The sequence below is a fragment of the Streptomyces sp. NPDC059906 genome (assembly GCF_042730645.1).
GTDB classification, from domain to species: Bacteria; Actinomycetota; Actinomycetes; order Streptomycetales; family Streptomycetaceae; genus Streptomyces; species Streptomyces rubrogriseus.
This window is the reverse complement of sequence record NZ_JBHWKU010000002.1, coordinates 271,375-327,228: the sequence shown is the minus strand read 5'-3', so window position 1 is coordinate 327,228 and position 55,854 is coordinate 271,375. Positions and strand designations below refer to the sequence as shown.

Here is a 55,854-nt window from a genome sequence, read left to right as displayed (position 1 = left end):
GGCGCCCTCGGCCTCGGCGCCGTGCTCGCGGCCTGCGGCGACGACGACGGCAAGAGCGGTGGGGCGGGCGACGGGTCGGGCGGCGCCGCCAAGTCCGGCCCCTGGTCCTTCAAGGACGACCGCGGCACGACCGTGAAGCTGGACAAGGTGCCGGCGAACATCGTCGCCTTCACGGGTGTCGCCGCCGCCCTCTTCGACTACGGCGTCGAGGTCAAGGGCGTCTTCGGCCCGACCACCACCAAGGACGGCAAGCCCGACGTGCAGGCCGGCGACCTGGACGTGGACAAGGTCACCGTGCTCGGCAACGAGTGGGGCAAGCTCAACGTCGAGAAGTACGCCTCCCTCGCCCCCGAGGTGCTCATCACCACGACGTTCGACACCGCGGGCACCCTGTGGTCCGTCCCGGAGGAGTCCAAGGACAAGATCGCCAAGCTCGCCCCGAGCGTCGCGATCTCGGTCTTCGACCGCCAGCTCACCCAGCCGCTCCAGCGCATGTGGGAGTTGGCCGAGTCGCTCGGCGCGGACATGAAGGCCAAGAAGGCCACCGACGCCAAGGCCGCCTTCGACAAGGCCGCCGCCCGGCTGCGCGCCGCCGCCAAGGCCAGGCCGGAGATCAGGGTGCTGGCCGGTTCCGCGAGCCCCGACCTGTTCTACGTCTCCGGCACCAACCTCTCGGTGGACCTGGAGTACTTCAAGGCCCTCGGCGTGAACTTCGTCGAGCCCTCCGAGGACGCCAAGAAGGCGACCGGCGGCTGGTTCGAGTCCCTGAGCTGGGAGAACGTCGACAAGTACCCGGCCGACGTCATCATCATGGACGACCGCGCCTCGACCATCCAGCCCGCGGACATCACCGAGGGCACCTGGAAGCAGCTCCCCGCGGTCAAGGCCGGACAGGTCATCGCCCGCTCCCCCGAGCCGATCCTGTCCTACGACAAGTGCACGCCCCTGCTGGACAACCTGGCCGAGGCGATCGAGAACGCCAAGAAGGTCGGCTGACCCGCCCCCCTCCCCCGGAGCCCCTCATGACGACGGCCGTGGCCGCCCCGTTCCGTTTCTTCGCCCTCCAGGTCGTACGGACGAGCCGGTTAGGGGGTGTCGATTGGATCAGGCCGGCCCCGGGCGACGGTGCCTTGTTGCCGACCCGAGCGGGGTCTGGTGCGTGCAGCTGCAAGGCGGAGGAGGGCGACAGGGCGGAGCCCTGGCAACCGACGACAACGCCGCAGATGTGCGTGCCAGGCCCCGCGACCCCGGCAGGATCCAATCGGCACCCCCTAAGTCCGTCTCTGGCCCGGGTCACCTTCGCCGGGACCGACCTGCGCGCCTTCCGCTCCGACGGCCTCGACCAGTCGCTGTCGCTGTTCCTGCCGCACCCGGGGCAGGCGGAGCCCGCGGTCCCCGTCGAGCTGGGCGAGGGCTGGTGGCAGGGCTGGCGGGAACTGCCGGACGACGTGCGGGCGGTGATGCGCTCGTACACGCTGCGGGCGCTGCGCCGCGACGACGACGGGCACACCGCCGAGATCGACGTCGACTTCGTCCTGCACGGCCTCGAACCGGACTCGGCGCTCCAGGCAGGCCCCGCCGCCCGCTGGGCCGCCGACGCCGTCCCCGGCGACCGTGTGCTGCTGCTCGGTCCGGCGGTCGCCGACAACCGGGCGATCCGCTTCCGGCCGCCCCGGGGACACCGACCTGGTGTTGAATCCTCCCCCAGCTGAAGCAGGGGGATTCCTGGCTCAGGAAGCCCCACCGGTCATCGACCGGCAAGGTCTCACTCCCTCAACACCAGCCGGGTTGAAACCAGCCCGGGATCTTCGATCAAGCTTGGTGGTGCAAGTGCGCGCTTGGTTCTCGCAACGCAGGATGCTGTCTTGGTTCTCGACCAGCGGGGACGATTCTACAAGCTGTCGACAGCGGATGAGTACGGTCTTTCGCCCTGGGGGGCAAAACCCCGCTCTCTGCCCTCTCCGCAGGGGTCCGATTCCTCCCCCGCCCGAAGGCAACGGTGCCGCCGTCCCCGGGGCCTGACGGAGGAACAACTCCGCGAGCAGGGCTGAGGACCGCCCCCCGCCACCGCACCCCGCCCCACCCGGCCGCACGGACGGGGCGTGCGTGACAGCGGTCACCCACAGGCACGCGTTTGATCGACTCAACTTAGGTTAGGCTCACCTAAGTCGAAGCGAGGGCTCCGGCCCTCCCCCACCCCTCTCGGACCGTCCCCACCGGAGGACCCCCACATGCGCTCGCACCTGCTCAACGACGCCACCGCGGAGCAGTACCGCCACTCCGTGACCCAAGGAGTCGAGCGGGTGGCCGCCAAACTCGCCGCCACCGACCGTCCGTTCACCGGCGTCACGGTCGACGCCCTCTCCCCCCGCATCGACCGGATCGACCTCGACGAGCCGCTGCACGACACGGCCGCGGTACTCGACGAGCTGGAGGACGTCTACCTCCGCGACGCCGTCTACTTCCACCACCCCCGCTACCTCGCCCACCTCAACTGCCCGGTGGTCATACCGGCGCTGCTCGGTGAGGCGGTCCTGTCCGCCGTCAACTCCTCCCTGGACACCTGGGACCAGTCGGCCGGCGGCACGCTCATCGAGCGGAAGCTGATCGACTGGACCTGCGCCCGGATCGGCCTCGGCCCGGCGGCCGACGGCGTGTTCACCTCCGGCGGCACCCAGTCCAACCTCCAGGCGCTGCTCCTCGCCCGCGAGGAGGCGAAGGCCGAGGACTTCGCCGACCTGCGGATCTTCGCCTCCGAGGCCAGCCACTTCAGCGTCAAGAAGTCCGCGAAACTGCTCGGCCTCGGCCCCGACGCCGTCGTGTCGGTCCCGGTCGACCGCGACAAGCGGATGCAGACCGTCGCCCTCGCCCGTGAGCTGGAGCGCTGCGCGCGGGACGGCCGGGTCCCCATGGCCGTCGTCGCCACCGGCGGCACCACCGACTTCGGCTCGATCGACCCGCTGCCGGAGATCGCCGGGCTGTGCGAGCAGTACGGCGTGTGGCTGCACGTCGACGCGGCCTACGGCTGCGGGCTGCTCGCCTCCCTGAAGTACCGGGACCGCATCGACGGCATCGAGCGGGCCGACTCGGTCACCGTGGACTACCACAAGTCCTTCTTCCAGCCGGTCAGTTCCTCGGCCGTGCTGGTCCGGGACGCGGCCACCCTGCGCCACGCCACCTACCACGCGGAGTACCTCAACCCGCGCCGCATGGTGCAGGAACGTATCCCCAACCAGGTGGACAAGTCCCTCCAGACCACCCGCCGCTTCGACGCGCTCAAGCTGTGGATGACGCTGCGCGTGATGGGCGCCGACGGCATCGGCGAACTCTTCGACGAGGTGTGCGACCTGGCCGCCGAGGGCTGGAAACTGCTCGCCGCCGACCCGCGCTTCGACGTCGTGGTCCAGCCGTCGCTGTCCACGCTGGTCTTCCGCCACATCCCGGCGGACGTCACCGACCCCGCCGAGATCGACCGCGCCAACCTCTACGCCCGCAAGGCCCTGTTCGCGTCCGGCGACGCCGTGGTCGCGGGCACCAAGGTCGCCGGTCGCCACTACCTGAAGTTCACCCTGCTCAACCCCGAGACGACCCCGGCCGACATCGCCGCCGTCCTCGACCTGATCGCCGGCCACGCCGAGCAGTACCTGGGAGACTCCCTTGACCGCGCTTCCTGAAGCCAGCGCCCCGTACGACTTCGTGGGCATCGGCCTCGGCCCCTTCAACCTCGGCCTCGCCTGCCTCACCGAGCCGATCGCCGGGCTGAACGGCGTCTTCCTGGAGTCCAAGCCGGACTTCGAGTGGCACGCCGGGATGTTCCTGGACGGCGCCCACCTCCAGACCCCGTTCATGTCGGACCTGGTGACGCTCGCCGACCCGACCTCGCCATACTCCTTCCTGAACTACCTGAAGGAGAAGGGCCGCCTCTACTCGTTCTACATCCGGGAGAACTTCTACCCGCTGCGCGTCGAGTACGACGACTACTGCCGCTGGGCCGCGAACAAACTGGGCAGCGTCCGCTTCTCCACCACGGTCACCGAGGTCACGTACGACGAGCGCGAGGAGCTGTACGCCGTCGCCACCACCTCCGGCGACACCTACCGCGCCCGCCGCCTCGTCCTCGGCACCGGCACCCCGCCGCACATCCCGGACGCCTGCCGGGGCCTGGCCGGCGACTTCCTCCACAACTCCCGGTACGTGCAGCACCGGGCGGAGCTGGTGAAGAAGAAGTCGATCACACTGGTCGGCAGCGGCCAGTCCGCCGCCGAGATCTACCAGGACCTGCTGAGCGAGATCGACGTCCACGGCTACCGGCTGAACTGGGTGACCCGCTCCCCGCGCTTCTTCCCGCTCGAATACACCAAGCTCACCCTGGAGATGACCTCCCCGGAGTACGTGGACTACTACCGCGCGCTGCCCGAGGACACCCGCTACCGCCTCACGGCTGAGCAGAAGGGCCTGTTCAAGGGCATCGACGGCGACCTGATCGACGAGATCTTCGACCTGCTCTACCAGAAACGGCTCGGCGGCCCCGTCCCCACCCGCCTGCTCACCAACTCGGCACTGACCGGCGCCCGGTACACGGACGGCACGTACACGCTCGGGTTCCGCCAGGAGGAGCAGGGCACGGACTTCGAGATCGAGACCGAGGGCCTGGTCCTCGCCACCGGCTACCGCTACACCGAGCCGGAGTTCCTCAAGCCCGTCCGGGACCGCCTGCGCTACGACTCCCGCGGCAACTTCGACATCGGCCGCAACTACGCCGTCGACGTCACGGGAAGCGGTGTGTTCCTGCAGAACGCGGGGGTCCACGCGCACAGCGTCACCAGCCCCGACCTGGGCATGGGCGCCTACCGCAACAGCTGCATCGTCCGGGAGCTGCTCGGCCGCGAGTACTACCCGGTCGAGAAGACGATCGCGTTCCAGGAGTTCGCCGTATGAGCCGCACGAGCACCACCACCGCCACCGCCGTCGGGGCGCTGACCCTGCGCCCCGTCGACCCGCTGACCGACGCCGAGCTGCTGCACGGCTGGCTCACCCACCCCAAGTCCGCGTTCTGGATGATGCAGGATGCCGGGCTGGTGGACGTCGAGCGGGCCTACATGGGACTGGCCGCCGACGAGCACCAGCAGGCCCACCTCGGCCTGCACGACGGGGTCCCGGCCTTCCTGATGGAGCGCTACGACCCCGCCCACCGCGAGCTGGTCGGGCTGTACGAGCCCGAGCCGGGCGACGTCGGCATGCACTTCCTGGTCGCGCCGACCGACCGGCCCGTGCACGGCTTCACCCGCGCCGTGATCACCACCGTGATGACCGAGCTGTTCGCCGACCCGGCGACCCGTCGGGTCGTCGTCGAACCGGACGTCGCCAACACCGCCGTCCACGCCCTGAACGCAGCCGTCGGATTCGTGCCCGAGCGCGAGATCCAGAAGCCGGAGAAGAAGGCCTTGCTGAGCTTCTGCACCCGCGAGCAGTTCGCGAAGGCGGTGTCCGCATGACCCTCGCCGACGCCGTCGCCCACCTGAGCCCCGAACGCTGGGAGCGGGCCAACCGCCTCCTGATCCGCAAGGCGCTGGCCGAGTTCGCCCACGAGCGGCTGCTGACCCCCGAGCGGGAGCCGGACGAGGGGGCCGGCCGGGCGTACGCGGTCCGCAGCGACGACGGCCAGACCGTCTACCGCTTCAGCGCCACCGTCCGCGCCCTGGACCACTGGCAGGTGGACGCCGCCTCCGTCACCCGCCACCGCGACGGTGCGGAACTCCCGCTCGCCGCGCTGGACTTCTTCGTCGAGCTGAAGCAGACCCTGGGTCTGAGCGACGAGATCCTGCCCGTGTACCTGGAGGAGATCTCCTCCACCCTGTCCGGCACCTGCTACAAGCTGACCAAGCCGCAGGTCACCTCCGCCGAGCTGGCCCGCGGCGGGGACTTCCAGGCCGTCGAGACGGGCATGACCGAGGGCCACCCCTGCTTCGTCGCCAACAACGGCCGGCTGGGCTTCGGCGTCCACGAGTACCTGTCGTACGCCCCCGAGACCGCGAGCCCGGTGCGCCTGGTGTGGCTGGCGGCGCACCGTTCGCGGGCGGCGTTCACGGCGGGCGTGGGCATCGAGTACGAGTCCTTCGTACGGGACGAGCTGGGCGAGGGGACCGTCGACCGCTTCCACGGTGTCCTGCGCGGGCGCGGCCTGGACCCGGCCGACTACCTCCTGATCCCGGTGCACCCCTGGCAGTGGTGGAACAAGCTCACCGTCACCTTCGCCGCCGAGGTCGCCCGCGGGCACCTGGTGTGCCTGGGCGAGGGCGACGACGAGTACCTGGCCCAGCAGTCCATCCGCACCTTCTTCAACGCCTCGCACCCCGAGAAGCACTATGTGAAGACGGCCCTTTCCGTCCTCAACATGGGCTTCATGCGGGGTCTGTCGGCGGCGTACATGGAGGCCACCCCGGCCATCAACGACTGGCTCGCCCGGCTGATCGAGAGCGACCCGGTGCTGAAGGAGACGGGGCTGAGCATCATCCGGGAGCGGGCGGCCGTCGGCTACCGGCACCTGGAGTACGAGCGGGCCACCGACCGCTACTCGCCGTACCGCAAGATGCTGGCGGCGCTGTGGCGGGAGAGCCCCGTGCCGTCCCTCCAGGAGGGCGAGACCCTCGCCACCATGGCCTCCCTCGTCCACGTCGACCACGAGGGCGCCTCCTTCGCGGGCGCGCTGGTCGAGCGGTCCGGGCTCACGCCCACCGAGTGGCTGCGGCACTACCTGCGGGCCTACTACGTCCCGCTGCTGCACAGCTTCTACGCCTACGACCTGGTGTACATGCCGCACGGCGAGAACGTGATCCTCGTGCTGGCGGACGGGGTGGTGCGGCGGGCGATCTACAAGGACATCGCCGAGGAGATCGCGGTGATGGACCCGGACGCCGTGCTGCCGCCGGAGGTCTCCCGCATCGCGGTGGACGTGCCCGACGACAAGAAGCTCCTGTCCCTCTTCACGGACGTCTTCGACTGCTTCTTCCGCTTCCTGGCCGCGAACCTCGCGGAGGAGGGGATTCTGGAGGAGGACGCCTTCTGGGGGACGGTCGCCGAGGTCACCCGGGAGTACCAGGAGTCGGTGCCGGAGCTGGCCGACAAGTTCGAGCGGTACGACATGTTCGCGCCCGAGTTCGCCCTGTCCTGCCTCAACCGGCTCCAGCTGCGCGACAACCGGCAGATGGTGGACCTCGCCGACCCGTCCGGCGCGCTCCAGCTGATCGGGACCCTGAGGAACCCCCTCGCGGGGCCGTGAACAAGATCAAGGGCTGACCTCGTACTACGAGGTCAGCCCTTGATCATTCAGGGTGAGTGACGGGACTTGAACCCGCGGCATCCTGGACCACAACCAGGTGCTCTACCAGCTGAGCTACACCCACCGAGGCCGGTGCTCGAATCCCGCGTGGCGGGTTTCCCGACCGGCTGAGAAAAAGTGTACAGGGTCCGAAGGGGTGCTCGCGCCCGGCTTTCCGGACGCCGCCGTCCGGCGGGCCCGCGGCTCTAACCGGCGGCTACGACGTGCTTCGCGGCGATCGTCCTGGCCGTGTCGGAGTCGGGGCCGGGCTGCGGGACGAAGACCGCCTCCCGGTAGTAGCGCAGTTCGGCGATGGACTCGCGGATGTCGGCGAGCGCCCGGTGGTTGCCGTTCTTCTCGGGACTGTTGAAGTACGCCCGCGGGTACCAGCGGCGGGCCAGCTCCTTGATCGAGGAGACGTCGACGATCCGGTAGTGGAGGTAGCCCTCCAGCGTCGCCATGTCCCGCAGCAGGAAGCCGCGGTCGGTGCCGACGGAGTTGCCGCACAGGGGGGCCTTGCCGGGCTCCTTCACGTGCTCCCGGACATAGGCCAGGACCTGGGCCTCGGCGTCCGCCAGCGTCGTGCCGCCGTCCAGCTCCGCGAGCAGCCCGGACGCGGTGTGCATCTCCCGCACCACCTCCGGCATGGTCTCCAGGGCCCGCTCCGGCGGGCGGATCACGATGTCGACGCCTTCGCCGAGGATGTTCAGCTCGGAGTCGGTGACGAGGGCGGCAACCTCGATGAGCGCGTCGTCGGACAGCGAGAGGCCGGTCATCTCGCAGTCGATCCACACCATGCGATCGTTCATGCGGGCCACTTTACGGTGGGCGCCTGTTGATCGGGCCCCCGGCGTCGGTGCGGGCGTCACGGGGGCTGCCGCCCCCGAACCCCCGCTTCGGCCCTGAACGGGCCTCGTCCTCAAACGCCGGACGGGCTGGAATGCCCTTGCCCGGCGTCGCACGGGAACACCGGACAGGCCGGGATGCCCTTGCCCGGCGTCGTACGAGAACGCCGGGCGGGCCGGGAACGCCGGACGGGCTGCATGGGCCCGTCCGGCGTTTCGAGGCTCGCGTTGCCTCACCTCACGGTGCGCTGCGCTGTCCCGGCACGCTCGCCGCGCCCGCCGGCATCGGGGACGCCGTGCGGCGGGTCTGGAACGGGACCGCGTTCTCCGGGGCGAGGGCGGCCGGGGGGTCGGACGGGGGCAGCGGGCGGGAGGCGGCCGCGGTGTCCGGGTCCGGCTGGCGCTCGCCCTGGGGGCGGCGCGCCCGGTAGGCCGCCCGGTAGGCGGCCGGGGAGGAGCCCAGCTGGCGGCGGAAGTGGCCGCGCAGGGCCACCGGGGAGCGGAAGCCGCAGCGCCCGGCGACCTCGTCCACCGAGTAGTCCGACGTCTCCAGCAGGCGCTGCGCCTGGAGCACCCGCTGCGTGATCAGCCACTGCAGCGGGGCGCTGCCCGTCAGCGAGCGGAACCGGCGGTCGAAGGTGCGGCGGCTCATGTAGGCGCGCGCGGCCAGCGTCTCCACGTCGAACTGCTCGTGGAGGTGCTCCAGCGCCCAGGCGACGACCTCGGCGAGCGGGTCGGCGCCGATCTCCTCCGGTAAAGACCTGTCGAGGTAGCGCTCCTGGCCGCCGCTGCGGCGCGGGGGGACCACCAGGCGGCGGGCCAGCGCGCCGGCCGCCTCGTTGCCGTGGTCCGTGCGCACGATGTGCAGGCACAGGTCGATCCCGGCCGCGGTGCCGGCGGACGTCAGCACGTCGCCGTCGTCCACGAACAGCTCGCGCGGATCGACGTGCACCGACGGATAGCGCTTGGCCAGCGTCGGCGCGTACATCCAGTGCGTGGTGGCGGGGCGGCCGTCCAGCAGGCCCGCTGCGGCGAGGACGAAGGCGCCCGTGCACAGTCCGACTATGCGCGCCCCCTCCTCGTGCGCCCTGCGCAGCGCGTCGAGTGCCTCCTCCGGCGGCGGCGAGGTGATCGACCGCCAGGCCGGCACGACGACCGTGCCCGCGCGCGAGATCGCCTCCAGCCCCTGCGGCGCGGTGAGTTCCAGGCCCCCCGTGGTCCGCAGCGGGCCGTCCTCGCCGGCGCACACCAGCAGCCGGTAGCGCGGCACTCCGGCGTCCTGGCGGTCGATCCCGAACACCGACAGCGGTATGGAACTCTCGAAGATGGGGCCGCCGCTGAACAGCAGCACCGCGACGATCTCCTTGCGGCGGCGCCCGGACAGCTTCCGGGCCGCGGCTTCCGGCGCGGCGGTGGAGTCGTGGCTCATACTGCTAAGCCCCCCTCGGTGGTCGCGGCGCCCTTCACCCTTCGGGTCTGTCGCTCCAACACGTTTCCCCTCGGTCCTGCACGAGTCCCCCGCCGTAGACGGTCAAGATCGAATCTACTGTGTCCCGCCGCGCCGAGGTGGCCGGTTCGGCACTTGGGACATTGTCGACATGGCAACTTGGCGTGAAGCAGTCGATCACGAAGCGTTGCACTCCCGGGCGCCCCTGGGAAGTGCGCCTTGTGTCAGTGGCCAATCCCCGTAGGGTGCGAGGGGGGCCCGAGACCCTTTCCGTGCAGGTGGAACGGGGGATTGGGGGTGGTGAGGGGCGGGGATGCGCCACCTGCGGAAGTTGGCTGAAAAGAAGCGGAACTGTGCGCGGAAACCGGTCAGTCGACCGGTGCTTTTTCCCCAGCGTGCCGCCCGCCCCTGCGCGCCTGCCGCCCGCGCCCGCACGCCCGCCGCCGGGCCGCGACCCGCTCGGAACGCCGCAGCAGCAGACGGCAGGCGGCGGTGACGGCGGCCAGGCCGAAGGCCGTGCCGGCGGCGCCCGCGAAGGAGGCGCCGTACCAGAGGAGCGCCACCGGGACGAGGAAGCAGCTGAACGCCGCCCAGCGGACCAGATCGGTGACGGCGTCCCGGTCGGGTGTGCCGGACGTCGGGTCGGCGGGACGGTGCGGTCCTGACACGGGTGCTCCCTGGGGTGGCGGCACGGGGATCAACGCCCGTGCGCCGCGTCGGTCACGACGGGACACGACCGGTCACGGACAGTTGAATCCTGTGCAAACCGCCTGTACAGAGCAGCAACCATTGCGTTACGGGCGCCCTCTCGGGCATGCTCCGGTGAATCCCGCGGGGACCCCCCGCGGGATCTGGGCGAAGGAGGCGTGCCGCCGTACCCTTGGGGGTATGGGGTTGGGAAGACCATTCCCGGACACACACCGGACACAGCTCCGCCGCACACTGTTGTCCCCCATAGAGGATAAAAACGCCGAGACAGCCATGGCCGGTCACGAATTCTTCGAACCCGCGGACCGCAAGCGGCCCGTCGCCGAACCTACGGCGGCCGAGCCCCTGGCGGCCGAAGAGCCACGCCAGTCGTGCGACCCAGCCTTCAAGCACGGTGTCGTCGTCGGCTTCGACGGCTCCACGTCCAGCGAGCGCGCCCTCGCCTACGCCATCGGCATGGCCTCCCGGCTGGGCTCCGGCCTGGTCATCGTGCATGTCGCCAACCGGCTGCCCACCACCGTGTGGGCCGGCTGCGAACCTCCGGTCTTCGTCGACGTGCCCGACCACCGCACCGAGGTGCTCGGTCTGGAGCTGGCGTGCGCGGACTACCTCGCCGAGGTGTCCTGGATCCTGGTCGAGCGCGGCGGCGACATCTGCCACGAGCTCGAAGAGGTGGGGCGGGAGTACGAGGCCGACGCCATCGTCGTCGGCTCCAGCCACGGACTGGTCGGCCGCCTCTTCGGCTCCGTCGCGGGCCGCCTCGCCAAGCGCGCGAAGCGGCCCGTGGTGGTCATTCCCTGACCCCGCGGGGCGGGGCTGCTCCAGGGGCCGCTCCAGGGGCTACTCCACCGTCACGGACTTGGCGAGGTTGCGGGGCTTGTCGATGTCCCGGCCCAGCGCCAGCGCCGTGTGGTAGGCGAGGAGCTGGAGCGGGATGCCCATGAGGATCGGGTCCAGCTCGTCCTCGTTCTTCGGGACGACGATGGTGTGGTCGGCCTTCTCCTGCTCCCGGTGGGCGACGGCGAGGATCTGGCCGCTGCGGGCCTTGATCTCCTCCATGGCCGCGCGGTTCTTCTCCAGCAGGTCGTCGTCCGGCACGATCGCGACCGTCGGCAGGGCCGGCTCGATCAGGGCGAGCGGGCCGTGCTTCAGCTCGGAGGCCGGGTAGGCCTCGGCGTGGATGTAGGAGACCTCCTTGAGCTTCAGGGAGGCCTCGCGGGCGACCGGGTAGCCCCGCACGCGGCCGATGAAGAGCATCGAGCGGGCCTCGGCGTACTGCGCGGCCAGCTTCTTGACGTCCTCCTCCTGCTCCAGCATCTCGGAGATCTGCGCGGGCAGCCTGCGCAGCCCCTCGATGATCCGCTTGCCGTCGCGCACGGAGAGGTCGCGGGTGCGGCCCAGGTGCAGGGCGAGCAGCGCGAAGGCGACGCAGGTGTTGGTGAAGCACTTGGTGGACACCACGCACACCTCGGGACCGGCGTGCACGTACATGCCGCCGTCGGCCTCGCGGGCGATCGCCGAACCGACGACGTTGACGATGCCGAGGACGCGGGCGCCCTTGCGCTTGAGCTCCTGCACGGCGGCCAGCACGTCGTAGGTCTCGCCGGACTGGGAGACGGCGATGTACAGGGTGTCGGGGTCGACGACCGCGTTGCGGTAGCGGAACTCGGAGGCCGGCTCGGCGTCCGCGGGGATGCGGGCCAGCTCCTCGATCATCTGGGCGCCGATCTGGCCCGCGTGGTACGAGGTGCCGCAGCCGAGGATCTTCACCCGGCGCACGGCGCGCGCGTCGCGGGCGTCCAGGTTGAGGCCGCCGAGGTGCACGGTGGAGAAGCGGTCGTCGATCCGGCCGCGCAGCACCCGGTCCACGGCCTCGGCCTGCTCGTGGATCTCCTTGTGCATGTAGGTGTCGTGGCCGCCCATGTCGTAGGAGGCGGCCTCCCACTCCACGGTGGTGGGCTCGGAGGTGGTGCGGGTGCCCTCGGTGGTGTAGGTGCGGAAGTCGTCGGCCTTGAGGGTGGCCATCTCGCCGTCGTCGAGCGTGACTATCTGCCGGGTGTGGGTGACCAGCGCGGCGATGTCCGAGGCGACGAACATCTCCTTCTCGCCGATGCCGAGGACGACCGGCGAGCCGTTGCGGGCGACGACGATGCGCTCGGGGAAGTCGGCGTGCATCACGGCGATGCCGTACGTGCCCTCGATCACCCGCAGGGTCTCGCGGACCTTGTCCTCCAGCTTCTCGGCCTCGGAGCGGGCGATGAGGTGGACGAGGACCTCGGTGTCGGTCTCGGAGAGGAACTCGACGCCGTCCGCCTCCAGCTTGCGGCGCAGGTCGGCGGCGTTGTCGATGATGCCGTTGTGGACGACGGCGACCTTGTTGTCGGCCGACATGTGCGGGTGGGCGTTCACGTCGGAGGGGGCGCCGTGGGTGGCCCAGCGGGTGTGGGCGATGCCGGTGGTGCCCTTGAAGCGCGCGGGGACCTTGGCCTCCAGGTCGCGCACCCGGCCCTTGGCCTTGACCATCCTGAGGCCGGTCGCCTTCGGGGAGGTGATGACCACGCCCGCCGAGTCGTACCCGCGGTACTCCAGGCGCTGGAGGCCTTCGAGGAGCAGGGGCGCGACGTCACGCTTGCCGATGTATCCGACGATTCCGCACATGTAGAGGTATCCCTCGTGTCCTTCTCGGCCTGCTCAGCCGTAGACGATGCGGCGCAGCTGACGGAGCGACAGCTCCGGCGGCGCGACCGCGCGGTATTTCAGTTCCGCCTCGATCCGTTCGAAGATCGCCGCGTTCACCAGGCCCTGGGCCTGGAGCTCGCGGTGGCGGCGACGGACGTATTCCTCGGTCGTCTCGTCGAAGTAGGCGAGCACGTCCTGGACCACGCGCAGCGCCTCGCCCCGGCTCAGCGGGGTGGACCGCGTCAGATGATCAACGAGTTCGTCGTGCACCCGGTAGATCCTGGGGTAAGGCAGACGCTTGTGCAAGAATCCTGCCCGATATCGGGCAGGCGTGGGCGTGTCTGTGTGGGTGCTGTGTCTACATCCGCTTCAGAATCGCCTGCTTCGCCAGGGTGAACTCCTCGTCCGTCAGCACTCCGGAGCGGTGCAGTTCGCCCAGCTCGCGCAGCCGGCGCAGCAGCGCGTCGTGGTCGTCCTCGGCGGCCGGTGCGGGTGCGGGCGCGGGCGCCGGTGCGGGGCTCTCCTCGGACGGGCCGGCGTCCTCCAGGGCCGGACGGGCGGCCGGGTGCGGGAGACGGGCCTGCACCGCCGCCGCCACCAGGGCCATCAACGGGTCCTTCTTGAAGCCCCACAGCTCCACGGCGTTGGGGTCGTACTTCGGCGGCACCTTGCTCGGCGCCGCCCGCACGGTGAAGCGGAGGTGGCCGTTCTCCAGGCCCACCGTCGGCTGCCACTCCACGGCCACGATGTCGGCGAGGGGGAGGGTGCGCGGCCCGGCGGCCGACTTGGAGTCCTCCGCCTGCCACTTCCACTCCAGCCGCACCCGCTCCCCGTCGAAGCTCGCGACGCCGTCCCCGGCCGACACCGACAGCGGCACCGACGGCCCCGGCAGCAGGTAGGCGTCCACCGGGCCGGACGGAACCTGGTCGAGAAGCAGCGCGTTGCGCACCTCGTCGACGAAGTACTCGGCCACGCCGTACCGGTCGGACTCCACCAGGAGCTGGTAGGGGTCGTGCGGCTCGGTCAGCCGGCCGCCCGTCGCGTGCAGCAGGGGGTCGGCGCCGTCGCGCAGCCGCAGCCTGAGCCGCCCCGACTTCTTCCCCTGCTCGAACGACACGCCCGCCAACGCCGCGAGCGGCACGAGCAGTTCACCCAGTTCCCTGCGGAGCAGACTGACGTTCTTGTCCCGCCCGGGTGTCAACCGCAGGGCGTCGCCGTCGAAGACCCACGTTCCGTCCTTCTGGATGATTTCCGCCATGCGGGGATTGTTTCATCGCCGCCGCGGGCGGTGATGGTGCGGGAGAGTGGTCCAACCCGTCCCGACCCGTCCCAACCCATCGCGAAGGGAGCGCACGTGAGACCTCATCGACGGCACCACAGAACGACTCCCCGCATCCCCCGGCTGCTGGGAGCGCTGCTGCTGGTGGCGGCGGTCGGCGCCATGACCACCGGCGCCGCCCCGAACCGGAAGACGGCCGACCGGCCGACCCCCCTGGACCAGGTGATCCCGGCCCCCGCCTCGGTCGAACCCGGCGGGGCGCCGTACCGCATCACCCGCGGCACCCACATCCGCGTCGACGACTCGCGCGAGGCCCGCCGCGTCGGCGACTACCTCGCGGACCTCCTGCGGCCCGCCACCGGGTACCGGCTCCCCGTCACCTCCCACGGCCACGGCGGCATACGGCTGCGCCTGGCGGGCGGCCCGTACGGCGACGAGGGCTACCGCCTCGACAGCGGCCCCTCGGGCATCACCATCACCGCCCGCGAGGCCGCCGGGCTCTTCCACGGCGTCCAGACCCTCCGTCAGCTGCTGCCCGCCGCCGTCGAGAAGGACACCTTGCAGAGCGGCCCCTGGCCGGTCGCGGGCGGCACCATCGAGGACACGCCCCGCTACGCCTGGCGCGGCGCCATGCTCGACGTCTCCCGGCACTTCTTCGGTGTCGACGAGGTCAAGCGCTACATCGACCGCGTCGCCCTCTACAAGTACAACAAGCTCCACCTGCACCTCAGCGACGACCAGGGCTGGCGCATCGCCGTCGACTCCTGGCCGCGCCTGGCGACGTACGGCGGCTCCACCGAGGTCGGCGGCGGCCCCGGCGGGTTCTACACCAAGGCGGACTACCAGGAGATCGTCCGCTACGCCGCCTCCCGGCACCTCGAGGTCGTGCCCGAGATCGACATGCCGGGCCACACCAACGCCGCCCTCGCCTCCTACGCGGAGCTGAACTGCGACGGCGTGGCACCCCCGCTGTACACCGGCACCAAGGTCGGCTTCAGCTCGCTGTGCGTGGGCAAGGACGTCACCTACGACTTCGTGGACGACGTCCTCGGCGAACTCGCCGCGCTCACCCCGGGCCGCTACCTCCACATCGGCGGCGACGAAGCACACTCCACCCCGCACGCCGACTTCGTCAGGTTCATGAAGCGGGTGCAGCCGGTCGTCGCCAAGTACGGCAAGACGGTCGTCGGCTGGCACCAACTGGCCGGCGCCGAACCGGTCGAGGGCGCGCTGGTCCAGTACTGGGGCCTGGACCGCACCGGAGACGCGGAGAAGGCCGAGGTCGCCGAGGCCGCCAGGAACGGCACCGGGCTGATCCTGTCCCCGGCCGACCGGACCTACCTGGACATGAAGTACACCAAGGACACCCCGCTGGGCCTGTCCTGGGCGGGCTACGTCGAGGTGCGGCGGTCCTACGACTGGGACCCGGCCGCCTATCTGCCGGGCGCCCCGGCCGACGCGGTCCGCGGTGTCGAGGCCCCGCTGTGGACCGAGACCCTGTCCGACCCCGGCCAGCTGGACTTCATGGCCTTCCCGAGGCTCCCGGGCGTCGCCGAGCTGGGCTGGTCCCCGGCGTCGACGCACGACTGGGACACCTACCGGGTGCGGCTCGCCGCGCAGGCACCGCGCTGGGAGGCGATGGGGATCGACTACTACCGCTCGCCGCAGGTGCCGTGGCCGTGAGGCCGGTGACATGAGACACCGGTGACACGACGCGAGCCCCGGGCCGCCGTCACCGGCGGCCCGGTCCGGCGGCGTGGGACAGCGGGGGCGCGATCGCCTGTGCGTCCGCGCCCTCGCCGACCCACAGGGCGATGAACAGCGCGGCCGTCGCCTCCAGGAGCCCCGCACGGTCGAGACCGCCCGCGGCGACGGGCTCGCAGCCCACGTCCCGGACCAACTCGCGTACCCGCGCGAGGGCGTTTTCGTCGTCCCCGCAGACGGGTACGGCCAGCGGCCGCCCGTCGAACACGGGCGGGCGCATGCGCCACACGTCCTCGTGGCACAGGTTGAAGGCCTTGACCACATGGGCACCGGGCGCCGCCGCGGCGAGCCGCCGCGCGGCCGAGGGGCCCGTCTCGGTCAGGAGCCGGAAGCCCGGCCCGACCGGATTGGAGCAGTCGAGCAGCACCTTGCCCTCCAGAGCCGTGCTCAGGTCCCGCACCACCTCCGCTCCCGCCCCGAACGGCAGCGCGGCCAGCACCACTTCCGCGCCGGACTCGGCCGCCGCCCGCAGACCGGCCGGCCTCGCCCCGCCGGAGAGGCGCGTCGCGAGCCGCTCGGCCCTGCGTACGTCCCGCCCTCCGACGATCACCTCGTGCCCCGCCCGTACCCAGTGGGTGGCGAGCGCGTCGGCCATGTTGCCCGTTCCCAAGACGGCGATTCTCATCACGCGTTCCCTCTCCGTGCCGGCTTCGACCGTTCGCACCGACGCTAGAAGGCGGCTCGGGCACCATGTGGTGCTTGAATCCTCCCCCAGCTGAAGCAAGGGGATTCCTGGCTCAGGAAGCCCCACCGGTCATCGACCGGCAAGGTCTTACTCCCTCAACACCAGCCGGGTTGAAACCAGCCCGGGATCTTCGAACAAGCCTGGTGATACAAGTGCGCGCTTGGTTCTCGCAACGCAGGATGCTGTCTTGGTTCTCGACCAGCGGGGACGATTCTACAAGCTGACGACAGCGGATGAATACGGTCTTTCGCCCTGGGGACGAAACCCCGCTCCCCGCCCTGCTCCGCAGGGGCCCGACTCCTCCCCGGCCCGACGGCCGGGCATCCTCGGAGGCACACGGTAAAGGCGTAGACGCGGGTCAATACAGTCAGAGCCCTCGCCGGCCCTCCCGCACGAGCAGCGCCAGCAGGTACGCACCCCCGACGCACACCGTGACGGCCCCGGTCGGCAGGAGCACGCCCGGGATCGCGTGCTGGGCTGCGATGTCCGCGCCGAGCAGCAGCAGCGCGCCCACGAGGGCCGATCCGGCGAGGTCGACGGAGGTGCCGTGGCCGGTGAGGCGGCGGGCGATCTGGGGGGCCGCCAGGGCGACGAAGGAGATGGGGCCGCACGCCGCGGTCACCGTGGCCGTGGCGACCACGCCGAGGACGACCAGCAGCAGCTTCGTACGCTCCACCGGCACCCCGAGCATCGCCGCGGTGTCGTCGCCGAGTTCGAGCCGCCGCATCCTGCGCTGCGCCACCGGCGCGACCAGCGCGACCCCCGCCAGGACGACGGCGGCCACGGCGATGATCTGCCAGTCGACGGTGCTGAGCGACCCGGCGCCCCACACCGCCGCCCGCAGTGCCGCGTCCACCTCGGCCTTCACCGAGAACCAGGTGTTGAGCGACGACAGCAGGGCGCCCACGGCGATGCCCACGACGATCAGCCGGAAGCCCTGCACGCCCCGCCGGAACGCCAGCAGGTACACGGCCAGCGCGGTGCCCAGGCCCCCGGCCAGTGCCCCGGCCGCGAGCGCGGCGTAGCTGCTCGCCCCGGCCAGCATGGTCAGCACGACGCCGGTGTAGGAGCCGGTGGTGAAGCCGATGAAGTCGGGGCTGCCGAGCGGGTTGCGGGTGAGGGACTGGAAGATCGCGCCGCCCACCGCCAGGGCGGCCCCGAAGAGCACGGCGGCGACGATGCGCGGCGCCCGCCACTCCAGGACGACCGTGCGCACGCTCCTGCTCGCGCCACCGGTGAGGACGGAGGCCACGTCGCCGGGGCTCAGCGGATAGCTGCCCAGGGTGAAGGCCCACAGGGCCAGGCCGATCAGCACCAGCCACAGCAGCCCGCCCACGAGGACGGCCCGCCGGGTCAGCCGCAGGCTCAGGGGTCCGGCCCTGAGCACGAGCACCCCACTCATGACGTCCTCGCCCGTCCGGTGCGCACCAGCAGGATCAGTACGGGCGCGCCGACCAGCGGCATCATCACGCCGACCGGCAACTCGGACGGGATCACCACGAGGCGGCCCAGGATGTCGGCGACCAGCACGACCACCGGCGCGAGGACGGCGCAGTAGGCGAGGATCCAGCGCCAGTCGGGCCCGGTGATCCGGCGCACCGCGTGCGGCACCATGAGGCCGACGAAGACCAGCGGGCCCGCCGCCGCCGTGGCCGCGCCGCACAGCAGCGTCACCGCGAGCACCACGCCTGCCCGGGTCGCCCCGACCCGGAGCCCGAACGCCCGCGCCGCGTCGTCGCCGAGGGCGATCGCGTTCAGCGGGCGCGCGCAGCACAGGGCGAGGACGAGACCGGCGACGACGAAGGGGAGGATCGCGGTGGCGGTACCGCCCGGGCGGTCGGTGACGGTGCCCGCCTCCCAGAAGCGCATCCGGTCGAAGGTCTCGGTGTCGATCAGCGCCAGGGTCTGCGAGATGCCGGACAGGACCGCCGTGAAGGCGACCCCGACCAGGGTGAGCCGCAGCGGTGAGGCCCCGCCCCGCCCGGCGCTGCCCACCAGGTGGACCACCGCCGCACCGGCGACGGCCCCGGCGAACGCGAAGGGCAGGTACTGCTCGATGCGCGTGACGCCGAACACGGCCACGCCCAGGGTGACGGCGAACCCGGCACCGGCGTTGACGCCGAGGATCCCGGGGTCGGCGAGCGGGTTGCGGGTGAGCGCCTGGATGAGCGCGCCCGCCACGCCCAGGGCCACGCCGACGAGGATGCCGAGCACCGTCCGGTCGACGCGGGCCGAACCGACCGTCGCGTGCGCCACGGAGCCGTCGGGCGTGGTGAGGGCCTGCCACACCACGTCCGGCGGCAGCATCGCCGAGCCGACCGCGACGCTGAGCACCACCGCCACGGCCAGTACGGCGACGGCGGCGGCCAGACCGAGCAGCCGGCGCCTTCCGGGACGCGACGGGCGAGCCGGCGGGGGCGCGGTCGCCGTCGCGAGCGCCTGTGCCATCCATCCTCCTTGCGCAGCCCGCCCCTCGGGCGGGCCGGCCGCCCCGTGCCGACACACGGCGACCGATATGTCCACGTACACGTACACAGTTGACCGGGAACCGCCCGGGGGCTCAGCGTCCGCCGAGGGCACCCGCCGGGTCCGCCGTCAGCTCGCTCACCGGGATCCCGGACTCGCGGCTCAGCGCGCGCAGCAGTCCGGTCCGGGTCGCGTAGCCGGCCGCCCGGGCCGCCGCCGTCAGTTCCCCGCCGCCGAGGACGTGCTCGACGGCGGCGTTCATCCTGGCCCGGCTGCGCCACCGTGTGAAGGGCAGTCCGGTCTCGTCGAGGAAGACCCGCTGCACCTGGCGGGGGCTCATCCGGTGCTGTGCGGCGAGTTGCTCCAGCGTGCCGGCGGGGGTGCGCAGCGCCTCGCGGGCGAGGGCACGCACCGCGGGATGGGTGGGCAGGACGACCGGGAAGTACTGCCGCGAGATGCCGCGCAGCACCCGGCCGAGCGCCTGGCGGAACGGCCTGACCTGTTCCGCGGTGCCCGGTGCGGCGCCCAGCGTGGTGGTCATGACCTCGATGATCGCGGGCACCGCTCCGAGCGGTTGCACCCGGCATCGGGGCAGGTCATCGGGGTTGAGGGTGGGGCCGAGGGCCATACCGCCGGCGGCGATCCGCAGCGCGTGCGGCACCCGGGGGGCGAGCCAGACGGCCTCCTGGCGGCCGAGCCGCCACTCGGCGCCGTCGGCGAGCAGGACGGCGGAGCCGGTCACGACGTAGACGAGGTGCGGCTCGTCGTGCTGGTGCGTGTCGTGGCCGAGAAAGCGGATGGAGTTCTCGGCGACCACGGTGCCGAGGGATGTGACCGGCAAGCCTGCCTCCCGTGCCCTGCGAAGTGTCGTGCCGGTCGCCGGCGATGTCGCATGCGGACCGACCTTGCGAAACCAGCGAAGTTAGGCTCACCTTACCAATTAGCCGAACGCATGATTCTGCCCAGCCTCGTGAGGTCCCATGCTTGCTCCTGTCCGCCTGCTCGCCGTCGCGCTCGTCGCCACGCTGGCCCTCACCGGCTGCGCCGCCTCCGACGACTCCTCCGGCTCCGCCGGGGGCGGCGACAAGGCGTCCGCCGCGAAGACCCGTACCGTCGCGACCGACTACGGCGAGGTGAAGGTGCCCACCGAGCCCAAGCGCGTGGTCGTGCTGAACCACGCCCTCGCCGGCTACCTCTACGACCTGGACGTGCCGGTGCGCGCGACGATCCCCGAGGACGCCGACGGCAAGGGCGAGTTCTCCCCGAACTGGGCGAAGGAGGCGAAGGAGGACGGCACGACGTTCCTGCCGTGGAGCGTCGACGGCTTCGACCTGGAGGCGATCCTCGCCCTGGAGCCCGACCTCATCGTCGGCGGCGGCATCGGCTTCCCGCTCTTCCAGGCGGAGAAGGTCTACGACGACCTCTCCGACATCGCGCCGACGGTGCTGGTGGGCAAGAAGCTCGGCGACTGGCGCGCCCAGTTCTCCTTCCTCGCGAAGGACGTGTTCGGCAAGGGAGACGTCTACGACCAGCACGTGGCCGCCTACGACAAGCGGATCACCGAGGTGAAGAACGCGATCGAGCCGCCGCCCGGCCCGGTGTCCTTCCTGGCCTTCACCGGGGACGGCACCGCCTACGGGCTGGTGGAGAGCGTCGGCCTGCCGGTCGAGTTCAAGAAGGTCGGCATCGAACCGGCACCGGTCTTCGCGAAGGGCGGCTTCAAGGTGTACGGGCAGGGCGGCGACATGTTCGAGCTGTCGACCGAGAAGGCCGGACAGACCATCACCCAGCCGTCGGTGTTCGTGATGGGCTTCAACGCCGACACGACCGACGTCGCCACCCTGAAGAAGAACCCCGTCTACGGCGCGCTGCCCGCCTTCGAGTCGGGCCACGCCTACGACCTGCCGTACTGGGTGCTGCGCGGCGACTACGACGAGTCGATGGCCCTGCTGGACATCATCGAGAAGGAGTTCTCCTGATGGCCGCGCGGCGGGCGTACACGACGCACCCGCTCGTGCTGCGCCGGGTCACGGTGCGCCGCGTCCACGACGTGACGCCCCGGATGCGGCGGATCGTCCTCTGCGGCGACCAGCTCGGCGCCTTCACCCGGGACGGGATCGAGCATCCGGCCTTCGCCGCGCCCGGGTTCGACGACCACGTCAAGCTGATCCTGGCCTCGGACGGGGACGTCCGCGCCGCGCTCCCGGCGCAGTTGCCGCACGGCATCGAGTGGACGCCCGCCGAGAACCGGCTCACCCGCGACTACACCCCGCGGCGGGTGGATCCCGCGGCCGGTGAGTTCGACCTCGACTTCGTGACCCACGGGGACGGGCCCGCGGCGGCCTGGGCCAGGGCGGCGCGGGAGGGCGACGAGCTGTGGTTCGTCGGCCCCAAGTCCTCGCTGCGGCTGCCCGCGCGGCCGGACTGGATCCTGCTCGCCGGCGACGAGACCGCGCTGCCCGCGATCGGCCGCTTCCTCGACGAACGCCCCGTCGACGCACCGGCGCACATCCTGGTCACCGTCGCGGACGACACCGCACGCCAGAAGCTCGCGCTGCGGGAGGGCGACACCATCCGGTGGGTCCTCGCGGAACCCGGGGACGCGACGGCACTGGAGGCCGCCGTCCGTGCCCTGCCGCTGCCGGCGGGGGACGGCTACGCATGGGCCGCGGCGGAGAGCCGGGCCCTGCTGCCGGTGCGCCGGTACCTCGGGCGCGAGTGCGGGCTGCCGAAGGAGCGGCTGAACATCACGGGCTACTGGCACCGCGAGGAGCCCGCCGCCCCGACCGGGGCGGAGGACCCGGCGGCGACCGGGGAGCACGCGCGCGTGCCCTCGCCGGTGCCGTGGCTGGTCGTACGGGCCTCGCTGCGGCTCGGCCTGCTCGACGCGGTCGCCGACACGCCCGGCCTGCCGCTCGACGCGCTCGCCACCCGCCTGGACGTGCCCGCGCCGAACCTCGGCGTGCTGCTGGGGCCGCTCGCCGCGCACGGCGTGGTCGTCGGCGACCACGACGGGCTGCGGCTGGGCCCGGCCGGCGAGGAACTGCTCGACGACCACGCGCGGGACGAGTACGCGGGCCACGAGGCCGAGCTGCTGCTCTCCCTCGCCGAGCTGGCGCCCGCGCTGCGCGGGGGCGGCTCCCCCTGGCAGCGGGCGTCGGGGGCCACGTTGCACGGCACGGTGGCAGGGGACGCGGAGCGCTACGGTGAACTGGTGGAGGAGTGCGAGCAGTTGGTGTTCCTGCTGAACGGGCTGGCCGCCGACCCCCTGTGGGCGGGCGTCGGGACCTGTCTGCTCACCGGTCCCGGCAGCGCGGCCGTCGTCGCCGCCCTCGACGACGCCGGCCGCCGGCCGCGACTGCGGATCGCGGAGGACGAGGTCCCGGCCGCGACGCTGCGCACCCGTGTCCCGGCCCCGGAACGGATCGACTGGACCGGGGGACCCGCCGACCTCGCCGTGGCCGCCAAGGCCCTCGCCCACCGGACCGACGACGAGGCCGAGGCCCTGCTCACCCGGCTCGCCTCCTGGGCCCCGACGGTGGTCCTCGTGGAGGCGTCCCGCCCCGACGGCCTGAGCCCGCACGCGGCCGAGGCGTCCCTGCACGCGTACGCCGCCACCGGCAGCCCGCTGCGGGACTCCACCGCGATCGCGGCCCTCGCCCACCGCACCGGCTGGCACGTCGCCCGCCTCATCCCCCTCGGCTGGGGCACGGAGGCCACGGTCCTGCACCGCACCTGACCCCGGCGACGGAAACCCTTCCGCCCCTGCTGGGAGGGGACGGCTGGGGGGTGACGGCTGGGGGCGGCTGGGGGGGACGGCTGAGGGGACAGCCCGCTACGGAACGCCCCGCGGCTCCGTCGCCGGAAGCGCGCCCCCCGGCCACAGAACCCCTTCCGCCCCCGCCTGACCGGCGGACCGGGGCCCGCCGACTCCGTCGCCGGGGCGCGAACCCGCCGTGCCCGCCGTCCCGGCTTCCGCCCGGCGGAGCCGGCCGCGACGCGGGTGGCTCGGCGGGCCGCCCCGCGTCGGCGCCGTGGGGGGGGTGGGTTCAATCCTTTACGACGACCTGCGCTCCACCAGCTCCGTCGCCAGCACCACCTGGTGGCGTTCCAGGCCGCGCGAGGCGGCCGGGCGGCGGTCGGCGATCTCGGTCAGCAGCAGGTCGATCATCGCGCGGCCCATCTCCTCGATGGGCTGGCGCACGCTGGTCAGCGGCGGCTCCATGTGGCGGGCGATGGCCGAGTCGTCGTAGCCGACCAGCGCCACGTCGTCCGGGATGCGCCGGCCCGCCTCGCGCAGGACCTGTCCGGCGCCCGCCGCGGTGACGTCCGAGGCGGCGAAGACCGCGTCCACGTCGGGCCGGCGGCGCAGCAGTTCCGCCATCGCGCGGCGCCCGCCCTCCTCGGTGAAGTCGCCCGGCTCGATCAGTGCCTCGTCCACCTCGTGGCCCGCCTCGCGCAGGGCGTCGCGGTAGCCGTCGACGCGTCGCTGCGCGCCGTAGACGGCGAGGTGACCGGTGATGTGGGCGACGCGGCCGCGCCCCCGGGACAGCAGGTGCTCGACGGCCGAGCGGGCGCCGCCGTAGTTGTCCGAGTCCACCGAGGCCAGCGGCTCCGCGGCCGAGCGGGGGCCGCTGATCACCGCGGGGATCTCCAGCTGGGTCAGCAGGTCGGGCAGCGGGTCGTCGGCGTGCACCGAGACCAGCAGGACGCCGTCCACCCGGTGCGCCGCCAGGTACTGGGCGAGCCGCTCGCGCTCCCGGTCGCTGCCCGCGAATATCAGCAGCAGCTGCATCTCGGTGTCGGACAGCTCGGAGCCGACGCCCTTCAGCATGTCCGAGAAGTACGGCTCCGCGAAGAACCGCGTCTCCGGTTCCGGCACCACCAGGGCGATCGCGTCCGTGCGGTTGGCCGCCAGCGCGCGGGCCGCCGTGTTCGGGACGTAGCCGAGTTCCGCGACCGCCGCCTCGACGGCCGCCCGGGTCGCGTCGCTGACCCGCGGCGAGCCGTTGATCACGCGGGAGACCGTGCCGCGGCCGACGCCCGCGCGTGCCGCCACTTCTTCGAGGGTGGGCCGGCCACCGCTCCGACCACGCACTCCGTGGCTTGCCATCGGCTCCGCCTCCCGTCGTCACCCCCGCACTCTGCGGCTGGCCTGGAATTTAACAGGCCGGTCGGGTGTAATGACCGACTCCGGCCCCTCCCCCGCCGTACGGGGGGCGTCTCCGCGCCGCTCGCAACGTCCAGTTAACAGGCCGATAACTGAACGCAATTCGTCGCGTCCGTTCCCTTGACACCCCCGCCCGGACCGACGACTCTTCAACACATCACTTGTGGGAGCGCTCCCACACTACCTGGCACATACACATCCCGCACGTTCCACGCCCGAGCCGCAGCGACGAACGCACCACATGAAGCAGCGGGTCCAACCATGCAGTTGGCCGGGGGGTCGGCACGTCAGGGCAACAGGAGGACGCAATGCGAGCAGCACGCAGAGGATCGGCCCGCAGAGTGGTGGTCATGGCGGCCGTCGCGTCGCTGGGCGCCGGGCTGCTGGCCGGCTGTGCCGACGACGGGAACGACGAGGACAGCTCGTCGTCGGGCGACAGCAGCGGCAAGACCACCATCACCCTCGGTCTGTTCGGGACGATGGGCTTCAAGGAAGCCGGTCTCTACGACGAGTACGAGAAGCTCAACCCGGACATCAACATCGAGGAGAACGTCACCGAGCGGAACGAGAACTACTACCCCGCCCTGGTGAACCACCTCACCACCGACAGCGGCCTCCAGGACGTGCAGGCGATAGAGGTCGGCAACATCGCCGAGGTCGTCGCCACCCAGGCGGACAAGTTCGAGGACATGTCCAAGGCCGCGGGCGTCCAGAAGAGCAACTGGCTCGACTGGAAGTGGCAGCAGGCCACCACCAAGGACGGCGCCACGATCGGCCTCGGCACCGACATCGGCCCGATGGCCATCTGCTACCGCAAGGACCTGTTCGAGAAGGCCGGCCTGCCGACCGACCGCGAAGAGGTCTCCAAGCTGTGGGCCGGGGACTGGAAGAAGTTCATCGAGGCCGGCGAGAAGTACAAGAAGGGCGCCGGCAAGGACACCTACTTCATGGACTCGCCCGGCGGTCTGATCAACGCCATGCTCAGCAGTGAGGACGAGAAGTTCTACGACGCCTCCGGCAAGGTCATCTACAAGACCAACCCGGACGTCAAGAAGGCCTTCGACCTGACCGCCGAGGCGGCCGAGAAGGGGCTGGTCCAGTCGCAGACCCAGTTCCAGCCGGCCTGGGACCAGACCATCTCCAACAGCCTGTTCGCCACCGTCGCCTGCCCGCCGTGGATGCTCGGCACCATCAAGGCCAAGTCCCAGCCGGACTCCGCCGGCAAGTGGGACGTCGCCCAGGCCCCGAAGGCCGGCAACTGGGGCGGCACCTTCCTGGGCGTGCCCAAGAGCGGCAAGCACGTGAAGGAGGCCCAGAAGCTGGTCACCTGGCTGACCGCCCCCGAGCAGCAGGCCAAGCTCTTCTCCAAGATGGGCAGCTTCCCGAGCGCACCCGCCGCGTACAAGCTCCCGCAGGTGACCGGCGGCAAGAACGACATGACCGGTGACGCCCCGATCGGCGAGCTGTTCGCCAAGGCCGCCGAGGAGATCCCGACCCAGGTGATCGGCCCGAAGGACCAGATCATCCAGCAGGGCCTGACGGACAACGGCGTCATCCTCGTCACCCAGGGCAAGTCCGCCAAGGACGCCTGGGAGAACGCCGTGAAGACCATCGACAACAACCTGGAGAAGTGACCGGAATGACCACCCGGCACGACACCGCCGCGTCCCCCGTCAAGGGGGGCGCGGCCCCGGGCCGCCCGCCCGGCGGCAGGGCGTCCGCGGAGGCGGACCGCAGGAAGCGGGCCAAGCTCTCCCGCCGCTGGCAGCGGGACATGCGCTGGAGCCCGTACGCGTTCGTCTCGCCGTTCTTCCTGCTCTTCCTCGCCTTCGGCCTGTTCCCGCTGATCTACACCGGCTGGGCCTCGCTGCACACGGTGGAGCTGACCGCGCCCACCGACATGCAGTGGACGGGGCTGGACAACTACACCCGGATCTTCGACGACGAGTTCTTCTGGAACGCCGCGAAGAACACGCTGTGGATCGGCGTCATCTCGACGGTGCCGCAGCTGCTGATGGCGATGGGCCTCGCGCACATCCTCAACTACAAGCTGCGCGCCTCGACCTTCTACCGGGTCGTGATGCTGGCGCCGTACGCGACGTCGATCGCCGCGGCCTCGCTGGTCTTCGTGCTGCTCTTCGGCCGCGACTACGGCATGATCAACTGGGTCCTCGACATGGTGGGCCTGGACAAGATCGACTGGCAGAACGGCTCGTGGTCGTCCAAGTTCGCCGTGTCCACGATCGTCATCTGGCGCTGGACCGGCTACAACGCGCTGATCTACCTGGCCGCGATGCAGGCGATCCCGCAGGACCTGTACGAGTCGGCGGCGCTGGACGGCGCCAACCGCTGGCGGCAGTTCATCCACGTCACGCTGCCCTCGCTGCGCCCCACGATCCTGTTCACGGTCGTCGTGTCGACGATCGGCGCCTCGCAGGTCTTCGGCGAGCCGCTGCTCTTCGACGCCAACAAGGGCGCCTCGGGCGGCTCCCAGCACCAGTTCCAGACGCTCGGCCTGTACCTGTACGAGCAGGGCTGGGTCAACCAGCACCTGGGCCGCGCCTCCGCGATCGCCTGGGCGATGTTCCTGATCCTGATCGTGATCGGGATCCTCAACGCCGTCATCTCGCGCCGGCTGCGCGCCAGTAGTTAAGGAGAACCGGCCGTGACGACGACCATGACGAAACCCCCGGCCGACGCGGCACCCGAGCCGCCCCGGCGGGGCCGACGACGTTCCAAGGCCGCCCGGGCCGGCGGCACGCTGCACGCCGGGCCGATCGCCTACATCATCCTCGCCCTGTTCACCATCGGCTCGCTGTTCCCGCTGGTGTGGACGGCGATCGCCGCCTCGCGCGACAACCAGCGGCTCGCCCAGACGCCGCCGCCCTTCTGGTTCGGCGGCAACCTGTTCGACAAGCTGGAGATCGCCTGGAACGACGCCAACCTCGGCGAGGCGTTCCTCAACACCACCATCGTGGCCGGGATCTCGGCGTGCACCATCGTCTTCCTGTCGACGGTCGCCGGGTTCGCCTTCGCCAAGCTGCGCTTTCGCGGGCGAGGCGCGCTGATGCTGATCGTCATCGGCACGATGATGGTGCCGCCGCAGCTCAGCATCATCCCGCTGTACATGATGGTCGCGAAGCTGGACTGGTCCGACCAGTTGCAGGCGGTGATCCTGCCGTCCCTGGTGAACGCGTTCGGCGTGTTCTTCATGCGGCAGTACCTGCTCCAGGCGCTGCCGGACGAGATCATCGAGGCGGCGCGCGTGGACGGCGCCAGCAGCTGGCGTGTGATGTGGCACGTGGTGTTCCCGGCGGCGCGGCCCGCGATGGCCGTGCTCGGCATGCTGATGTTCGTGCAGTCCTGGAACGACTTCCTGTGGCCGTTCCTGGTGCTGACGCAGAACGGCAGTCCGACCGTGCAGGTCGCCCTCGCCGGACTGGGCCGCGGCTACACCCCGGACCAGTCCCTGATCATGGCCGGTGCGCTGCTGGGCACGCTGCCGCTGCTGCTGGTGTTCGCGATCTTCGGCAAGCAGATCGTGGGCGGCATCATGCAGGGCGCCGTCAAGGGCTGACCCCTCACCCTGGGGCCGGGCCACCGCCCCGGCCCCCCTTTCCCCCCTCGTCCTTCTTACTCGTCGGTCCAGCGCGCCGGTCCTCCGGCCGGTCCCCCCGGGACCCGCCCGGACCCGCCACGACCTGCTATGGGAGCGCTTCCATGCTTGAGTCCGCAACGCCGGTGACCCCGGTGACCTTCCCCCCGGCCTTCCTGTGGGGCGCCGCCACCTCGGCGTACCAGATCGAGGGCGCGGTGCGGGAGGACGGCCGTACCCCCTCGATCTGGGACACCTTCAGCCACACCCCCGGGAAGACGGCCGGCGGGGACACCGGTGACATCGCTGTCGACCACTACCACCGCTACCGCGACGACGTGGCGCTGATGAAGGACCTGGGCCTCGGCGGCTACCGCTTCTCGGTCTCCTGGACGCGGGTGCAGCCGACCGGCCGCGGCCCGGCCGTCCAGCGCGGCCTGGACTTCTACCGCCGCCTGGTGGACGAGCTGCTGGCCGCCGGGATCAAGCCGGCCGTCACCCTCTACCACTGGGACCTGCCGCAGGAGCTGGAGGACGCGGGCGGCTGGCCCGAGCGGGACACGGCGTACCGGTTCGCCGAGTACGCGCAGATCGTCGGCGAGGCGCTCGGCGACCGGGTGGAGCAGTGGATCACGCTCAACGAGCCGTGGTGCGCCGCCTTCCTGGGCTACGCCTCCGGTGTGCACGCCCCCGGCCGCACCGACCCGGCGGCCGCGCTGCGCGCCGCGCACCACCTGAACCTGGCGCACGGCCTGGGCACGGTCGCGCTGCGTTCGGTGATGCCGGCCCGCAACTCGGTGGCGATCAGCCTCAACACGTCCGTCGTGCGGCCGCTGTCGCAGAGCCCGGCGGACCTGGCGGCCGCGGTGAAGATCGACGACCTGTCCGGCGGGATCTTCCACGGTCCGATCCTGCACGGCGCCTACCCGCAGACCCTGCTGGAGGCGACGGCGCCGCTCACCGACTGGTCGTTCGTCCAGGACGGCGACCTGGGGCAGATCCGCCAGCCGATCGACGCGATCTGCCTCAACTACTACACGCCGACGGTGGTGTCGGCGGCCGACGCCGACTCGCGCGCCCCCCGCGCCGACGGCCACGGCGCCAGCGAGCACTCGCCCTGGCCCGCCGCGGACGACGTGGCGTTCCACCAGCCGCCGGGCGAGCGCACCGAGATGGGCTGGAGCGTCGACCCGACCGGCCTGCACGAACTGATCATGCGGTACAACCGCGAGGCCCCCGGCATGCCGCTGTACATCAGCGAGAACGGCGCCGCCTACGACGACAAGCCCGGCGCGGACGGCACGGTGCACGACCCCGACCGGGTCGCCTACCTGAACGGCCACCTCACCGCGGTCCGGCAGGCCATCGCCGACGGCGCCGACGTCCGCGGCTACTACCTGTGGTCCCTGCTGGACAACTTCGAGTGGGCCTACGGCTACGAGAAGCGCTTCGGCGCCGTGTACGTCGACTACGCCTCCCAGCAGCGCACCCCGAAGTCGAGCGCCCTGTGGTACGGGCGGGCGGCCCGCACGGGGGCGCTGCCGCCGGTGGACGCCGTCGAGTAGCCCCTCGGGGGAGCCGGCGCACGGGCGGTGGCGGGGCGCGGCATTCCACGGGGGATGCCGCGCCCCGCGCGCGGGGCCGGTGTGGGGCCCGGCCCCGCGGGAAGGGGCCCTGCCCTACTTGTGGGCGGCGAGGGCCTTGGCGAAGGCGTTCGGCTCCTGGTCCACGGAGCTGCAGGTCGCGTCGGCCGAGGGCTTCGGGCCGCCGGGGCAGGCCTTGTCGCGGGTCGCGGACCACATGGACAGGGCGCCCAGGCCCTTGGACTTCGCGAACTCCACGAGCTGGGTGGCGTCGTCGACCTTGAAGACCTCGGAGGCGACGTCGTTCACGCCGATCATCGGGGTGACGGCGACCGTCTTCCAGGCGTCGGCGTCGGACCGGCCGAGGACGCCCTTGATCTGCGCCTGGGTGGCGGTGGCGGCCTGCTCGGCGTAGGTGCCCATGTCGCCGCTGTACGCGGGGCCGTAGTCCATCGCCATGATGTTGACGGCGTCGATGTCCACGCCGTTCTTCTTCGCGTCGGCGAGGAGGTCGACGCCCGCCTGGGTGAGGCCCTCGGGCATCACCGGGAGGGTGAAGGAGACGTCCAGGCCGGGGTGCTGCTTCTGGAGCGCGGCGATCGCCTGGGCGCGGCGGGTGTTGGCGGCCGTGTCGGGCAGCGCCCCGCCCTCGACGTCGAAGTCGACCTTGGTGAGCTGGTAGGCGTCGACGACCTTGCCGTACGCCGCCGTCAGCGCGTCGGCGGACGTGCAGGTGGTGCCCAGTTCGGAGCCGGAGGCGCCGCCGAAGGAGACGCGGACGTCGCCGCCCTCGGCGCGCAGGGCGCCTATCTGGTTCGCCACCGCGTCGCTGCCGAGGTCGGTGACGCCGCCCCACTTGGGGGTGCAGCCGCCGCCGTCGGTCACGAAGGCGAGGTTGTACTCCTTGACGCCGGTCGCCGCGGAGTGCGCGAGCAGGTCGAAGGCCGGGTAGAGGGAGGTGTCGACGTACGGCGCGAAGCCGGCGCCCGCCGCGGTGCCGTCGCCCGGGGTGCCGGTGGGCTCCGGCGTGGTGGGGGTGCCGGTCGGGGTCGGTTCCGTGCTGCCGGTTGCCGTGGGGGTCGGCGTGGGCGTCGGGGCCGGGGGGTCGGTGGGGCGGCCGCTGGGCTCGGGGGTGGCGCCGTCGTCCGTGGAGCACGCGGCGTCGTCGACGAGGCAACCGGTCGGGTCGGCGGTGCCGTTGACGACGAAGCCGACCGTGACGGACTCGCCGGCCTTCAGCCCGTCCGTGTCCCACTTGGGCGGCGTCACGGTGACGTGCTGCCCGTCGGCCGTCGACTCGGCGTTCCACAGCGAGCCGAGCTTCGCACCGGTGGGCAGGTCGAACTCCAGGGTCCAGTCGGCCTTCGCCTGCCCGCTGTTGTTGGTGACGACGTACTGCGCGGTGTAGCCCGTCGACCACTCGCTGGTCTTCGTGTACGCGGCACCGACCGAGGCCGCCTGGGCGGTGCTGGTGAACAGCAGCGCCCCGCCACCGGCCACGGCCGCCGCGACGAAGGCGCCGATCGCCTTGTTCCTGCCACTGACCTTGCGTCGGTGCGTGCGCATCACGTGCCTGCCTTCGCTGTTCACGGTGCCCCCGGCGGCGGGCCGTCGGGGGCGGGGTGGGGGTGCGGCAGCACGCTAGCGACCTGGAAACGGGCAAAGAGCCTGATCCGGGCGGGGGTTGGCGATCTTAGGGTGGGCTTAAGGAAGGGATCGGGACCGATTAATGGTCACGGCCGGCCGGTGCCGCCGGCGCCGGTGCCGGTGCCGGTTCCCGTGCCGGTGCCGGATCCCGTGCCGGTGCCGGGTCCCGTGCCGTTGCCGGTGCACGGCTCTGTCTGCGTCGGCGTACGGCACCCCGGTGCCCGCGCCGGGCCGGCGCCGTCCGCCCGTCCAGCTGGATCCAGATCCGCACCTCGGTCCCGCCCAGCACGGAGGCGCCGATGCGGACGTCGCCGCCGGTCGACTCCGCCATCCGGCGCACGATGTCCAGGCCGAGCCCGGTCGACCCGTCGGTGCCCGAACCGCGGCCGCGGGCCATCGCCGCCTCGGGGTCCGTGATGCCGGTGCCGGCGTCGGAGACGAGCACGATCACCGCGTCCTCGCCGTTGTGCAGGTCGACGGCGAAGGTGGTGCCCTCGGCGGTGTGCCGGAAGACGTTGCCGAGCAGCGCGTCGAGGGAGGCCGCCAGGTCGGTGCGGGCCACGGGTATGCGCACCGGCCGGTCGGCGCCGGCCACCCGCCACTTGCGGCCCTCGTCCTCGGCCAGTGCCGACCAGAACCCCATCCGCTCCCGGACCACCTCGGCCGCGTCGCACCCGGCGCCGGGCCCGGCGACGGCCGTCTGCGGCTTGGCGTCCCGGGCGGTGCGGATGATCGTGTCGACCTCGCGCTCCAGCTGCTCGACGGCGGCCCGGGTCTGCTCGGCGGCGGGGCCGTCGCCGAGCGAGGCCGCGTTGAGGCGCAGCACGGTCAGCGGGGTGCGCAGGCGGTGGGACAGGTCGGCGGCCAGCTCCCGTTCGTTGGCGAGGAGCTGGACGACCTGGTCGGCCATGGAGTTGAACGCGACCGCGGCGCGCCGCAGTTCGTCCGGCCCCTCCACGGGCACCCGCGCGCCGAGCCTGCCCTCCCCCAGCTCGTGCGCGCCGTCGACCAGGCGCCGGGCGGGCTGCACCATCCGGACGCCCAGCCGGTCGGCGACCGCGACCGAGCCGACGATCAGGGCCGCGCCGACCGCGGCGAGCACCGCCCAGGCCGTGCCGACGCCGTTGGTCACCTCGGACTCGGGCACGTACACCTCGACGACGGCGATCTCCCCGGAGCTGAGCGCGACGGGCTGGAGCAGGGTGGAACCGCCGCCCACCTCGGTGGTGGAGGCCCGCCCCATCCGCCGTACGGCGGCGATGTCCTCGTCGGTGGCCCGCTGCCGTCCGATGTCGGTGGCGCCCCCGCTCCGGTCCCCGGGCGCCGGTATGTGCACGGCCATCCCGGCGTCCGAACCGGCGGAGGCGACGACGCGCTCCAACTGCTCCCGGTCGGTGGTGATGGACAGCGCCGGGGCGACGGCGGCGGCCTCCCGTTCGGCGTTGGAGAAGGCGCGGTCGCGGGCCATCTCCCGGATGACGAGTCCGAGCGGCACGGCGAAGGCGACCACGACCATCGCGGTGACCGCCAGCGAGACCTTGACCAGGGCCCATCTCATCGTGGCGGCTCCAGTCGTGGTGGCTCCAGCTTCACGCCGACGCCGCGCAGGGTGTGCAGATAGCGCGGCCGGGCCGCGGTCTCGCCCAGTTTGCGCCGCAGCCAGGACAGGTGGACGTCGATGGTCTGGTCGTCGCCGTAGGACTGCTGCCAGACCTCGGCGAGCAGTTCCTTGCGGGGCACGACGACCCCGGGGCGGCCGGCCAGGAAGGCGAGCAGGTCGAACTCGCGGCGGGTCAGGTCCAGGACCGCGCCGTCCAGTTCGGCCTGGCGGCGCAGCGGGTCGACGGTGAGGCCGCCGACCCGCAGGACGGCCGGCGGCGCCGCCTCCGCCGGGCCGCCACGCGCGCGGCGCAGTACGGCCGCCATCCGGGCCGACAGGTGCTCGACGGAGAAGGGTTTGGTGAGGTAGTCGTCCGCGCCCGCGTTCAACAGCCGTACGACCTCCGCCTCGTCGTCCCGGGCGGTGGCGACGATCACCGGTACGTCGGTGATGCCGCGCAGCATCTTCAGCGCCTCGGAGCCGTCCAGGTCGGGCAGTCCGAGGTCCAGGATCACCACGTCGAACCGGAAATGGGCGACCTCGCGCAGCGCCTCCAGCGCCGTACCCACGCTGCGCACGGTGTGCGAGGCGTCGGTCAGCTGCCGGATGAGCGCCGAGCGTACGAACTGGTCGTCCTCGACCACGAGCACACTTGCCATGGGCGGCACCGTACGCCATGCGGACCAACCCGGTCCGGGCCTGTGGACAACTCCGCCCGGGCCCGCGTCACACGGCGTTCACGCGACACGCGTGGGGCGGGTGAGGCAGTATGGCCGCGATGCGCAGAGGACTCGTCCACGTGATCGCCTGGCTGCTCGCCACCGGCGCCGCGGTCACCCTGTCGTGGTGGGGCGTCCACACGGTGATGGCGGGCACGGCCTACGACGCCCCCCGCGCGCTGCCCATCACGGCGGCCGACGCGAGCGTGGGGGACGGGGAGGGCGACGACGGGGAGTCCCTGGTGTCGTCCACCAGCCGGCCCTCGCCCGCCCCGTCGACGTCGCCGTCGTCGGGCAGCGCGTCGCCGGCGCCGAGCGGGACCTCGCGCGAACCCGGCCCCGCCCCGACGCGCACCACGCCGTCCACCGCACCGCCCGAGGACCCGGCGAGCCCCGCGCCCGACACGTCCGGCGAGGTCAAGAGCTACGACACCGACGGGGGCCGCGCGGTCTTCGACCTCGGGACGTCGTCCGCGTCGCTGGTGTCGGCGACACCGGGAACGGGCTGGTCGATGCAGGTGTGGAAGACGGAGTCGTGGATCCGGGTGGAGTTCACCTCGGACGCGGACCGGGTCTCGGTGTTCTGCACCTGGCACGACGGACCGCCGCGGGTGGAGATCGGCAGCTACTGAACCGGACCGCTCCGGTACGGGCTCACCTGAACACGGACTCCGGCGGCGCGGGCGAGTCCACCGCCGCCGCGTCCGTCACGGGGTGGGCGCCGCCGGTGAAGTCGGTGAGCGCACGGCCGTGCTCCACGCGCGCGGGGTGCGGGTCGGAGGCGGCCCGGCGGGTGAGTTCGGCGACCGGCAGCGGGTGGTCGGCGGCGACCAGGATGGCGTTGCCGAAGCGTTTGCCGCGCAGTACGGCCGGGTCGGCGACGAGGGCGAGTTCGGCGAACCGGGCGGCCGCGGTGGCGATCTGGCCGCGCAGGTGGGCGAGCGGCGGGCCGTCGGCCAGGTTGGCGGCGTAGACCCCGCCGGGCGCGAGCGCGCGCCGCACCTCGTCGAGGAACTCGGTGGAGGTCAGGTGGGCCGGGGTGCGGGCCCCGCCGAAGACGTCCGCGACGACGAGGTCCGCCCAGCCGTCGGGCACCTTGGCCAGCCCGGCGCGGGCGTCGGTGGAGCGCACCCGGATCCGCGCGCCGGGGTCCAGCGGCAGCTCCCGCCGGACCAGTTGGACGAGGGCGGCGTCCCGCTCGACGACCTGCTGGGTGGAGCGGGGGCGGGTGGCGGCGACGTAGCGGGCGAGGGTGAGGGCGCCGCCGCCGAGATGGACGGCCCGCAGGGGCCTGCCGGGCGGGGCGGTCAGGTCGATGACGTGGCCGATGCGGCGCTGGTACTCGAAGGAGAGGTACGCCGGGTCGTCGAGGTCGACGTGCGACTGCGGCGCACCGTCGATCAGCAGCGTCCAGGCCCGCGGCCGGTCCCGGTCGGGCACCAGCTCGGCGCGTCCCGCGTCGACGTCCTCGACGACGGCTTCGGCGGCAGCGCGCCCGCGGCGGGCGTTCCTGGACTTTCCCATCCGTCCATTATCGGACCGCGGTCGGCCCTCGAAGACCGGACGGGGTGCTCAGCGGCAGCTGTCCGCGGCCCTGATCAGCCGGGCCGCCTCGCCCAGCGCGGCCCGCAGCACGGCGGGGTCGGTCGCCAGGTCCGCCTCGCCCGGCGGCAGCAGCCAGTCGGAGCCCTCCACCGGCGGCTCGGGCGCCGGGACGATGCTCAGCCCGCGGCCGTCCGTCTCCGTACAGGTGCTGCCCGGCACGTCCCAGGCGGCGGCGGTGCCCGGCGGCACCAGGAATCCCAGGGTGTCGCAGCCGTCGTCGTGGAGCACCGGGCCCACCCCCTCACCGGCTCCGCGCCTGAGGATGTCGACCGCCTCCAGACCCTGCCGGGTCGGCACGGTGACGACGTCGCAGGCGTCGCAGGGGGCGACGCTGACGCTGGTGTCCATCCCGGCTGCCACCACGGAACTCCTCCTCGGACGAGCGGTTCGGAAGTCGGGGGCCTCCCGGTCCACCCGGTTCAACGCGGCGGGCCGTCAACGGCTACGGCCCAGGGCCGCCGCAAAGGATGGCACTTCATGGCAGATCGTGGATGAGATATCCGGTTTGTAGCCAAACAGCGCGTGGCCGCTCCGTCACAGCCGGTACGTTCTTGCTCGCCGGAAACAGGGCCGCCAGCCTCACTCGCCCTGTCCCGGCATGGTTCGACGGTTCGCACGAGAGGACCCGGCCATGGCGTCGTCAACGGTGACCTCCGCCCAGCCCGAACGGCCCCCGCGGCCGAACCTCGCCTTCAGGCGGTTGCGCGGCAAGCGCTCCCCGGCGGAGTTCGCGGCGGCGGTCCGGCGGGCCGCGCGCGAGATCGGCGAGCGGGTCAGCTGTGACGCGCGCTACGTCGGCCGGGTCGAGGCGGGCGAGATCCGCTGCCCCAACTACGCGTACGAGCGGGTGTTCCTGCACATGTTCCCCGGCCGCACGCTCACCGACCTGGGGTTCGCGCCCCGCTCGTCGGTACGCGGACGGCAGGCGCGCACCCCGGGTGAGTCGCGAGGGGCGGGTGAGCCGTATGAAACGCATGACACGCAAGACGTCCGAGACACGCAAGACGTCGAAGACGCGCAGGACCTGTACGAAACGCACGACAACAACGAGGAGAGCGACGTGCTGCGTCGCGCATTCATGACGAGCGGCGCCACGGTGGCCGCCGCCTCGCTCGGCCCCCTGGGGCTCGCCCTCGACGCCGCGGCGGCCGGGCGCCCCGCGCGCCGGGCCGGGACGGGCGAGGCCGGCGCCCTCGAAGAAGCCGTCCGCCGGATCCGGCTGCTCGACGACCGGCACGGCGCGGACGGTCTCTACCGTCGCGCGGCGGCCCCGCTGCGCACCGCGTACGCGCTCCTGGACGCCGGCGCGTCCCGGCAGGCGACCGCGGACCGGCTCTACACGGGCGCCGGCGAACTGGCGATCTCCGTGGGCTGGCTGGCGCACGACTCGGGGCGCTTCGACGACGCGCGCTCCCACTACGCCGAGGCCCTCGCCACCGCCCGGATGAACGGCGACGCGGGCCTTGAGGCGCACGCCTTCTGCAACATGGCGTTCCTGGCCCGCGACGCCGGCCGCCCGCGCGAGGCGGTGCGGGCGGCCCAGGCCGCGCAGCGTGCCGCCCGCCCGCTGGGCTCGGCCCGGCTGATGTCCCTGCTGGCGCTGCGCGAGGCGGGCGGCTGGGCGGGCCTCGCGGACCGCGTCGGCTGCGAGCAGGCACTGGTCCGCGCGCAGACCTTCTTCGAACGGGGTCCCTCGGACACCGACCCGGAGTGGATGAGCTTCTACGGCGAGGCCGAGCTGGAGGGGCTGGAGGCGCAGTGCTGGTCCACCCTGGGCGACTGGCCGCGGGCGGCCCGGCACGCGCGGCGGGCGGCGGATCTCCAGGACCCGCACTTCACCCGGAACCTCGCGCTGTACTCGGCGGAGCTGGCGGACGACCTGGCCCGGGGCGGCCGCCCCGACGAGGCGGCGGGGGCGGGCATGCGCGTCCTCGACCTGCTGGGCGAGGTCCAGTCCTCCCGCATCCACACGATGCTGGCCGGAACGGCCCGGGTCCTCCTCCCCCACCGCCGAGCCTCAGGAGTCTCCACCTTCCTGGACCGCCACGCAGCCCTACCAAGACCGGCATAACCCCAACCTGCCGCCGCAGCTGCGGGCAGTCGTGCCGCTGGGGCGGCACGGGTGGGCGCAGCGGCACCCCGCTACGCCGGGCCGCGTCCCCACCCCCGCCAGCCCCGACGCGGGGCACCGCAAAACCAGCGCGGGCACCCCCACCGGCACCCGCACCCGCACCCGCACCCGTCACCCGACCAGGTGCCCCAGATCGTTCCAGCTCTCCACCGCCGCCTCCCCGTACGCCCACCCCAGCACCGACAGCGACGTCGGATTCAGCCGTATCCGCGCCCCGAAGGACACCGGCAGCCCCAGCCACCGCGCCCCGATCGCCCGCAGAATGTGCCCGTGGGCGAAGACGAGCACGTCCCGCTCCGCCTCCCGCGCCCACGCCACCACCTCGTCCGCGCGCGCCGTGACGTCCGCCACTCCCTCCCCCTCCGGGACCCCGTCCCGCCAGATCAGCCAGCCGGGCCGCACGGCCTGGATCTGCTCCGGCGTCATGCCCTCGTACGCCCCGTAGTCCCACTCCATCAGCGTGTCCCACGCGCGGGCGCGCTCCCCGAAACCCGCCAGCTCGCAGGTCTCGCTCGCCCGCACCAGCGGACTGGTCCGCACCTTCACGCCGTCCAGCCCGTCCCACGGCGCCCGGTGCAGCCGCTCGCCGAGCAGTTTCGCGCCGCGCCGGCCCTCCTCCAGGAGCGGCACGTCGGTCCTGCCGGTGTGTCTGCCGGACAGCGACCACTCCGTCTGTCCGTGCCGGGCCAGCAGAATGCGCGGTGCCATGAAGAGGCCTTTCCGGGAGAAATGTCTGAGGGGACCCCTCCATCATCCCGTACCGTCCGTGCGGGCAACCCGAGGGGCGACGCCCGCGTCTATCCGGTCCGAGGGCGCTTGGCTGAGCGGTCGCGGTGAGGCCGTAGAGTGGCTCGCCCGTGTCCGTCCAGGCGCACGAGTGAGCGAAAAGCAGGAAGAGACGAGAAGGGGGAGGGCGATCGGATTGCCGCACACCGAGACACCGGGCACCGAGGCGGCCCCGAACCCTCGGCTGCGCTGGTGGACCGAGCTGCCGCTCATCGTCCTCGTGTACGCCTGCTACAGCGCCGGACGCCTGCTCGTGCGGGGCGACGTCTCCGACGCCGTCGACCACGGCCTGGCCCTCCTGGACATCGAGAAGGCGCTCCACCTCAACGCGGAGCACCCCCTCAACCGCCTCTTCACGCGCGAGCCCTGGATCGGCGTACCGGCGGACTTCTGGTACGCGTCGCTGCACTACGTGGTCACCCCGGCGATCCTGGTCTGGCTCTTCCGCTCCCGCGCGGTGCGCTACCGGGCCGCCCGCACCTGGCTGATGACGTCGACGTTCATCGGTCTCATCGGCTTCACGCTGCTGCCGACCTGCCCGCCCCGGCTGCTGGACGCCGGTCACGGGTTCGTCGACACGATGGCCCAGTACAGCTCGTACGGCTGGTGGGGCGGGGCGGCGAGCGCGCCGCGCGGCATGGGCGGGATGACCAACCAGTACGCGGCGATGCCGAGCCTGCACGTGGGCTGGGCGCTGTGGTGCGGGGTGATGCTGTGGCGCCACGGCGGCACGCGCACGGCGAAGGTGGCCGCCGTCGTCTACCCCCTGGGGACCACGATCGTGGTGATGGGCACCGCGAACCACTACTTCCTCGACGCGGTCGCCGGTGCGGCCGTGATGGGCGCGGGACTGTTGCTGACGCCGTTCGTGCTGCGCACCGCGGCACGGATGCGGACCCGGCTCCCGGCCCGTTTCGCACCGGCCGCGGCCGACTCCGCGAACGCCGCCGTGCCCGCCCCCGCCACCGCCCGCGACGGCGCGGGTTCCGTGATTGTCAGTGGTGGATGCCAGACTTCCGCGGGTGAGCGATTTCCACGGCAGCGCGAGCAGCGGTTCGGAGCTGGAGCCGAGCCGGACCCCGCCCCCTCGGACGCGGGGGACGAGACTCCGGCACCGGCTCGCTGAGCTGCGCGGTCCCGACGTACCCGCCAAGGCGTTGGACGCCCGGGCCCTGGCAGCCCTCGCCGCCAACCCGGGGTGCCGTCGGCGCGCGCTCCTCGACGGGGCGGGCGTGGACAAGGCGGCCCTGGCCGGTGCGCTGGGCTCGCCGTCGGTCTTCGGACAGTCCCAGTTCGCCTTCACGCGGGGCAACGCCTTCGAGGCGAGGGTGAAGGCGGACGGCGGCGCCGAGTTGCTGCGGCTCGTGCACGAGCGGCTGGACCGGGGTGCCGAGCCCCCCGCCGAGGCTCCGGTGCGGGTGCCCGACCTGTCCGCGACCGGCCCTCAGGGGCGCGCGGCGCGGACGTCGCTGGCGCTGCGCGAGGCCACCGGCACGCCCGGCACGTGGACTCTGCTGGACCATCCGATGCTCGCCCTCGAGGTCGCCGGTTCCCCCGCCTTCCTGGAGCCGGACGCCGTGGTGGTGCATCCGGACGGCGGTTGGACGGTCGTCGAGATCAAGTCCTTCCCCATGCTGGACGGCTCCGCCGACCCGGCGAAGGTCGGCGCCGCCGCGCGGCAGGCCGCGGTGTACGTGCTGGCCCTGGAGCGGGTCGCCGCCCGCCTCGACCCGGCCCCGCGCGTGCGCCACCGCGTCCTGCTCGTCTGCCCCAGGGACTTCTCCAACCTGCCCACCGCGTCCGCCGTCGACGTGCGCAAGCAGCGCGCCGTCACCGACCGCCAGCTGGCCCGGCTGACCCGCATCGAGGAGATCGCCGACGCGCTCCCGGAGGGCGTCTGCTTCTCCCCCGGGCTGCCGGCCGAGGAGCTGACGGCGGCGGTCGAGGCGGTCCCGGCGACGTACGCGCCCGAGTGCCTGTCCGCGTGCGAGCTGGCCTTCCACTGTCGCGCCCGGTCCCGCGAGGCCGGTGCGGTCACCTGCCTGGGCCGTCCGGTGCGGGCCGAGCTGGGCGGTCTTTCCACGGTCGAGGACGTGCTGGCCGCGGCCCGCGGGGAGGCCGGTGACCCGGACGACCCGGCGGTGGCCGCGCTGCGCAGGGCGGCCCGGCTGCGTGCGGAGGCGCTCGCGACGGCCGGTGCGGCCGGCGGCGCGGTGACGGGTGGCGGTATCGGGGCCGGCGGGGTGTCCGCGTGTCACTGATCACCACCCTCGCCCGGCTGGAGGCCGTGCGCACCGGCCGGGCCCAGCCCGCCGCCACCGTCCGGCACCGGCACCTGTCCGGCCGTCCGCTCGTCTTCGTACCGCTGACCACCGCCGGTGAGGCCGGGGCCCCGCTCGGGGCGCTGGTCGGCACCGACCGGGACGCGCCGCACCTGCTGGTCGTGCCGCAGCCCCGCGACCGCGACCTGCGTTTCGCGTTCCTGGCCGAGCTGGCCGGTCTCGTGCTGCCCCACGTCGAGGCGTACGCGGAGAGCGTCGAGGCCGCCGAGCGCACCGAGACCGACCCGGAGACGGGCAAGCGGGTCAAGGTCGAGGTCGACCTGTGCGCGGACGCCGCGCAGCTGGTCGTGCCGAGCCGCGCGGGCGTCGACTTCGTACGGCTGCTGGGCCGGTCCATGCGTTTTCGGCGTACGGCGGAACAGGACCCGGAGACCCCGCACCCCGCGCCGCCGCGGGTGCCGCTGCTGGGCCGGTGGCTGACCCACTACGGCGAGCGGGCCCGCGTGCCCGGCTCCTCCCTCCTGCTCGCCATGACGGACCTGCTGGGCCGGCACTGGGCGACCGGGCAGTCCACGCTGGAGGACCAGCACCTGGGCGCCCTGCTGGCGTGGATCGCACCGCAGGACCCCCTGCACCCGCAGGACCCGCAGCTGACCGGTGCGGAGGCCGCCCGCCGCGCGGAGCTGGCCCGCGACGCCGACGGCCAGCTGCTGTGCCCGCCCGCGGGCCCGGCGACCGACCCGGCCTTCGACAACAAGCTCCTCGCCCCCGCCATCGAGCGCTACGACCGCGCCCGCACGGCGCTGGCCGCCGCCGAGGACGGCCTGGAGGCCGACGACCGGCTCGGTGCTCTCACGGCCGCGGAGCGGGAGATCCGCGCCCTGGTCGAGAGCCGTACCCGGCCCACCTGGGACGCGGTGTGGCGGGGCCTGGACCTGCTGCGGGCGCTGCCCGAAGGGGCGCACGCCGAGGAGCGCTGGACCCGCGACCGCTGGTCGTTCACCTCCCACCGCGACCGGATCCTGGCCGGCGAGCCCCCGCAGCCGCGCCGCGACGACGCCGTGACGGCGGCGAACAAGCTGGCCACGCGCGAGCGCGAGCAGGCCCGTCTGGAAGCCCAGGAGGCGCTGGACGATCCGCTGGTGATGGCCGGGCGGCGGCTGTCCGGGGAGGCGTTCGCGGGCGAGGTCGTGGACGTGGTGATGGCGTACAGCGAGAGCAGGCGGCCCAGTCCGCGCCCGCTGGTCACGGTCCGCACGGACGACCGCCCGTACCTGGGCGAGCGGGTGAAGGTCTACCGCTCGCTGGGCGGCAAGCCGCAGACGGCCGAGTACGCCGGACCGGCGCCGTCGGACGGCGAGCCCGAGGACGGGACGCTGGTGCTGCGGATCATGGACAAGATGGGCCGCGGCAAGGAGCCCGAGGCCGGGTCGGTGCCGGAGAAGGGCGACCTGGTCTGCTTCACGCTCTTCGAGCACGAGCAGCGGGGCGGCGCGAAGCTCCCCGACCCGGAGCAGACCCCGTGGACGCACGGCGGCCCGCCCGGTGAGTCGGCCGCGGTGCCGGAGGCCGCCGACGCCCAGACCGAGGAGGACGTGCTGTGACCGCCGAGGCCCTCTCCGCCTCCGCCCCCGCGTCCTTCGACCCGGGCGCGGAGGCCGCCCGCGCCACCGCGGCGATCCTCCACGACACCCTGCACGGCACGGAGCGCGGTGTCGTCGTCGACTCCCCGCCCGGCGCCGGGAAGTCCACGCTCGTGGTGCGGGCGGCGCTGGAGCTGGCCGAGGCGGGCCGCCCCCTGATGGTGGTGGCGCAGACCAACGCCCAGGTGGACGACCTGGTGCTGCGTCTGGCCGAGAAGAACCCGGACCTCCCGGTGGGCCGCCTGCACAGCAGCGACGCCGAGCCGTACGACAAGGCGCTCGACGCGCTGGGCAACGTCCGCAAGTCGGCGAAGGCCGCCGATCTCGCCGGGCAGGCCGTCGTGCTGTCCACGGCGGCGAAGTGGGCGCACGTGAAGGTGGACGAGCCGTGGCGGCACGCGATCGTCGACGAGGCGTACCAGATGCGTTCGGACTCCCTGCTCGCGGTCGCCGGGCTCTTCGAGCGGGCGCTGTTCGTGGGCGACCCCGGTCAGCTGGACCCGTTCTCGACGGTGGGCAGCGAGCAGTGGGCGGGCCTGGCCTACGACCCGTCGTCCTCCGCCGTGACCACCCTCCTCGCCCACAACCCCGGACTCCCCCAGCACCGCCTACCGGTCTCCTGGCGGCTCCCGGCGTCGGCGGCCCGCCTGGTCTCGGACGCCTTCTACCCGTACACGCCGTTCCGCAGCGGCACGGACCACGGCGACCGGAGCCTGGCCTTCGCGGTCGCGTCGGACGGCTCGGGCCCCGACCGGGTGATCGACGAGGCCGCCGCCTCGGGCTGGGGCCTGCTGGAGCTGCCGGCCCGGCACACCCCGCGCACCGACCCGGAGGCGGTGCGTGCGGTGGCGGCGGTGGTCCGGCGCCTCCTCGACCGCGAGGGCCGGGCGACCTCCGAGCGCTCGCCCGACCCCGCTCCCCTGACCGCCGCCCGCATCGCCGTCGGCACCGCGCACCGGGACCAGGCGGCGGCGGTCCGCGCGGCGCTGGCCGACCTGGGCGTGCACGACGTCACCGTGGACACGGCCAACCGCCTCCAGGGCCGCGAGTACGACGTCACGGTCGTGCTGCACCCGCTCTCCGGCCGCCCCGACGCCACCGCCTTCCACCTGGAGACCGGCCGCCTGTGCGTCCTCACCTCCCGGCACCGGCACGTGTGCATCGTGGTCTGCCGCGAGGGCGTGGGCGACCTGCTGGACGACTACCCGTCCACGGAGCCGGTCCAGCTGGGCACGCTGGTGAAGTTCCCGGACGGGTGGGAGGCAATGCTTGCCACATGGGATCACTTCCAGGAGCACAAGGAGTCCTGGCTGCCGTGAGCCCGTACAGCCGCCAGTGCCCTGACCAGCGGGGAAACGTCGGTTGGTTCAGTAACTGATCGTTTCAGAATGAGGCGTCGGACGGTCCTTCGTCGTCGAGACGCTTGAGAACCTGTGTGAAGTCGCCGTCGTCGAGGAGGCCGACCAGCACCTGGGTCATGCTGTCGATGCCAGGATCCCGGACGATCAGGCCGTCGGAGCACCAGTAGTAGCGGCCTCCCAGCGCCTCGCCAGTCCGGGACCACCTCGCCATGATGCGTTCGACCTCGGCAAGCGTGAACACAGTCGCGCCCCAGCGTGAGCCGTCCACGATCAGCCGGACCTCGACATCGACGTTGCAGATGCTGTCCAGAGGCTCTCCCGGGTTGGGCAGGAGCGATGCCTCGAACCAATCCGTTCGGACGCGGTACCAGGGGCCGTCCCATCCATGCTCTGCGAATTCGGTCCCGGGGTTGGTCATTCGGGGAGTATGTCGAGCGGACTCGAAGGGCTCAACCGGGTTCTCTGGCGTCCTTCCGGATCGTGATCGCAAACCTTGTCCCTGACGCCCTGTGGGGTCGGATAGCCCCGCTGCTTCCAGCGCGGCCCGCGCGACGGCACCGCCACCCCGGGCGACTCCCGGTACCCGACCGGGGCGCGCTGGCCGGCATCGTCTACGTCCTACGCAAGGGCATCGCGTGGCGTGACGTACCGAGTCAGCTCGTTGGTTGCTCTGGAGTGACGGCCTGGCGCAGCTTGCGGGACTGGACAGAGGCCGGCGTCTGGCCCCGCCTGCACGACGCACTGCTGACCGAGCTGCGTCGAACCGACCTGCTGGACCTGGACGATTGCGCCGTGGACGGCTCGCATATTCGGGCTCTCAAGGGGGAGATCGCGTTGGTCCCTCGCCCGTTGACCGCGCCAGACTTGGCTCCAAGCACCATCTGATCGTCGACCGGCACGGCACGCCGCTGGCCGTCACGCTCACTGGCGGCTACCGACATGACGTAACCCAGCTTCTACCGCTGCTCGACGCGATTCCACCGATCCGTGGTCCGCGAGGGCGCCCCCGCCGCAAACCCCGTCGCCTGTACGCCGACCGGGGCTACGACTTCGACAAGTACCGACGTCAGTTGTGGAAGCGAGGCATCAAACCCATGATCGCCCGTCGCGGCATCGCTCACGGCTCCGGACTTAGCAAGATTCGCTGGGTCGTGGAGCGTGCATTTGCCTGGCTGCACCAGTTCAAGCGTCTGCGCATCCGCTACGAGCGCCGGGCGGACCTTCACCAGGGACTGCTCGAACTTGCCTGCTCGATCATCTGCCTGCGTCGGCTCACGCGAGCATTCTGAAACGATCAGTAAGTCCGGCTTCCTCAGACAGGGATGCCAGACAGCTTGGACAGCCTCAGAAGCTCCGGGTTGCTGCGTCGGTGCAGGGACGACAGGACCCGGAAGACCTCTCGTGCCATGGGATGGATGCGGGCCATCTGGGGTGCGGCCTCCCACGCATCCGACAGGGACTCCAGAGCCCCGTCACGGTCCCCCACGTCCAGCCGAGCCCTGGCCAGGTTCATGCGGGACGGAGCCACACGAGTAGCGGGCAGGCCCTCCAGGGCCGCGTCAAGGTCTTCTGCCACTCTCAGCGCCTCACCGGGCCGTCCCAGGTCCAGCCGAGTAGCCAGAACGTGTGTGGTCGTGTTCTGAGGGCCGAAGATCATGCTGTGACGGTTCCAATCCCTCTGGAACCACTCGGAGGCTTCCCAGGCCGACTTGATGTGCCGTTCCGCCTCCCTCTTTCCTTCCTTCTTGTCCTTGAAGCGTCCGGCCAAGGTCATTCCGCGCAGGTTCAGCAGTCCGACCGCAAAGGCCCTCTCCTGCCCTGACAGGCTGGCCTGTGCCCGGCTGATGGCCCGGTCCACGACCATGAGGCCGCCTTCGAAGTCCCCGCCATTCAGGTAGGCCCCTGCCCTGTCCCTGGCAGCAATGGCCAAGCCCAGCGAGTTGGTCTTCTGCTCGACGGCCCACCTCTGGCGAGTCACGGCCAGTTCCGCCATGTCCATCCACCTGTGCCGGGCGGCCAGCCAGTAGACGCTGCTGTAGACCTCGGACAGGGCCATCCAACTGTCTACCGTGTTGACGGCGTGGGCGTACGCCGTGGCGTCCCTCAGAAGGACGGGGAGCATCGCCAGGAGCCGGTCCACCTCCGCCTTGTCCCTGTGCTGGCCAGCGGCCTCCACAGAGATCATGAGAGCGTCTTCCTGTACCTCCTGGCGTCCTGGTAGGTCGTAGTCCCGGATAGCCGACCGGAGAGCCGACAGGCTCTTTTCATCGTTCCTGGCAACAGAGACTTTCCCCAGCACCTCAGCCATGCTCAGCCCCATGGGCTTGCCCAGGTCGGCAGCAACTCCCGGGGTCAGGGTTCGGTCCCCCACCTCGATCTTGGAGAGCAGAGACACGCTGATGTTGGCCAGCCTCGCCAGCCGGCTCTGAGTCAGTCCACGTTCCTTCCGGAGCGCAGCAAGGTTCGCGCCCGGTGCCAGATCGGTGGTCTTTCCCATGTGATCAGCCCTACCCGGTAGGTACTCAGCGCACGCTGTGCGCCGCTGGACGGTCGCTGGAGCCATCGTCGCAAGCCTTACGGGTAACCCGCAGCAGGTTCCTTCACTCACCGCCTCTGAAGGCGTGTGGAGCACTGTGCAACTCGTGTGCAAGTTCCCCTGCACTTCCGGCCGTTGACTAGATGCAGTCACCAGTGAAAGGCGGAGGGCATGAGACAGGGAACCGTGTGTGAGCCCGGTACAGCCGTGTTCGACAACGCCAGTCAGATGGTCGGCGTCGTCCAGGCACAGCAGGGCCCCATGCTGATCCTGATTCGCCCCTCCGGCCTCCGCTGGCAGACCCGTGCCATCTCCGTCCGTCCCGTCAACGACAGGGAACGCATTCAGCTTGCTGCCCTGGCCCGACACCACCAGCAGGCACTGACGTTGGCGAAGTTGAGACGGCGCGTGACCCACTGAACCCCCGCCCTGATCACCCAGGCACGTACGGGTGGCGGGCTGGGCTCCATCACCCGAGCACGACCACGTGAAGGGAACCACTGATGGCTACAGCGGTACAGGTCCGAGACCCCCGTACCTGCGTCCCCTCCCAGGTGTGGGACAGGGAAATCCGACTCATCATGCGGGACAACGCCATGGGGCGTGACCTGGCAGAGCGCATCTTCGGTCAGGCCGTCGCCTACCTGGTGACCTCCGCCGAGTGCCCCGAGGTCCGCATGGGGCCCTCCCAGGCCGTGGACCTGGGTGTCCACTCGTTCGTGCTCGACTCGATCAACTACACGGCGTTCTGCGACCAGCACGCGGGCCGATACATCCACCACGTCCCGCACCTGCCCGGAGAGGGAGCCGGGGAGCCCCCCGCCCTGCGGGACACGGTCAAGGCCATCCACTCTTCCGGCTTCGAGATCGACCCGGAGCTGTGGGTCATGAAGGACGCGGCCGACTGCTCCCAGTGCCACGCTGGGTGCACCGACAGCCCCAACAGCGGGAAGAAGTAGCACAACGCTGACAGTGGTGACTCCCCTCGGCGACGGGGGGAGTCGTCCCCATGAGGAGAGGTTCCGTATGGAGGTCGTTGATGCCTGGGAGCGATACGCCCGGGGACGGACACCACGGCGAGAGGTGAACTCCGCTGGTGCTCGTACGTGGTTGAACTGGACCCAGTACCCCGACCACGGCCCCGATGAATCGATCCTCGGAGACCTCCAGGGCCGCACCGTCCTGGAACTGGGCTGCGGTACAGGCTGCAATCTGGCCCACCTGTCCACCCTTGGAGCCACATGTACCGGGGTCGATATCGCTCCGAGCCAGCGCGGGAAGGCCGTGGCCCGATGGGGGCACCTGCCCGGCCTCACCTTCCGCACGGCAGAGGTGACCGACTACCTGACCCACACAGAAGGCCCCTTCGACGTGGTCCTGTCCGTCTTCGGGCCTGTCTGGTTCACGGACCCTGAACAGCTCCTCCCCCTGGTTCGTAAGAGGCTTTCCCCTGGTGGCGTGCTGGCCTTCTCCCACAAGCCCCCAACGGCCGGCACTCAGCCCGTGGGCCGGCTAAGAGCGGCCAAGGCAGTGACCAGGTGGGACTACACCCCAGAGGAGTGGTCGACCCTTCTGGCCTCTTCGGGGTACTCGGACATCAAAGCCGAGGTCATCTCTCCCCCGGAAGGGAAGGACGTAGGAACCCTCTTGGTAAGGGCCTACTGAGCAGAAACTCAAGGACTTCTCGTCCAGGACGTAGCGGACGCGTGGGCCGCCGAAGTGGTCGGCAAGCCAGTCCAGGAAGCGGCACATCACCTCGGCGGTGAAGCTCCCAGTGAAGACCACGACGTGCGTCCGGCCCTTGATTCTGATCGCCGACATCACGTTCACCGAGAACCGGTTCCGGCTGCGCCGCACCACAGGTGTCTTCCCCTTCTCACCCCAGGTGCGGCCGGTGACCTGGTGCGAGCGGATGCCGACCTGGCCGACGAAGAGGCTCTCCCCGCCGTCCTTCCTCGCCCTGATGCCAGCGCGCCACGGCCTGCGTGTCTTGTTCGACCGCCCGCATGTCCGGGCACTGGAAGGACAGCCGTCACGCCTTCAGGCACTTGCCCCGCCCGTTCCACGGTCACCACGGTTCCAGGCAGTTCCTTGACCTCAGCCGCCGTTGCCACCCGAGGCTGCTATATCAAGTCAAACTGCTTGAGGGAGATGACCTGTCTCAACGAAGTATGGCCATCAGGGCGGAGCGGTTTGTCCTGGCCGAGTACAGACGTCATGATCGCGGGGTGACTGAGGAGACGGTTGTCGAGAAGACCTGGCGGCTCATGCTGGACGGGCATCCCACGGCGCGACGGGGAGAGCCCGCAGTCATAGAGGCCGCCTACGCCGAACCTCGGCTGCGGGCCTTGTTCCCATTTCCGAGCCACGGAGCGCTCACCTTTCACCGCAACACGCAGTTCCCGTGGAGCAACGACCTGCCGTTCATCGCGGGCGACGCGCAATCATGCACCGTGTACGCGCCCCTGGGTGCGTCGCCGCGCGTCTTGGGCGAGTCACTCACACCGTATGAGGCGGCCGCGTTGGTGGTGGCCCACCTGCCGCACGACTGCGGACCGGCCTTCGAGGGGCCGTGGCCCCCAGCGGAGAGCTCCACAGACTGAACCCGCCGCCGTCCCGGCCAAACCTCGCTGAGGCTGGTCAAGCTTCGATGAGACGGGTCAGGAGATCATCAGCGTTGATTTGCCGTGTGGGCTGAGCTCCTCGTTCGAGGAGCTTGAAAAGCTGTCGGCAGATGGCGCGCTTGAGGCAGCGTTGGGCGTCCCTCGCGGTCTTCCCCTCGCTGATTCGGCGGGCGACGTAGGCCCGGGTGATCGGGTCGAGACAGATGCGGATCAAGGTGATCGTATGGAGTGCCCGGTTGAGCTGCCGGTCTCCACTGCGGTTGATCCTGTGCCGGTTGGTCAGGCCTGACGAAGCGGGGATTGGAGCGACGCCTGCGAAGGCCGCGAACGCTGCCTCGGACCGGAAGCACCCGGAGTGCAACCAACTGATCAAGATCCGAGCGGCGCTGATGGGCCCGATGCCCTGCAGTGCCAGCAGTTCGGGAGCGACGGCGCAAACGAGAGCGAGGAGTTCCAGCTCGAGTTCCGTCGCTATGTCGGTCTTGCGTCCGCCACGGATGGCTGGACGCTTTGGCCGGCACACCTCGACGACGTTTTCGCCGGCCGCGTCCAGGGAGGCGGCAAGTCCGGCTCCGTATGAACCCGTACCCTCCAGAGCCCAGCAGCGCCGACCGGGAGCATGCTGGTGGGCGAAGCCCAGCAACTGCTGGTAGCCCCGACAACGCGGCCGAGGTCCGTCATCTGGAGCTTCTCCAGCCAGTGCGACAGCACCAGTGCCTCATCATCCGAGAGCTTGATCGTCACCTGGCTGTCACCCATGCACACCCCTACGGCTCGGCCCGCCCCTGACCGCACGAACCTACTGGCCTTGGACCTTGACCAAACACATAGGGGCTCCCCCCGTACGGGAGCACCTGAGAGGGCGTAGCGCGCTCTCATTCCAGGTCGGTCAGTTCGTGGATCAGCTCATCGAGCATGGTGCAGAAGGCCGCGTAGGCACACCGCTCGTACTCTTCGCCGTCGCTCGACGCCCAGTTGCCTTGCAGAGAACCGCTCGCCCGCTCTTGCAGATCCTTCGGAGTGATGAGGCCAATGGACAGCCCGACCTTGGGGCTGCCGACGAGGAAGATCCGGAAACCGGCTTCGCGGAGGAACCGGCCGCGCTCCTTCCATTCGGCCTTCTGCTCCCACTTCGCACGGTAGGTCTGACCCGTGCTCGTTTCCTCCCAGCGGCCAGGGGTGAAGGGTTCTTCCTGAAGCGTCGCCAGGTTCGCGGCGTGACGCTCCAGCGTCGTCGTGAGCGCCGTAACGGCAGCAGCCGAGGAGGCTTGGGCGATGGCCTGGGAGAGGTTCTCCATGGCCGCTTCCAGTTCCTTGATCTGAGCCCTGTTGTCCTTGCCGGGGACGTACGAGCGCTCAGTGATGTGCTGATCTCCCAGCTTGGAGAGGAACGACTCCTCTACGGCTCGGTAGATCTCTTCCTGTGGCCACGATGTGGAGAACTGGCACGCCTCACCGTTGGACCAAGTGGCGCAGCGGAAATACCGGTGCTTCTTGGTCTCCCCGGTCCGCAGCGTCACCAGGGAACTGTTCTCGTACATCTTCATACCGCAGGGGCAGTACAGGACTCCCGTCATGGGGGACGCGTTCGACTTGATCCCCGCCCTGTACTTCCCCAGGTCGGCGACGGCGATCTGCAACTTGTCGAACTCCTCGTCCGTCAGGATCGGATCAGCCCATCGGACGGGCAGACCGTCCCTGAGCAGCGGCCCACCCTTGTGCATGGCCACACCCTTGAGCGTGGGCTTCTTCAGCATCTTGCCGAGAGTGGACGTGCTCCACTTGGTCCCCTTGATGTGCGTCTTGACGCCCACCTTCTTCTCTTCGGCGTTGATGCTCCGCTGGTAGTCCTGGGAGGTCAGGACACCACGCGGGCAGTCGCACTGCGGAGTCCCGCTGCTCTGGTCGACACAATCCGCGAGGTGCCGGGGGCGAGCGTTCCAATCAGTGCAGAGTTGCCCCATGGACCATCCCTGCTCCGCGATCCGTTCGTACGCTTCCCGGATGAGGGGGCCGGTCACGGGGTCGATCACAAGCTTGAAGCGCTGCTTGCCGTGGTGATCCACGACGAGGGGCCGATAGCCGAAGGGCCACGTGCCGCCGCCCCACAGGCTTGCGTCCCGGTAATATTGCGTCTGGTTGCGACGCTTCTTCACGATGGCTTCGCGGTACTCCTGCGCTTGGGTCGCCTTGATGTAGGCGATCATCCGACCCGTGGGCGTATGGATGTCCAGGCTCGGGTCATCGATACAGACGATCTCCTTGCCATCCTTGTGGCAGCGCTCCGCGAACCGGTCCCAGTGGTGCTGATCGCGAGTGATCCGGTCCAGCGACGTGACCATGATCGCGTCCCACTCGCGCCAGAGCGGATCTTTCATCCACCGGCCCAGCTTCGGCCGGTCGTCCAGGTTGACCGCGCCCGAGACACACACGTCCTCAACTTCCCCGGCCACGGTGTAGCGACCCTCCACCGCCGCCCGGTCCAACTCCTCCCCCTGGCGCAGCAAGGCAGAGCTGTCCTCGGTATCGCGGCTTATGCGCCGCACCTTGAGGACGCGCATGCCGGGCAAGAGTCGTGCACTGGACATACCTAGCCTCGCCTTCCGTTACAGGCTCCCCAGGAGTCGATTTGGTGATCATATCTTCCCATCACTGGGAAACCAACCACGCGGTGCTGGCGCATCTCGCGGAGCACCGGGTGGCCTGGCGACCCTGAGCGGACCGGCGGACAGGGGATTTCCCTTAGGGCTAAGGTTTCTCCATCTGAACGTACGCCGCGAGGGGAAGACATGGCGCAGGGCAGGGCGGCGAGGCGGCCGGACGCGGTGGCGGGGATCGTCGGGGACTGGGCGCGGGAGCGGCCCGAGCTGGACACCTCCCCGCTGGAGGTGCTGGCCCGGCTGCACCGGTCCTATCTGCAGTACCAGTCGCGGATGACCTCGCGGCTCGACGAGCACGGGCTGTCCGTCGCCGGGTTCGACGTGCTGACCGCGCTGCGCCGGGCCGGGGCCCCGTACCGGCTGACCGCCGGACAGCTCGCGGCCTCCGGGCTGGTCTCCTCGGCGGGGGTGACACTGAGGCTCGACCGGCTGGAGAAGGACGGCCTGCTGGTGCGCGAGCGGGACGCCGAGGACCGGCGCGTGGTGTACTCGCGGCTCACCGAGGCGGGCCTGGCGAAGGTGGACGAGGTGTTCAGCGAGCACCTGGACAACGAACGCCGGATGCTCGGCGGACTCTCACCCGCCGAGCACCGTCAACTGAGCCGTCTGCTGTCGAAGTTGGAGCGTTCGATCGTCGAGTCCGACGATGCCCCGGATCAGCCCGCCGGGACGGGCTGAACCGACGACTGCTGTTCCGCCTGCGCCCGGTACAGCCGGCGCAGCCGGACCACGCCCAGGTCGTGCTGGTAGAGGTTCTCGCGCTGGTCGGCGTCCGCGGGCATGTTCTCCAGCATGACGCGGTCCTGCTCCAGGACCTCCCAGTGGCGGGCCTCGATGAGCGTCTTGTACAGGAACCGCCAGGTGTCGCGCTGCCAGTCGCTCACCTTGCGGTAGCGCCAGAAGAAGACGCCGGTGCGCCCCGCGTCCACCGGGCAGGCCATGCCGACGATGCCGAAGGGGCCCCCGGGGCCCGCCGACGGCGGGTAGGGGATGGACAGGTCCACCCAGTCGACCCCGGTGTGGCACAGCTCGACCCAGTCGAAGTTGACGCCCCGCTGGTCGGTCTTCTCGAAGAAGTAGCCCCGCCCGGTCTCCCGGATGCGGAACTTGGCGGTGGTGTCCCCGGCGAACATGGTGTGCGACTCGGAGTGCAGGAAGGCGCCGTGCATCGGGTCGAGCAGGTTCTCCATGGCGAACCGCCACGGCACGTCCCACTCCGCGTAGCAGAGGAACGCGGAGATCCCGTCGTCGGCCAGCGGGGCGGGGAGGGTGAGTTCGACCGGCTCGGGGTGCTCCTCGTCGCCGAAGTAGGCGAGGATCGCGCCGCCGACCTCGCGCACGGGCAGCGAGGTGACGAGGGTCTTGCCCTCCAGGTTGCAGCCCGGCAGGCCGGGTACCGAGGTGACCGTGCCGGCGGTGTCGATCTCGACTCCGTGGTACCAGCAGGCGACCCGGTCGCCCAGGTGCTTGCCGAGGGACAGGGGCGCGCCGCGGTGGGGGCAGCGGTCGGCGAGCATGGACAGTCCGCCGTCGGACTTGCGGAACAGCAGCCAGTTCTCGCCGAGGGCGGTCACCTTGCGCATGCCGCCGGGGGCGACGAAGTCGGACGGTACGACGGGGTGCCACTGGTTGCGCAGGCCGTGGGCGTAGATGTGGTCGGCGCTGTCGTGGGTCGAGAGGGTCATGTCAGGCTCCCAGGCGGTTCATCTCGGCGCGGAAGGACTCCTCGGTCCAGGGCTCGCCGGTGGGCGTGCGCAGCTGGCGGGCGTTGAGTCCGCCGATCACGTCGGCCAGTTCGTGACCGTCCTCGGTGAAGATGTCCTCGAGCGTGCGGGCGAGCTTCAGCTCGTACGGGGTGGGCTCGTGGTCACGGGTCTGGTGGGGGTCCAGGTACGGCCAGGTGGTCTCGGGCACGGCGTTTCTCCGTAGGGGGTCAGAGGTTCAGGACAAGACGGTCCGAGGCGCAGCGCGAGACGCAGATCATCATCGTCTCGCCGGTGGCGCGCTCCGCGTCGCTGAGCAGGAAGTCGCGGTGGTCGGGGGTCCCGGCCAGGACGCGGGTCTCGCAGGAGCCGCAGATGCCGTCCCGGCAGGAGGAGGCGACGGCCAGCCCGGCGTTCTCGGCGGCTTCCAGGATGGAGGTGCCGCCTTCCACACGCAGGGTCACACCCGATGACCGGCACTCGACGTCGAAGGCGCTGTCGTCGCCCTCGTGCGTCACGGCCGGCGCGGCGAAGCGCTCGGTGCGCAACCGCCCCTCGGGCGCCGCCTCCTCGACCGCCTTGAGCAGCGGCTCGGGACCGCAGCAGTACACCAGCGCGTCGGCCGGAAGGTCCGCGAGCGTGCCCGCCACGTCGATGTGCCCCTGCTCGTCGTGCGGTACGAGGGTCACCTCGCCGCCGAGCGCCGCGAGTTCGCCGCCGAACGCCATCGAGGCGCGGGTCCGGCCGCCGTGGACCAGGCGGTACGGGACGCCGTCCCGCTCGGCCCGGCGGGCCATGGCGAGGAGCGGGGTGATGCCGATGCCGCCGGCGACGAAGACGTAGGAGGCGGCGGGTTCGAGGGCGAAGTGGTTGCGCGGCCCGGCCACCCGCACAGTCTGGCCGGGCCGCAGCTTGGTGTGCACGTGGCGCGAACCGCCGCGCGAGGCGGGCTCGTCGAGGATGCCGAGGCGGTACGTCCCCGCGTCCTCGGGGTCGCCGCACAGGCTGTACTGGCGGACGTGGCCGCCGACGTGCAGGTCCAGGTGCGCGCCCGGTGTCCAGGCGGGCAGCGGCTTGCCGTCCGGGTGGACCAGCTCGACGGAGAGGACGCCCTGCGCCTCCCAGGTCGTACGGTGGACGAGGAGGTCCAGTTCCTGCTCTTCGGCGGTTTCGGTGGTGCTCATGTCGCGGGCCTCCCTACCGGGCGGGGATCTTGACGGGCGGGGTGAACGGGTTCTTCATCGGGCCGAGCGCGGCCAGGTCGACCTCGACGAGGGTCGGCCCGTCGGAGGCGACGGCGGCGTCGATCACCTTGGCGGCCTCGCTCGCGTCGCCGATGCGCGCGTACGGGAGTGCGCAGGCGGCGGCGAGCTGGGCGAAGTCGGGGGTGAACAGGTCGACGCCGGAGCGGCGTTCGGTGTAGGTGGCCTGCATGTTGCGCAGCACTCCGTACCCGCCGTCGTTGAAGACGATCAGGGTGAGGCGGGGCCGTTCCTGGGCGAGGGTGAGCAGTTCGCCCAGGTGGACGGCGAGGCCGCCGTCGCCCGCGATGACGACGGTGGGCTCGCCGGGGCGGGCGAGGGCGGCGCCGATGCCCATGGCGAGGCCCTGGCCGATGCCGCCGCCGCGCGGGAAGACGTTGGCGCGCGGGTCGTGCATGGGCAGGAGGCGGTTGCCCCAGGCGGACGACGGGATCGTGACGTCCCGGGCGACGACCGCGCCGCGCGGCAGGGCGTCGGCGAGGGCGTCACAGATCGCGGCCTGCGGGCCGATGCCGTCGTGCAGCGCGGCCCGCACCTCGTCGCGCACCCGGCGTACCCGGTCCGTCCACTGCGCGTCGGCCCGTACGGCGGCCTCGGTGAGCGACGGAAGGACATCCCTCGCGTCGCCGTGGATACCGTGCCGCGCGGGGTACACCCGGCCGAGGGCGGCGGCGTCGGCGTCGATCTGGATGTGTGCCTCGGGGAGGCGGAGCCCGTAGTCGGCGGTCTCGTTGGAGCGGAAGTGGGTGCCGACGGTGACGAGCACGTCGGCGTCGGCCAGGAGCGCGCGTCCGGCGGGCGTGGTGGCGAAGTTGCCGACGACCTGCTCGTGGTCCTCGGGTACCGAGCCGCGCCCGGAGTTGGAGGTGAGCAGGCCCGCGCCGGTCGCCTCCAGCAGCGCGAGGAGCTGGTCGCGGGCCGTGTTCGCGCCGCCCCCGGCCCAGATCAGCGGGCGCCGGGCGGAGGACAGCAGGTCGCGTGCCGCGGCCGGCGGGGACGCGTCGGGCACCGGCACGTCGGCGACGGGGGCGCTGGAGCCGTCGTCCTCCTGGACCGCGTACTGGAGGTCGATCGGCCACTCCACGCTCGCGGGGCCGCCCGGCACGGCGAGCGCGGCGGCGGACGCCTCGCGCAGGACGCGGCCCGCGTCGCGGGCGGAGGTGACGGTGGCGGCGTACTTCGACACCGCGGCGAGCATGCCGAGCTGGTCCTTGGTCTCGTGGATGAACCCGCGCCCGCTGCCGAGGTGTGCCGACTCGACCTGCCCGGTGATGTGCAGCACCGATGTCCCGGACGACAGGGCCTCGATCAGGGAGCCCGCCGCGTTGCCCGCGCCGGTGCCGGTGGAGGTGAGCGCGCAGCCGATCGAGCCGCGGGCCCGGCCGTACGCGTCGGCGGCGTTGACGGCGCTCGCCTCGTGCCGCACCGGCACGAACCGCAGCTCGGGGTCGGCCTCGACGGCCTCCACCAGCGGCAGGTTGTGCACGGAGACGATGCCGAAGACGGTGTCGACGCCGAGGGACTTGAGGTGGGCGGCCAGGAGTCCGCCCCCGTGGTCGTAACGCATGCGAACTCCTCAGAGGATGCCGCGGCCGACTCCGCCGCAGACGTCGATGCTGGTTCCGGTGATGTAGGAGGCGCGCGGCGAGAGCAGCGAGACGATCGCGTACGCGACCTCCTCGGCGCGGCCGAGACGGCCCAGCGCGATGCCCCGGTCGGCGGCGATCTCCGCCTGCCACTCCTCGTAGGTGAGCCC

At 71.6% G+C, this 55,854-nt stretch carries 52 protein-coding genes, 1 tRNA gene and 1 pseudogene (2 of these 54 cut by a window edge); 26 read left to right on the top strand and 28 right to left on the bottom strand.

The features are described from left to right. The 6 genes from desE to desD all read left to right on the top strand — a co-directional run. A protein-coding gene (gene desE / locus ACFV9J_RS04465; protein ID WP_385349680.1) for a siderophore-binding protein DesE crosses the window boundary here: on the top strand, positions 1-996 show its 3' portion. Its footprint begins 54 nt before the window's first position; only the last 996 of its 1,050 coding nucleotides appear in the window; its start codon lies beyond the left edge, outside the window; its stop codon occupies positions 994-996. A 26-nt stretch (positions 997-1,022) separates the two neighbouring features. Next, entirely contained in the window at positions 1,023-1,712 is a 690-nt protein-coding gene (locus tag ACFV9J_RS04460) for a siderophore-interacting protein (protein WP_385349678.1), read from the top strand. 519 nt (positions 1,713-2,231) lie between these two features. Further along, a complete protein-coding gene (gene desA, locus ACFV9J_RS04455; RefSeq protein ID WP_385349675.1) occupies positions 2,232-3,674 on the top strand; it encodes a lysine decarboxylase DesA in 1,443 nt (480 codons plus the stop codon). Further along, positions 3,658-4,938 (top strand): lysine N(6)-hydroxylase/L-ornithine N(5)-oxygenase family protein, encoded by a 1,281-nt coding sequence (locus ACFV9J_RS04450; RefSeq protein ID WP_385349672.1) that lies wholly within the window; start codon positions 3,658-3,660, stop codon positions 4,936-4,938. Before desA ends, ACFV9J_RS04450 begins: the two co-directional genes overlap by 17 nt. Beyond that, positions 4,935-5,495 (top strand): GNAT family N-acetyltransferase, encoded by a 561-nt coding sequence (locus ACFV9J_RS04445; RefSeq protein ID WP_385349669.1) that lies wholly within the window; start codon positions 4,935-4,937, stop codon positions 5,493-5,495. The genes ACFV9J_RS04450 and ACFV9J_RS04445 overlap by 4 nt, the downstream gene beginning before the upstream one ends. Continuing rightward, positions 5,492-7,279, top strand: coding sequence for a desferrioxamine E synthetase DesD (gene desD / locus ACFV9J_RS04440; RefSeq protein WP_385349666.1), 1,788 nt, complete (start codon positions 5,492-5,494; stop codon positions 7,277-7,279). Before ACFV9J_RS04445 ends, desD begins: the two co-directional genes overlap by 4 nt. Positions 7,280-7,330: 51 nt before the next feature. On the opposite strand, the gene ACFV9J_RS04435 is transcribed toward desD, so the two are convergent. From ACFV9J_RS04435 to ACFV9J_RS04420, 4 genes are all read right to left on the bottom strand, one after another. Then, positions 7,331-7,403 (bottom strand) — tRNA-His (locus tag ACFV9J_RS04435). A gap of 121 nt (positions 7,404-7,524) precedes the next feature. Beyond that, entirely contained in the window at positions 7,525-8,127 is a 603-nt protein-coding gene (orn, locus tag ACFV9J_RS04430; RefSeq protein WP_385349663.1) for an oligoribonuclease, read from the bottom strand. A 274-nt stretch (positions 8,128-8,401) separates the two neighbouring features. Then, positions 8,402-9,592 (bottom strand): helix-turn-helix domain-containing protein, encoded by a 1,191-nt coding sequence (locus tag ACFV9J_RS04425; protein ID WP_385349660.1) that lies wholly within the window; start codon positions 9,590-9,592, stop codon positions 8,402-8,404. Between the two features lie 386 nt (positions 9,593-9,978). Beyond that, entirely contained in the window at positions 9,979-10,278 is a 300-nt protein-coding gene (locus ACFV9J_RS04420) for a hypothetical protein (RefSeq protein WP_385349657.1), read from the bottom strand. Positions 10,279-10,591: 313 nt separating this feature from the next. Here ACFV9J_RS04420 and ACFV9J_RS04415 point away from each other — a divergent pair, with 313 nt between their 5' ends. Next, on the top strand, positions 10,592-11,119 hold the full coding sequence (locus tag ACFV9J_RS04415) for a universal stress protein (RefSeq protein WP_003976010.1): 528 nt from the start codon (positions 10,592-10,594) through the stop codon (positions 11,117-11,119). A 39-nt stretch (positions 11,120-11,158) separates the two neighbouring features. Here the strand turns inward: ACFV9J_RS04415 and glmS are convergent, their stop codons facing one another. The 3 genes from glmS to ACFV9J_RS04400 all read right to left on the bottom strand — a co-directional run bounded on the left by glmS (position 11,159) and on the right by ACFV9J_RS04400 (position 14,255). Further along, on the bottom strand, positions 11,159-12,976 hold the full coding sequence (gene glmS, locus ACFV9J_RS04410; protein WP_385349655.1) for a glutamine--fructose-6-phosphate transaminase (isomerizing): 1,818 nt from the start codon (positions 12,974-12,976) through the stop codon (positions 11,159-11,161). A 33-nt stretch (positions 12,977-13,009) separates the two neighbouring features. Next, on the bottom strand, positions 13,010-13,267 hold the full coding sequence (locus tag ACFV9J_RS04405; RefSeq protein WP_121702382.1) for a hypothetical protein: 258 nt from the start codon (positions 13,265-13,267) through the stop codon (positions 13,010-13,012). 88 nt (positions 13,268-13,355) lie between these two features. After that, positions 13,356-14,255, bottom strand: coding sequence for a DUF4429 domain-containing protein (locus ACFV9J_RS04400; protein WP_385349650.1), 900 nt, complete (start codon positions 14,253-14,255; stop codon positions 13,356-13,358). Between the two features lie 96 nt (positions 14,256-14,351). Between ACFV9J_RS04400 and ACFV9J_RS04395 the strand changes: the two genes are divergently transcribed. After that, positions 14,352-15,959: a beta-N-acetylhexosaminidase gene (locus ACFV9J_RS04395; RefSeq protein WP_385349648.1), complete on the top strand. Its 1,608-nt coding sequence runs from the start codon at positions 14,352-14,354 to the stop codon at positions 15,957-15,959. A gap of 49 nt (positions 15,960-16,008) precedes the next feature. On the opposite strand, the gene ACFV9J_RS04390 is transcribed toward ACFV9J_RS04395, so the two are convergent. From ACFV9J_RS04390 to ACFV9J_RS04375, 4 genes are all read right to left on the bottom strand, one after another. Next, positions 16,009-16,665 (bottom strand): NADPH-dependent F420 reductase, encoded by a 657-nt coding sequence (locus tag ACFV9J_RS04390; RefSeq protein WP_385349645.1) that lies wholly within the window; start codon positions 16,663-16,665, stop codon positions 16,009-16,011. A gap of 427 nt (positions 16,666-17,092) precedes the next feature. Continuing rightward, complete coding sequence (locus tag ACFV9J_RS04385; RefSeq protein ID WP_385349641.1) at positions 17,093-18,127, bottom strand: FecCD family ABC transporter permease; 1,035 nt, start codon at positions 18,125-18,127, stop codon at positions 17,093-17,095. Then, positions 18,124-19,173 (bottom strand): iron chelate uptake ABC transporter family permease subunit, encoded by a 1,050-nt coding sequence (locus ACFV9J_RS04380; RefSeq protein WP_385349638.1) that lies wholly within the window; start codon positions 19,171-19,173, stop codon positions 18,124-18,126. The genes ACFV9J_RS04385 and ACFV9J_RS04380 overlap by 4 nt, the downstream gene beginning before the upstream one ends. 112 nt (positions 19,174-19,285) lie before the next feature. Then, positions 19,286-20,032, bottom strand: a complete 747-nt coding sequence (locus ACFV9J_RS04375; RefSeq protein WP_385349634.1) for a helix-turn-helix domain-containing protein — start codon at positions 20,030-20,032, stop codon at positions 19,286-19,288. 139 nt (positions 20,033-20,171) lie between these two features. On the opposite strand from ACFV9J_RS04375, the gene ACFV9J_RS04370 reads away from it, so the two are divergent. Then, a complete protein-coding gene (locus ACFV9J_RS04370; RefSeq protein ID WP_385349631.1) occupies positions 20,172-21,170 on the top strand; it encodes an ABC transporter substrate-binding protein in 999 nt (332 codons plus the stop codon). Further along, positions 21,170-22,930, top strand: a complete 1,761-nt coding sequence (locus tag ACFV9J_RS04365) for a siderophore-interacting protein (RefSeq protein ID WP_385349629.1) — start codon at positions 21,170-21,172, stop codon at positions 22,928-22,930. The genes ACFV9J_RS04370 and ACFV9J_RS04365 overlap by 1 nt, the downstream gene beginning before the upstream one ends. 318 nt (positions 22,931-23,248) lie before the next feature. On the opposite strand, the gene ACFV9J_RS04360 is transcribed toward ACFV9J_RS04365, so the two are convergent. Then, a complete protein-coding gene (locus ACFV9J_RS04360; RefSeq protein ID WP_385349626.1) occupies positions 23,249-24,304 on the bottom strand; it encodes a LacI family DNA-binding transcriptional regulator in 1,056 nt (351 codons plus the stop codon). A 365-nt stretch (positions 24,305-24,669) separates the two neighbouring features. On the opposite strand from ACFV9J_RS04360, the gene ACFV9J_RS04355 reads away from it, so the two are divergent. The 4 genes from ACFV9J_RS04355 to ACFV9J_RS04340 all read left to right on the top strand — a co-directional run bounded on the left by ACFV9J_RS04355 (position 24,670) and on the right by ACFV9J_RS04340 (position 29,521). Then, the gene (locus tag ACFV9J_RS04355; protein WP_385349622.1) at positions 24,670-25,995 is read left to right on the top strand and encodes an ABC transporter substrate-binding protein; all 1,326 of its coding nucleotides are present in this window, start codon (positions 24,670-24,672) and stop codon (positions 25,993-25,995) included. 5 nt (positions 25,996-26,000) lie between these two features. Then, positions 26,001-27,014 (top strand): carbohydrate ABC transporter permease, encoded by a 1,014-nt coding sequence (locus ACFV9J_RS04350; protein ID WP_385350100.1) that lies wholly within the window; start codon positions 26,001-26,003, stop codon positions 27,012-27,014. Between the two features lie 12 nt (positions 27,015-27,026). After that, positions 27,027-27,938 (top strand): carbohydrate ABC transporter permease, encoded by a 912-nt coding sequence (locus ACFV9J_RS04345; protein ID WP_115742261.1) that lies wholly within the window; start codon positions 27,027-27,029, stop codon positions 27,936-27,938. 143 nt (positions 27,939-28,081) lie between these two features. After that, on the top strand, positions 28,082-29,521 hold the full coding sequence (locus tag ACFV9J_RS04340; protein ID WP_385349618.1) for a GH1 family beta-glucosidase: 1,440 nt from the start codon (positions 28,082-28,084) through the stop codon (positions 29,519-29,521). A 114-nt stretch (positions 29,522-29,635) separates the two neighbouring features. Here ACFV9J_RS04340 and ACFV9J_RS04335 read toward each other — a convergent pair whose 3' ends face one another. The 3 genes from ACFV9J_RS04335 to ACFV9J_RS04325 form a co-directional block, all read right to left on the bottom strand. Continuing rightward, positions 29,636-31,105, bottom strand: a complete 1,470-nt coding sequence (locus ACFV9J_RS04335; RefSeq protein WP_385349615.1) for a cellulose binding domain-containing protein — start codon at positions 31,103-31,105, stop codon at positions 29,636-29,638. 160 nt (positions 31,106-31,265) lie between these two features. Beyond that, positions 31,266-32,744, bottom strand: a complete 1,479-nt coding sequence (locus ACFV9J_RS04330) for a sensor histidine kinase (protein ID WP_385349612.1) — start codon at positions 32,742-32,744, stop codon at positions 31,266-31,268. Then, positions 32,741-33,445 carry a response regulator transcription factor gene (locus ACFV9J_RS04325; RefSeq protein ID WP_385349609.1) on the bottom strand — a complete coding sequence of 235 codons (705 nt, stop codon included), beginning with the start codon at positions 33,443-33,445 and terminating at the stop codon, positions 32,741-32,743. Before ACFV9J_RS04325 ends, ACFV9J_RS04330 begins: the two co-directional genes overlap by 4 nt. Positions 33,446-33,564: 119 nt before the next feature. Between ACFV9J_RS04325 and ACFV9J_RS04320 the strand changes: the two genes are divergently transcribed. Next, positions 33,565-34,137 (top strand): hypothetical protein, encoded by a 573-nt coding sequence (locus ACFV9J_RS04320; RefSeq protein ID WP_385349606.1) that lies wholly within the window; start codon positions 33,565-33,567, stop codon positions 34,135-34,137. 22 nt (positions 34,138-34,159) lie between these two features. Here ACFV9J_RS04320 and ACFV9J_RS04315 read toward each other — a convergent pair whose 3' ends face one another. Next, a complete protein-coding gene (locus ACFV9J_RS04315) occupies positions 34,160-35,029 on the bottom strand; it encodes a spermidine synthase (RefSeq protein WP_385349603.1) in 870 nt (289 codons plus the stop codon). 48 nt (positions 35,030-35,077) lie between these two features. Beyond that, entirely contained in the window at positions 35,078-35,473 is a 396-nt protein-coding gene (locus tag ACFV9J_RS04310) for a hypothetical protein (RefSeq protein WP_385349601.1), read from the bottom strand. A 268-nt stretch (positions 35,474-35,741) separates the two neighbouring features. Here ACFV9J_RS04310 and ACFV9J_RS04305 point away from each other — a divergent pair, with 268 nt between their 5' ends. Beyond that, the gene (locus ACFV9J_RS04305; protein WP_385349599.1) at positions 35,742-37,181 is read left to right on the top strand and encodes a hypothetical protein; all 1,440 of its coding nucleotides are present in this window, start codon (positions 35,742-35,744) and stop codon (positions 37,179-37,181) included. Positions 37,182-37,352: 171 nt separating this feature from the next. Here the strand turns inward: ACFV9J_RS04305 and ACFV9J_RS04300 are convergent, their stop codons facing one another. Then, on the bottom strand, positions 37,353-37,949 hold the full coding sequence (locus ACFV9J_RS04300; RefSeq protein ID WP_385349596.1) for a histidine phosphatase family protein: 597 nt from the start codon (positions 37,947-37,949) through the stop codon (positions 37,353-37,355). A 214-nt stretch (positions 37,950-38,163) separates the two neighbouring features. Here ACFV9J_RS04300 and ACFV9J_RS04295 point away from each other — a divergent pair, with 214 nt between their 5' ends. From ACFV9J_RS04295 to ACFV9J_RS04280, 4 genes are read left to right on the top strand one after another with little or no spacing between them, the layout of a single operon-like run. Next, entirely contained in the window at positions 38,164-39,153 is a 990-nt protein-coding gene (locus ACFV9J_RS04295; RefSeq protein WP_385349593.1) for a phosphatase PAP2 family protein, read from the top strand. Beyond that, on the top strand, positions 39,050-40,288 hold the full coding sequence (locus ACFV9J_RS04290) for a hypothetical protein (protein ID WP_385349590.1): 1,239 nt from the start codon (positions 39,050-39,052) through the stop codon (positions 40,286-40,288). The genes ACFV9J_RS04295 and ACFV9J_RS04290 overlap by 104 nt, the downstream gene beginning before the upstream one ends. After that, on the top strand, positions 40,279-41,913 hold the full coding sequence (locus ACFV9J_RS04285) for a hypothetical protein (RefSeq protein ID WP_385349588.1): 1,635 nt from the start codon (positions 40,279-40,281) through the stop codon (positions 41,911-41,913). The genes ACFV9J_RS04290 and ACFV9J_RS04285 overlap by 10 nt, the downstream gene beginning before the upstream one ends. Next, entirely contained in the window at positions 41,910-43,271 is a 1,362-nt protein-coding gene (locus tag ACFV9J_RS04280) for an AAA family ATPase (protein WP_385349585.1), read from the top strand. Before ACFV9J_RS04285 ends, ACFV9J_RS04280 begins: the two co-directional genes overlap by 4 nt. A 64-nt stretch (positions 43,272-43,335) precedes the next feature. Here the strand turns inward: ACFV9J_RS04280 and ACFV9J_RS04275 are convergent, their stop codons facing one another. Continuing rightward, positions 43,336-43,731, bottom strand: a complete 396-nt coding sequence (locus ACFV9J_RS04275; RefSeq protein WP_385349583.1) for a hypothetical protein — start codon at positions 43,729-43,731, stop codon at positions 43,336-43,338. Positions 43,732-43,793: 62 nt separating this feature from the next. On the opposite strand from ACFV9J_RS04275, the gene ACFV9J_RS04270 reads away from it, so the two are divergent. After that, positions 43,794-44,602, top strand: a protein-coding gene (locus ACFV9J_RS04270; RefSeq protein ID WP_385349581.1) for an IS5 family transposase whose coding sequence is annotated in 2 segments (ribosomal slippage) — positions 43,794-44,133 and positions 44,133-44,602 — 810 coding nt in all. Because the reading frame shifts where the segments join, the coding sequence is not laid out codon by codon here. A gap of 23 nt (positions 44,603-44,625) precedes the next feature. Here the strand turns inward: ACFV9J_RS04270 and ACFV9J_RS04265 are convergent. Continuing rightward, entirely contained in the window at positions 44,626-45,810 is a 1,185-nt protein-coding gene (locus tag ACFV9J_RS04265) for a helix-turn-helix domain-containing protein (RefSeq protein WP_385349578.1), read from the bottom strand. A gap of 246 nt (positions 45,811-46,056) precedes the next feature. On the opposite strand from ACFV9J_RS04265, the gene ACFV9J_RS04260 reads away from it, so the two are divergent. The 3 genes from ACFV9J_RS04260 (at position 46,057) to ACFV9J_RS04250 (ending at position 47,514) form a co-directional block, all read left to right on the top strand. Then, a complete protein-coding gene (locus ACFV9J_RS04260) occupies positions 46,057-46,269 on the top strand; it encodes a hypothetical protein (protein ID WP_385349577.1) in 213 nt (70 codons plus the stop codon). 83 nt (positions 46,270-46,352) lie between these two features. After that, a complete protein-coding gene (locus ACFV9J_RS04255) occupies positions 46,353-46,808 on the top strand; it encodes a glycine-rich domain-containing protein (protein ID WP_385349574.1) in 456 nt (151 codons plus the stop codon). Positions 46,809-46,875: 67 nt separating this feature from the next. Continuing rightward, positions 46,876-47,514 (top strand): class I SAM-dependent methyltransferase, encoded by a 639-nt coding sequence (locus ACFV9J_RS04250; protein WP_385349571.1) that lies wholly within the window; start codon positions 46,876-46,878, stop codon positions 47,512-47,514. Between the two features lie 75 nt (positions 47,515-47,589). Here the strand turns inward: ACFV9J_RS04250 and ACFV9J_RS04245 are convergent. Next, positions 47,590-47,763, bottom strand: a pseudogene (locus tag ACFV9J_RS04245) (transposase); the annotation flags it as partial. Positions 47,764-48,077: 314 nt separating this feature from the next. Here ACFV9J_RS04245 and ACFV9J_RS04240 point away from each other — a divergent pair. After that, positions 48,078-48,452 carry a DUF6193 family natural product biosynthesis protein gene (locus ACFV9J_RS04240; RefSeq protein ID WP_385349569.1) on the top strand — a complete coding sequence of 125 codons (375 nt, stop codon included), beginning with the start codon at positions 48,078-48,080 and terminating at the stop codon, positions 48,450-48,452. 37 nt (positions 48,453-48,489) lie between these two features. Here the strand turns inward: ACFV9J_RS04240 and ACFV9J_RS04235 are convergent, their stop codons facing one another. Both ACFV9J_RS04235 and ACFV9J_RS04230 read right to left on the bottom strand, forming a co-directional pair. Continuing rightward, the gene (locus ACFV9J_RS04235; RefSeq protein WP_385349566.1) at positions 48,490-49,116 is read right to left on the bottom strand and encodes a transposase; all 627 of its coding nucleotides are present in this window, start codon (positions 49,114-49,116) and stop codon (positions 48,490-48,492) included. 232 nt (positions 49,117-49,348) lie between these two features. Beyond that, entirely contained in the window at positions 49,349-51,034 is a 1,686-nt protein-coding gene (locus ACFV9J_RS04230) for a recombinase family protein (RefSeq protein ID WP_385349563.1), read from the bottom strand. Between the two features lie 228 nt (positions 51,035-51,262). Here ACFV9J_RS04230 and ACFV9J_RS04225 point away from each other — a divergent pair, with 228 nt between their 5' ends. Further along, the gene (locus ACFV9J_RS04225) at positions 51,263-51,811 is read left to right on the top strand and encodes a MarR family winged helix-turn-helix transcriptional regulator (protein ID WP_385349560.1); all 549 of its coding nucleotides are present in this window, start codon (positions 51,263-51,265) and stop codon (positions 51,809-51,811) included. Here the strand turns inward: ACFV9J_RS04225 and ACFV9J_RS04220 are convergent. The 5 genes in view from ACFV9J_RS04220 to ACFV9J_RS04200 are tightly spaced (at most 19 nt apart) and all read right to left on the bottom strand, a layout consistent with a single transcriptional unit that may run on beyond the window. Continuing rightward, entirely contained in the window at positions 51,790-52,818 is a 1,029-nt protein-coding gene (locus ACFV9J_RS04220; protein WP_385349557.1) for a Rieske 2Fe-2S domain-containing protein, read from the bottom strand. The genes ACFV9J_RS04225 and ACFV9J_RS04220 overlap by 22 nt on opposite strands. Position 52,819: 1 nt before the next feature. After that, positions 52,820-53,047 (bottom strand): recombinase-like helix-turn-helix domain-containing protein, encoded by a 228-nt coding sequence (locus ACFV9J_RS04215; RefSeq protein WP_385349555.1) that lies wholly within the window; start codon positions 53,045-53,047, stop codon positions 52,820-52,822. Between the two features lie 19 nt (positions 53,048-53,066). Further along, positions 53,067-54,020, bottom strand: a complete 954-nt coding sequence (locus ACFV9J_RS04210) for a PDR/VanB family oxidoreductase (RefSeq protein WP_385349552.1) — start codon at positions 54,018-54,020, stop codon at positions 53,067-53,069. A 13-nt stretch (positions 54,021-54,033) separates the two neighbouring features. Further along, entirely contained in the window at positions 54,034-55,665 is a 1,632-nt protein-coding gene (locus ACFV9J_RS04205) for a thiamine pyrophosphate-binding protein (RefSeq protein WP_385349549.1), read from the bottom strand. 9 nt (positions 55,666-55,674) lie between these two features. Next, positions 55,675-55,854, bottom strand: the 3' end of a protein-coding gene (locus tag ACFV9J_RS04200; protein WP_385349546.1) for an SDR family oxidoreductase. The gene runs 612 nt beyond the window's last position; 180 of the gene's 792 nt are visible here — the last part of the coding sequence; its start codon lies beyond the right edge, outside the window — the gene reads right to left on this strand; it ends in the stop codon at positions 55,675-55,677.

Coding starts and splice junctions, on each gene's coding strand:
- ACFV9J_RS04255 (WP_385349574.1), top strand. CDS start 46,353: ATGGCTACAGCGGTACAGGTCCGAGACCCCCGTACCTGCGTCCCCTCC.
- ACFV9J_RS04445 (WP_385349669.1), top strand. CDS start 4,935: ATGAGCCGCACGAGCACCACCACCGCCACCGCCGTCGGGGCGCTGACC.
- ACFV9J_RS04355 (WP_385349622.1), top strand. CDS start 24,670: ATGCGAGCAGCACGCAGAGGATCGGCCCGCAGAGTGGTGGTCATGGCG.
- ACFV9J_RS04315 (WP_385349603.1), bottom strand. CDS start 35,029: ATGGGAAAGTCCAGGAACGCCCGCCGCGGGCGCGCTGCCGCCGAAGCC.
- ACFV9J_RS04425 (WP_385349660.1), bottom strand. CDS start 9,592: ATGAGCCACGACTCCACCGCCGCGCCGGAAGCCGCGGCCCGGAAGCTG.
- ACFV9J_RS04350 (WP_385350100.1), top strand. CDS start 26,001: ATGACCACCCGGCACGACACCGCCGCGTCCCCCGTCAAGGGGGGCGCG.
- ACFV9J_RS04400 (WP_385349650.1), bottom strand. CDS start 14,255: ATGGCGGAAATCATCCAGAAGGACGGAACGTGGGTCTTCGACGGCGAC.
- ACFV9J_RS04225 (WP_385349560.1), top strand. CDS start 51,263: ATGGCGCAGGGCAGGGCGGCGAGGCGGCCGGACGCGGTGGCGGGGATC.
- desD (WP_385349666.1), top strand. CDS start 5,492: ATGACCCTCGCCGACGCCGTCGCCCACCTGAGCCCCGAACGCTGGGAG.
- ACFV9J_RS04335 (WP_385349615.1), bottom strand. CDS start 31,105: ATGCGCACGCACCGACGCAAGGTCAGTGGCAGGAACAAGGCGATCGGC.
- ACFV9J_RS04385 (WP_385349641.1), bottom strand. CDS start 18,127: ATGAGTGGGGTGCTCGTGCTCAGGGCCGGACCCCTGAGCCTGCGGCTG.
- ACFV9J_RS04250 (WP_385349571.1), top strand. CDS start 46,876: ATGGAGGTCGTTGATGCCTGGGAGCGATACGCCCGGGGACGGACACCA.
- ACFV9J_RS04360 (WP_385349626.1), bottom strand. CDS start 24,304: ATGGCAAGCCACGGAGTGCGTGGTCGGAGCGGTGGCCGGCCCACCCTC.
- glmS (WP_385349655.1), bottom strand. CDS start 12,976: ATGTGCGGAATCGTCGGATACATCGGCAAGCGTGACGTCGCGCCCCTG.
- ACFV9J_RS04265 (WP_385349578.1), bottom strand. CDS start 45,810: ATGGGAAAGACCACCGATCTGGCACCGGGCGCGAACCTTGCTGCGCTC.
- ACFV9J_RS04365 (WP_385349629.1), top strand. CDS start 21,170: ATGGCCGCGCGGCGGGCGTACACGACGCACCCGCTCGTGCTGCGCCGG.
- ACFV9J_RS04275 (WP_385349583.1), bottom strand. CDS start 43,731: ATGACCAACCCCGGGACCGAATTCGCAGAGCATGGATGGGACGGCCCC.
- ACFV9J_RS04330 (WP_385349612.1), bottom strand. CDS start 32,744: ATGAGATGGGCCCTGGTCAAGGTCTCGCTGGCGGTCACCGCGATGGTC.
- ACFV9J_RS04220 (WP_385349557.1), bottom strand. CDS start 52,818: ATGACCCTCTCGACCCACGACAGCGCCGACCACATCTACGCCCACGGC.
- ACFV9J_RS04340 (WP_385349618.1), top strand. CDS start 28,082: ATGCTTGAGTCCGCAACGCCGGTGACCCCGGTGACCTTCCCCCCGGCC.
- ACFV9J_RS04325 (WP_385349609.1), bottom strand. CDS start 33,445: ATGGCAAGTGTGCTCGTGGTCGAGGACGACCAGTTCGTACGCTCGGCG.
- ACFV9J_RS04230 (WP_385349563.1), bottom strand. CDS start 51,034: ATGCGCGTCCTCAAGGTGCGGCGCATAAGCCGCGATACCGAGGACAGC.
- ACFV9J_RS04390 (WP_385349645.1), bottom strand. CDS start 16,665: ATGAGAATCGCCGTCTTGGGAACGGGCAACATGGCCGACGCGCTCGCC.
- ACFV9J_RS04415 (WP_003976010.1), top strand. CDS start 10,592: ATGGCCGGTCACGAATTCTTCGAACCCGCGGACCGCAAGCGGCCCGTC.
- orn (WP_385349663.1), bottom strand. CDS start 8,127: ATGAACGATCGCATGGTGTGGATCGACTGCGAGATGACCGGCCTCTCG.
- ACFV9J_RS04460 (WP_385349678.1), top strand. CDS start 1,023: ATGACGACGGCCGTGGCCGCCCCGTTCCGTTTCTTCGCCCTCCAGGTC.
- ACFV9J_RS04380 (WP_385349638.1), bottom strand. CDS start 19,173: ATGGCACAGGCGCTCGCGACGGCGACCGCGCCCCCGCCGGCTCGCCCG.
- desA (WP_385349675.1), top strand. CDS start 2,232: ATGCGCTCGCACCTGCTCAACGACGCCACCGCGGAGCAGTACCGCCAC.
- ACFV9J_RS04205 (WP_385349549.1), bottom strand. CDS start 55,665: ATGCGTTACGACCACGGGGGCGGACTCCTGGCCGCCCACCTCAAGTCC.
- ACFV9J_RS04210 (WP_385349552.1), bottom strand. CDS start 54,020: ATGAGCACCACCGAAACCGCCGAAGAGCAGGAACTGGACCTCCTCGTC.
- ACFV9J_RS04305 (WP_385349599.1), top strand. CDS start 35,742: ATGGCGTCGTCAACGGTGACCTCCGCCCAGCCCGAACGGCCCCCGCGG.
- ACFV9J_RS04300 (WP_385349596.1), bottom strand. CDS start 37,949: ATGGCACCGCGCATTCTGCTGGCCCGGCACGGACAGACGGAGTGGTCG.
- ACFV9J_RS04370 (WP_385349631.1), top strand. CDS start 20,172: ATGCTTGCTCCTGTCCGCCTGCTCGCCGTCGCGCTCGTCGCCACGCTG.
- ACFV9J_RS04320 (WP_385349606.1), top strand. CDS start 33,565: ATGCGCAGAGGACTCGTCCACGTGATCGCCTGGCTGCTCGCCACCGGC.